Consider the following 57,671-nt stretch of genomic DNA (forward strand, 5'->3'; position numbering starts at 1 on the left):
CCGGGGTAAACTCGCTGAGTTTGATCATTGCCCGGTTCCCGGCAGCCAGCACCGAAATCAGCGGACCGAGGCTGAGCATCACCGGAAAATTCCAGGGTACGACAATGCCAACCACTCCCAGTGGCTGGTAAATCACTTCCACTTTAGCCGGCATCAGCAGCAGCCCGGCGTGACGGCGCGAGGGGCGCATCCATTTTTTCAGGCGCTTAAGGGTGTAATTGATTTGCATGACGCAGGGCAGGATATCGCTGATGAGCGTATCCTGATGGCTGCGGTGACCGAAATCTTGCGCTAAAGCCTCACACAGCGCTTCTTTGTTCTTCAGTAATGCTGTTTTGAGTTGTTTGAGGGCGGTGACACGACTGGCATAGTCTGGCATCGGCTGCGCTGAAAATTCGCTGCGCTGATGGTTGAATATATGCTGTAGCGTGAAGATATGCTGACTTTCCCTCGAGGCGGTGGCTACGGTCATCTTGATCTCCTGTCGGGCACCGGCCCTGATTTTATCTGGCAATGTTCGATGTGTCAGTTCAGATCGGCACTGAAAACGAAAACCGACTGACTAGTCGGTTAAATGTAGGGGGCTTTGTCAGGCAGCGCAAGAAATGACCAGAATCCGGCGCAAAAAATTAGCGGGTGTGGCCACTTTTTTCTGCATGGAAGATGTGCAGGAACGTCTCGAAATAGTGCTGTAAGGCGCGGGCATCTTCATGCGCTTCCAGCAAATTCAGCAGGGCGATACCGGTTTCACAGGTGCAGAGATTACCTGATTGCTGGTTGCGACGCAGAGCATAGGCCGACAGCTGGTCCGGGGTCAGGCTCAGCCGGGGTAAAGCGGCCAGCCAGGGACTTTTTCGCACCATCTTCCGAGCTTCCTGCCAGGTGGCATCCAGCAGGATGAACAGCGGAGTTTTGTCTGTGATTAGATGATAATCGGTGGCCGGATGATGGTCGTCGGCCGGAAACAGCAACCATGGCTGTACCTGCGGATCGGCGATCAGCCTCAGCAGATCATGGGGTGGTTCGGTGCGCGACCAGCAGATACGCTGACAATCGGGCAGGCTGCGTGCCATGAGCACACCGGTATTGCTGTCTTTGTCGAATTCTTTGCTGTGGGTCAGCAGGACAAAGCGAGCCTGACAGCGGAGCTTCGGCTCCGCATGACAAATACAATTGTAACGAAAGCCGCAGCGGGCACAGGTGTCTGGTGATTCAATGCGCATGGATAGTGATTGCTTGTGGTATTCTGAGCTTATGGTACTGCCCTGATACGATAAAATCACCCAACAGGATGCGATATGGCTTACTGGCTATTTAAAACAGAACCGGACACCTTTTCCATCGATACCCTCAAGCAGATGAACGTCTCCTGCTGGGAGGGCGTACGGAATTATCAGGCGCGCAATATGATGCGGGATGAGATTAAGGTTGGAGACGAAGTCTTTATTTACCACTCGTCGTGCAAGGATATCGGTGTGGCCGGCATTGCGAAAGTGGTGCGTGAAGCTTACCCGGACCACTTTCAGTTTGATCCGGAAAGCCCGTATTTCGACCCGAAATCTGATCCTGCAAACCCGCGTTGGGTTATGGTGGATATTGAGTACGTCCGTCACCTGCGTCTGGTGCCGCTCAAGAAAATCAAGGCTAATGACGCCCTGCACGAAATGCCTTTGGTACAGCGCGGCAATCGTCTCAGCATCATGCCGGTGACGGCACAACAATGGCAGGAAATTCTGCGGATGACCGGGCAGTTTTAAGCATGCTTCTGAAATGAAAACGCCGCCAGAATGGGATGTTGGCGGCGTTTGTATGCATTGACGAATCCGTTGGTTTACAGCAGATGATCAGCCAGATAGTGCGCGACGGCTTCGTCTGCACAGGAACCGATGACTCCGTTCTCTGGCAGTGCGGCCATCACTTTATGGTGGGCAGTGCCCATCACCAGCCCTTTCCCCGCCATGGTCAGCATTTCTACATCGTTCATGCCGTCGCCGAATGCGATGCAGTCTTTCAGCTCGTAGCCTTTTGCCAGCGCCACGGCTGCCAGAGCATGACCTTTTGAGACTCCGATATCCATCACTTCCAGGCACCAGGGGGTGGAGAAGGCAATATTGGCGCGGTCACCGAATACGGCACGGAACTTGTCTTCCAGCACCACCAGTTTGTCGTGATCTTTATCGTCGCGGGTAAAGAAAACCTTGGCTACGCCTTCAAGCGGCGGATTTTCGACGTCAAACAACTGATATGTGAAAGTTTTGTGGAAATCACGCAGGTATGGATCTTCTACATTCAACAGCCAGTCGTCATTCCGGTAGAGGTGAATACGCAGATCAGGCTCATCTTTGGTGAGTGCCATCAGGCCAAGAATGATTTCTGGCTGGACGTCCTGACGGAACACTTCCTCTCCGTCACAGGTATGGACCCGGGCGCCGTTCGACGTGATCATGTAGGCCGGAATGCCCAGCTTTTCGCGCATTTCGGCAACATCCACATGGTGGCGGCCGGTTGCAAAGACAAAATCTGTTCCCTGATGATGAAGCTGCTGAAGTACCTCTTTGGTAAAAGGAGCAATCTGGTGGTCCGGGGTCAGCAGGGTACCGTCGAGATCGGAAGCAACAATTTTATACATGGCACGTCTCTGTTGTCTGATGGTGTCCGGCTGCGCGCTGTGCCGAGCCGGTTGATTGATATCAGCAGTGTAAACCAGAATGAGCCTCAGAAAAGAGGCTATTCTGCGGCATTATTTTTTTCCGCTATTTCTGCTGCGTTGTGTCCGGGCTTCAACCGGACCAAGCCATCAGCCTGCCTGGCTGCTGGCGGCCAGCGACGCTTCAGTCTTGCTGTCACTATAATGGGAAAAATGCGCCAGAATTGCTTCGATTGCGGGGCTCCTGAAGCGATCCTCTTCGAACAGAACCTCGTGTCGCGCCCCCTGGATGACCTTGAGATGGCAGTGGCCGCCGCCTTGCTGGATTCGCTGACAGAACACATTCTGCGCCCGGTTGTCGACGATGGTGTCCTCGCTGTTCTGCAGCAGCAGCACCGGACAGCGGATTTGACCGGCCAGTGCGACGGCCTGACGTGCCGCGGCCAGTGCCTGCCACACCCAGCGGGAACTGGGGCCGCCGAGTTTGAAATTCGGGTTTTCTTCGTAGAGCTGCCGGAACCAGTCATACCGGCACCGGCTCTGGCTGAGCGGGTTATCGGCAAACGGTTTGGGGTAATAGGGAACCTGACCCGGCGCGTAACCGGGCTGACGCTGCAACTGCTCCGCCACCCGCGCCAGCGGTGACGCGATAGGTTTCATCCAGTGGCTGATTTTGATGCCGTGCATCGGGGCACTCAGGGCAGCGGCGTCAAAAAAATCCGGGTGCTGTGCCAGATACAGGCTGACGACGGTGCCTCCCATAGAATGGCCCAGAATGAAATGCTGCCGGTAGCCGGCGGGTTTGACAACGGTTTCAATCAAGGTGTTCAGGTCTGCCACATAATCGGAAAACTCTTCCACATGGCCCAGCTGGGTATCCGTCGCCATCCGGCCTGAACAGCCCTGACCGCGGTGATCCAGGGCGAACACATCATAACCTTGCCGGGTCAGTTCCCAGCATAGCTCCTGATATTTGTGGAAGGTCTCAATCCGGCCATTGACCAGAACAATCACCTTGTCCTGACTGAATCCTGTCAGGCTCATCCAGGCGATGGGGATCCCAGAGACCCCTTCAAAATGTCCCTGATGCCTGTGTGCCCAGCATTCTGCTACCGGACCGGCCATGGTCTCGGAGAAGTTGGGTTCCATGCTTAATACCTCGTGGTTGAGGGAAAGTGTTTTACCTTGCGTCATGGGAAGCGTGTCCAACATTTATCAGCTATGCCTGGCGGCATATAGGAATTCGTAATATGTTCCAGTATAACGTAAAGTGTTGATGGTTTTGGATGCGACATCCAGACGGATGTCTTTCTATTATTGTTATTGTCATCCATCTGACTAAGGTCATTACTATTCCGGATATGTATGCCTACGTAGCTCGTCAGCCTATATTGAACCGCCAGCAGCGCACGGTGGGGTATGAGCTTTTGTTCCGTGACGGGGAGCAGAATGCATTTCCCCAGATCGAAGCAAACACGGCGACCAGTCGGTTACTGGTGGAAAACTATATGGCTGTCGGAGATGATCTGGCGACGGCCAGTCAGCGAACCTTTATCAATTTTCCCCATGACAGCCTGATTAAGCTGATGCCTTTGCTGCTGCCGCGGCAAAAAGTTGTGATTGAAGTCCTGGAAACCTGCGTTCCGGACGACGAGTTACTGGCGGCAGTCCGTCATCTGCACAAACAGGGCTATACCATTGCGCTGGATGACTTTGAGCTGGATCCGGCGTGGCAGCGCTTCCTGCCCTTTGTTCATCTGATTAAGCTCGATTTTATCAAGCTGGGCTGCCAGCAGGCATGTGCCTTTGTCGCCAGTCAGAAAAGCCGGCGACTGAAGTTTCTGGCCGAGAAGGTCGAAACCCGGGAAGAGTTTGAGGCTGCCAAAACTGCGGGTTTTCACTTGTTCCAGGGCTATTACTTCAGCAAACCCGAGCTGTTGAAAAACCGTCAGGTGACGCCTGAAACGCTGACCACACTGCGATTACTGCGGGAAATCAGCCGGACGCCGGTGGATTTCAAACGTGTGGAGCGCATTATCTCCAGCGATGTCTCGCTGTCTTATCTGCTGCTGCGCTATGTGAATTCGGCCGCCCACCGCACGCTGTCGCCGATTGGCAATTTTAAACAGGCACTGGTGTATCTCGGGGAAGAGAAAATCAAACTCTTTGTGTCTGTGGTGGCTGCTGCACATGCTTCCATCCGCAAACCCCGGGAACTGTATATTTTGTCGTTGCAACGGGCCCGGATGTGCGAGGAACTGGCGCGGGGCAGCGGGATCCGCCTGAACAGTGATCAGGCCTTTCTGGCTGGTATATTCTCTCTGCTGGATGCGTTGCTGGACAAACCGCTGCCGAAGCTGCTGGAGCTGCTGCCATTGTCGGAAGAGGTACACAGTGCGCTGCTCAACCGGGAAGGAGAGCTGGGGGACATTCTGAATCTGCTGGATGCCTATGATAATGCGGACTGGGAGATGACTGCCCGCTACTGTCAGAAACTGGGCGTGAAAGAAGCACAGGTGGCGAATGTTTATCATCAGACCCTGCACTGGCTGACCAGCTACCAGATCCCTTATCAGAAGTAGTTTCAGGCAAGACCTGAAAAGAGGAAAAAACAAACCGGGCACTGGGCCCGGTTTGTTGTTCTGGCAGCATTAACCGCCGACGGTGTAGTAAGTCGCGGCACCCGGGCCGACCGGGATACCCAGGATGAAGACCCAGATGTAGAACATCAGACTCCAACCCACGATAAAGACCATGGAGTACGGCAGCATCGTGGCAATCAGAGTACCCAGGCCCAGATTTTTCTGGTAACGGGTAGCCACGGCCAGGATCATTCCGAAGTAGCTCATCATGGGGGTGATGATGTTGGTCACGGAGTCGCCGATCCGGTATGCCGCCTGAATGGTTTCCGGTGCATAACCGACCAGCATCAGCATCGGGACAAAGATCGGAGCTGTGACGGCCCATTGGGCAGAAGCGGAGCCGATCATCAGGTTGATGAAGCCACACATCAGGATAAAGGCAAAGAACAGCATCGGACCGGTCAGACCGATCGACTGCAGGAAGTCAGCACCGGCAACGGCAAAGACCTGCCCAAAGTTGGTCCACTTAAAGAAAGCGACAAACTGAGCGGCGAAGAAGACCAGTACGATGTACATGCCCATTGAAGACATGGACTTTGACATTGCATCGATCACGTCGCGATCGGTTTTCATGGTGCCGACCACTTTGCCGAAGGCAAAACCCGGAATGGCAAAGAAGACAAAGATGAATGCCACAATCCCTTTCAGGAACGGTGAGCCGGAGATCAGCCCGGTTTCCGGATGACGCAGAATGCCGTTTTCCGGCACGATGGTCAGCGCCAGCACGACAGAAACAGCCAGCGTTGCCAGTCCGGCCACTTTCAGACCTTTCTTCTCCAGAGCTGTCAGCTCGCCCATTTTGTCCTGGCCCAGATCATCGCTGGCATCCCCGGCATTGTAGGTACCCAGCTTCGGCTCAACGATTTTCTCGGTCACAAATGCGCCCATGATCGTGATCGCGAAAGTGGATGCGAACATGAAGTACCAGTTTACTTCGGGACCAACTTCATAGGTCGGATCGATCATCTGCGCTGCCGTTTGGGTGATACCGGACAGCAGCGGGTCAACGGTACCCAGCAGCAGGTTTGCGCTGTAGCCCCCGGATACCCCGGCAAAGGCAGCTGCCAGACCAGCCAGCGGGTGGCGGCCCAGCGAATGGAACAGCATGGCTGCCAGCGGGATCAGAACCACATAACCTAACTCGGCTGCCGTGTTCGAGATGATACCGGCAAAGACGACGACCAGCGTGACCATGCGGCGGGATGCGCCCATGACCAGACCGCGCATTGCAGCAGAAAGTAAGCCAGAATGTTCTGCAATGGCGACACCCAGCATGGCAACCAGGACGGTGCCCAGTGGCGCGAAACCGGTGAAGTTTTTCACCAGGTTGGCCACAATCATTTGCAGGCCTTCTGCGTTCAGCAGGCTGACCACATGGATCAGGCCGTCAGCGGAGCGGCCCGGAGCTCCTTCAGGTCGCGGGTCAGGGACTGATACACCGAAATAACCGGCAATCCCTGAAGCGAGCAGAATCACCAGGCTGAACAGCGCAAACAGGGTGATTGGATGGGGCAGCAGGTTACCCAGCCACTCAACGGTGTCCAGAAAGCGCGTAAACTGCGTTTTTTTGGGATTTACTTGATTTTGTGAAGCACTGGAATGCATCACGACCTCCTTTTTCGTCATATACCCGTCTATGGGCGTCTTGTTTTAGGGGCGGGAGGTTACGCTATTGTTAATAGCCCAAACAAAATAAAAGTGTGTCAAAATATTTCATTTGTATGATTTATAACTGATGTTTTGCATTTCATCTGGTTTTTTATTCCTGTTTTTGTATAAGTTTTAAATTAAACCGCTTCTGGATATGTGTGTTGTTGTGTATTTGTAACGAAAGCAGGGCGGAACAGGAAAGATTCTTCTGTGCAGGAACGATGCTTCTTACTGTGATTTTCGTGATGCATATCACAACTGTGGGCTGTAAGGAATAAAACGCCATTCATATTATCATTCTGTTAACATTAAGACAGGAGCTGGCGCCTAATCTGGACGACAAGCATCGGATGGGTGGTTCGCCATCGCAGAGAGGAGTCTATGCGGGAAAAGATTATCTTTATTGATCTATTACGCTGTGTCGCGGCAACAGCGGTGGTGGTGATCCATGTGCTTGGCCCTTATCGAGAATTGCTGGGGCAAATTCCCGATCATGCCTGGATGACGGCCATCAGCTATAACAGTTTCAGCCGCTGGGCAGTGCCCGTCTTTATCATGATTACCGGGGCACTGATGCTGAGTGACACCCGGCCATTTGATTTGAATTATTACCTGAGGCGGCGCTTGGGTAAGGTGCTGGTGCCTTTTCTGGTCTGGTCGCTGTTTTATGCGTTTTTGTCAGGAGTAACCCCGGATGGGTTTCAGTCTGAGACTGCGCTGCATACCCTGGCTGAAATGCCGGAACATGAAACCTATTACCACCTTGGCTTCTTTTATTACTTTATTCCGCTGTATCTGGTGATCCCATTTTTTCAGGCTTGGGTGAAACGGGCTGACCCGACAGCCATCAAAGGCGTGACATTCTTGTGGATGGTGGTGACAGGCTTATTTCTGCTCTTTATTGACGGTCCCTGGAGCCATCAGCTGGTGCTCTACAGCGGTTATTTGCTGTTGGGCTACAGTCTTTTCCGCTTTTCCTGGCCGACGCTGACCTGGCTGCTGCCGTTGGGCATCGCTGCCTTGTTACTGACGGATTACATGGTGATCCATAACAGCTTTTTGCTGGGTGAATATACCGTCGGACGCTGGTTATCGTACAAAACTCTCAATACAGTCATCATTGCAGCCATGGTGTTTGCGCTGTGCCGTTATCTGGCGGATAGACTGAGTGAGCAGACTTTGACGAAGCTGGCTTTTGTCAGTCGCTACAGCCTGGGGATTTATCTGCTGCACCCGCTGTTTCTGTGGCCGGTCAGAGCGTTTGATTTGTATTTTATCCACCCGGTGCTGATGATTCCTTTCTGGACACTGATCGCCGGAGGACTGGCGTTACTGGCCAGCTGGCTGCTCAGTCAGAGTCGGTTTACGGCCTGGCTGGTGCCCTGAAGACAATCTCAGCTCAGCGTTTCAGTGCGAAATGCATAAACTGTCTGCCCCGGTAGGTCAGGGTGCCGCAGTCACCGGGATTCAAGGCATGATAAAAGTGTACACCGACCTGAAATTCACGTTTGGGACCGCCTTTGAGAGGCTGAACATACAGCCAGTATTGTGCGTTGTCACCGTCAGTTGGATGTTCATCAACAGATAAACTTTGTTTATCAAGAATTTGTACCTCAATCTGCTTGTCAGCGGCATGATGGCCTGAAAGATGGCGGCGGTAGACGAAGACAAAGCTGGCAATGGCCAGACTCAGTAATACAGCCAGGATTAGAAACGGAAAAAATGGCATGGCGAACTCCTTCACTCTCAGGCTGCATTATGCTTGAGATGGGCCCGGATTGTCAGTGACGGCGTCAGGTGTTTGTGAGCGGGATTCTCACCAGACGGGTTTGCAAGGGGCTGATCTGCCTGTAAGGTTAAGAAAGAAGGTTTGTGTAGGGAGTAGTGGTTGGTGACGGATATTGAGTTAGTGGTGAGCCGCAGTCGTCGGCTTGAGTATTTACTGAAGCATCATTACCACGCAGAAGGTAAAGGGCTGCATCAGTTGATCACCAGCTGCGAAGAGCGATTGCCGCATGAGATTATTCCCTCGTTGCGATATGTCGCGACCATCCGGAATAAAGTGGTGCACGAAGATGGTTTTGTGCTGGATGACAGCCGGGGGTTTCGCAAAGCCTGTCGTGCATGTGAGAAAGAACTGACGCCCCGGAGTGGTCGTCGGGTCTGGACTGTTGTTGTAATGCTGGTCGTTGGGATGACAGCTCTGGCACTATGGTTTTACTCCAGTAACTGGCATTTGATCAAACTACGGCCTTAATCGTGTAGCGCTCTCTGTGATTGAACAAAAAAAGGTGCCTCAGGCACCTTTTTTTGTTTGGTAATCTTTAGTTTTTGCTTATTAAAGCACAGGCAGCAACATGAGACCGGCGACGACGGCGATCATGACAAGCCCTTGTTTTTGAGAGGAAGATAACATGGTGGTAGGCTCCTTACTGTTGCTGCTGGATTGATGGGGTCTAGAATATCACTTTTTTTACGGTTTGATCAAAGATAAGGTGTGATATTTAGCAATAAATTTACTTTTAGTTGCCATAAATTCCATTGATTGTTCCAAGTAAATTGTCAGAAATGGCTTGTGTGAAAATCGATCAAAAAATTATCTCGACTAATTTTGCGTGTTAATTTGTTGTTTTTATTATATTTTTTGTTTTGTTTTTTATTGCGTGGTATTTTTGTCGTTAATTTCTTTCTTTTTAGCGTTTGGATATTGCTGTCGTCTGATTTTGGGTTGTTTTTGGTAATTTAGTTCTTGTTGATAAAGTCTGGTATACAGTGATTGAATAGTTTGCATACGCTTTCTGTCAGCGCTTGCCATTTTCTCTGTATCACTTGCATCAAAATGCTCAAAAGTCAGCGAATGGGGCTCTGTGATGAATTTTATAGTGGACTTTTCATTTATATATATGTTTTTATTTGATTTTTGTTGTTGGTTTTGAGCGTGATATCTTTCGCTGATAGCGGTATTTTTTGAAAAGATGTTACTGGTTTTTAAGGTAAGGCCCTGTCAGCTTGACTTCGCACGGGTATCACCAGGAAAGAAGACGCAATCGCTGAAACGGCGATGGGATAAGATGGATGAAAGTTGCCAGATTAATCCCAGGAAGAATAAGTTATGTGAAAGTGTGATAGATCACAGAGGTGAGAATTGGACGGGTGAAAGTTATTTCCGGGCTAGACAATCTCATCGGGCTTTTTACACTGTGACAGCTTTGATAACTCTGGTGGACATATGTGGGTCTGGTTAGCCGTCTCTTTTTCAGCTTTGCTGCATATCAATGCCGCTTATCGCGGTCCTCAGTGGCAGTTTTATCTCTTTAAGCCGTTTACAATCGTGTTGTTGCTGGCAACGGCTTTTCAGTTTGGCAGCGGTGATCTTTATCAGCAGGTGATTGTTGCCGGGTTGCTGTGCTCTGTGGTGGGCGATATCTTTCTGATGCTGCCCAAAGACAGGTTTGTTGCCGGCCTGACGAGTTTTCTGCTGGCGCATATTGTGTATTCTTTCGCATTCTGGGGAGAATTGGCGGCGCCGATCGTCTGGTGGTTGCCGGCGTTGCTGGGCGGTGCCGGAATTATTGTGTATCTGCTGCTGCTGCCGTCTCTTGGCCGTCTGGCAATACCTGTGGCGGTTTATGTTGCCGTCATCCTGCAAATGACCTGGGCTGCCGGTGAGTACTGGCTTACCACGCGAACTGGCGCCGGGCTGGCCGCGTTTGCCGGAGCGCTGATGTTTCTGGTCTCGGATACGCTGCTGGCACTGGATCGTTTCCGGGGCAGCTTTCGTGCCGCGACGGGCAGTATTATGACGACTTATTATCTGTCCCAGTCATTGCTGGTCATCAGCGTTCTGCTACGCTGAATCTGAGCAGCAGAAGGACGGGGTATGGCATTCACCTGGCAGTCGGTTTACCGGGCTGGAAACAGCCTTGAAGCGCACACCCTCAAAGGTTTGCTGGAACATGCCGGGTTACGGGTTCGCCTGACGGGGGAAAACCTCAGTTCAGCAGCAGGTGAGCTGCCGGCAGATGTGGTGGAAGTGATGCTCTGGGTACCGGAGGATGAATCCATCCGGGCAAGAGAGCTGCTTGCTGGTTATGAAAAGGGCAGTCAGAAGAAATGGCAATGTCCGGATTGCGGTGAACTGAATGAAGGCCAGTTCGACTGGTGCTGGCAGTGCGGGACGGACAGACCGGAGAGCTGAATCGCGATGGCCTGAATCGTACGAAGATAAAAGAAGGGTGCCTGATGGCACCCTTGTTATGTTTACATCATGTGCTTGCGACGAATATCCAGCAGGGCAAAAATCCCGAAAGCCAGAATGGACCACTTTTCCCACCGCCCCAAAGTCAGCTTATCGCCGAAGGCGCCGAGAAATATCAGCATTTGCAGGCCATGCATCGCCAGCAAAAAGGCCGTCATGATATAGAGTGCAATCGCAGCCACGCCTGGAAACGGGTTGAACAGGTTGAGCAGTAGTACAGCCCAGACAAAACCGATTGCAATTTTGGCCAGTAGAATCAGCGTTTTCATAGTTCCTCTCTTTGATACAGCCGGTAGCTGACCTGACCTGCCGTTTTCTCTTTCAGCAGCTGCCAGTGTTCCGGGGTGTCAGGTAAGCCGAGCTCTTTCTCGGCTTCCAGATAAATCAGGGCCTCAGGTGCCAGCCAGCCGTTGGATTCCAGCAGGCGGAAGACATCCGACAGCATGTCACGGCGAAATGGCGGATCGATAAACACCAGATCAAAGGCGGTACCGGGATTGGCCAGATACGTCAGGGTATCTGTCTGGTGCAGCGTGGCCTGAGTCGTTCCCAGTGTGTCCAGGTTACGCTTGAGCTGACCGGCGGCTTTGCTGTCCAGCTCCAGCAGCGTCAGGTGGTTCGCGCCGCGGGACAAGGCTTCCAGTCCGAGACTGCCGCTGCCGGCAAACAAATCCAGGCATCTGGCACCATGGATTTCCGGTGCCAGCCAGTTAAAAACGGTCTCTTTGACACGGTCGGTGGTGGGGCGCAGCCCGGCGACATCATGGACCGGCAGTTTGCGTCCCCGCCAGCGGCCACTGATGATACGCACAAAGCCTCCCTGGCTGGGTTTGTTAGCCTTGTGTCCGGATTGTGTCTTACGTCTTGTCATACATTTCTTCGACCGTAGAGAAAGTGATAGTATACATGGGCCTGATTATCTTTGTGTTTGTCACTGTCGCCAGGTTACCCGACAGGGAGCACTGTACAGCAAATACAAGCCCAAAGATAAACAGGCCATTTGTTTTCAGGCCGCAAATTGTATCAATCAATTTCCAGGATTTGCCAATGGCAGAAAAAAAGAAGCGCGGATTATTTTCATGGCTGGGTTTTGGCGCGGAAGAGCAGACCGAGCAACAGGAACAACAACAGCAGCAAGAAGCCGTTGAGGCTGAGCAGACTCAGGACGTTGCGACAGCCACTGAGACTCCGGAGGTCACAGCACCGGACGCAGAGCCGGCTGAAGATGTGACTCAGGCACAGCGTGAAGAAGCCCCGGAATTACCGGAGCAGAGCGCCTATCTGGATGTGGAAGCTCAGGCACAGGATCATCCGGTTGCTGAAGCAGAGCACCCGGTCGAAGCTGTGGCTGAGGAACAGCCTGAAGTACAACCTGAAACTGAAATTCCGGCAGTTGTTTCAGAACCAGCAGTACAGGAAAAGCCGCAGCGTGAAGGTTTTTTCAGCCGTTTGATGAAAGGCTTGAAGAAAACCCGGAATCAACTGGGCTCGGGCTTCTTCGGTCTGTTCCGCGGCAAGCAGATTGATGATGATCTGTTTGAAGAGCTGGAAGAGCAGCTGCTGGTGGCTGATGTCGGGATGGATACAACGCTCAAAATCATCGAAAGCCTGACGGAAAAAGCGGACCGCAAGCAACTGAAAGACGGCGAGGCCCTGTACGGTCTGCTGAAAGATGAACTCAGTGACATGCTGGCCAAAGTGGAGCAGCCGCTGGTGATCGATACCAGCCGTAAGCCCTACGTCATTTTGATGGTTGGCGTGAACGGCGTGGGTAAAACCACGACCATCGGGAAATTGGCGAAGCAGTTCCAGAGCCAGGGCCTGTCTGTCATGCTGGCTGCAGGAGATACATTCCGTGCCGCTGCTGTGGAACAGTTGCAGGTGTGGGGTGAGCGCAACAACGTGCCTGTGGTCGCGCAGCATACCGGGGCAGACAGTGCTTCCGTGATTTACGATGCCATTGAATCTGCGAAAGCACGCAAGGTGGATGTCGTGATTGCTGACACTGCAGGTCGTCTGCAAAACAAAGGCAATCTGATGGAAGAACTGCGTAAGATTGTCCGGGTGATGCAGAAGATCGACCCGCTGGCGCCGCATGAAATCATGCTGACGGTGGATGCCGGTACGGGTCAGAATGCGATCAGCCAGGCCAAGTTGTTCAGCGAAGTGGCACCGGTGTCTGGTATTACACTGACCAAGCTGGATGGTACCGCCAAAGGTGGTGTAATTTTCGCCATTGCCGATCAGTTCAACATTCCAATCCGTTACATTGGTATCGGGGAAGGCATTGAAGATTTACGTCCTTTTGCCGCCCAGGAATTTATTGAGGCACTGTTTAGCGACGAGGAATAAGCGTGATTCAGTTTCAGCAGGTCAGTAAAGCATACCGGGGTGGCCGACAAGCCCTGCAAAAAGTGAATTTTCACCTGGGTAAAGGTGAGATGGCCTTCCTGACCGGTCATTCCGGGGCAGGGAAGAGTACATTACTGAAACTGATTGCAGCAATTGAGCGGCCGAGTGATGGCCGCATTTTCTTTAACGAGCATGACATCACCCGGATTGACAGTCATCAAATCCCCTTTCTGCGCCGCCATATCGGGATGATTTTTCAGGATCACCGACTGCTGATGGACAGAACTGTGTTTGAGAATGTCGCGCTGCCGTTGCAGATCGCCCAGTCTCCGCCCGGGGATGTGAAACGCCGGGTGTCTGCAGCGCTGGATAAAGTCGGCTTGCTGGATAAGGCGCAATGCCTGCCGATCCAGCTTTCCGGCGGGGAACAGCAACGGGTGGGGATTGCCCGTGCCGTTGTGAACAAGCCCCTGGTGGTCCTGGCGGATGAACCGACCGGAAACCTGGATGCAGATTTGTCTCAGCAGATGATGGCACTGTTTGCAGAATTTAACCGGGTGGGCGTCAGCGTGCTGATGGCGACACACGACACGTCTTTACTGAACCGGCATGCCTACCGTCGTCTGGATCTGCACAATGGCATGATGCGCGAGGTGATTTATGGCGCGTGAATCCCAAAGCTGGCTGGCGATGCAGCGACAGGTTTGTAAGCAGGCACTGACAGATTTGTGGCGTCGTCCGCTGGGGAATGTGCTGACTCTGGCCGTACTGACTGTGGCCCTGACGTTGCCGGCGTGCTTTTACATCGCCGCAAAAAATATCAGCATTGTCAGTCAGGCGTGGCAGAATCCGACGCAGTTGACAGTGTATCTGGCTTCCGGCAGCGGTGATGCTGAAGCCCGTCAGTTGCTTGAGCGTGTGTCGGGCTGGCAGGAAGTCGCACAGACAGACTATATTTCTCCTCAGCAGGGGCTGGAGGAATTTCGCAATCATGTCGGGTTTACCAAGGCTTTAAGTCTGCTGGATGAAAATCCGCTGCCTGCCGTGCTGGTGATTAAACCGACGGTGCAGTGGCAGAGCAGTGCCGCCGCAGCGCGGCTGGCTGAAAAGCTCAGAGATCTGGCCGGTGTGGATGATGTCAGACTCGACAGTGACTGGCTGCAGCGGCTTGAGGCCATTCAGCAGCTCAGTGTGTCCCTGGCGATGCTGATGGCCGGGCTGATGCTGCTGGCAGTGTTCCTGATTGTCGGAAATACGCTGCGTTTGCAACTGCAAAACCAGAAAGAAGCGGTTCAGGTGATGAAGCTGGTCGGTGCGACCAACACCTATATTCTGAGGCCGTTTCTGTATACCGGCGCATGGTATGGCTTACTGGCATCGGTCTTTGCGTTAGTGCTTACTACGCTGGTGTGCTTGATGATTGAAAGTGCAGTGGATAAACTGGCGTTGTTGTATGGCAGTGATTTTCACTTAACAGGCCTGGCCTGGGATGAATGCCTGTTGCTGATCATGTTGTCGTCGCTGCTTGGGGTGCTGGCTGCACGTCTCAGTGCTGGGAGGCACTTAAAAGAAATTGAACCAATCTGATGTAACGCACTCTACCTAGAGGATGTGCGCTTGCATTTTGTGCAGCATTACAGGCATTATTGTCGGTCAGGCAGCTTAATCACTGCCTGATTTACGTGAAAGTCCAGAGTAAAAGGCTCTGGCGATGAATCCACAGGGGTTGCTTGAATGACAAAAGAGATGACTTCATTAGCTTTAGTTTCTGCCGACAGTCTGGAAGGTTATATCCAGTCTGTGAACAGCTATCCGATGCTGACAGCTGAGCAGGAACGCGAGTTAGCTGAGCGTCTGCATTATGAAGGCGATATTGAGGCTGCACGCGGTCTGGTATTGTCCCACCTGCGTTTTGTAGTCCATGTTGCCCGCGGTTATTCCGGTTATGGTCTGCCAATGGCTGATCTGGTACAGGAAGGAAACATCGGTCTGATGAAGGCCGTGAAGCGTTTCAACCCGGAAGTCGGGGTGCGCCTGGTGTCTTTTGCTGTTCACTGGATTAAAGCTGAGATTCATGAATACGTGCTGCGTAACTGGCGGATCGTCAAAGTGGCGACGACCAAGGCGCAGCGCAAGCTCTTCTTCAATCTGCGCAAAGCCAAAAAGCGTCTGGGCTGGTTCAACAATGAAGAAGTCGAAATGGTGGCAGAGCAGCTGGGAGTAGAGACCAGCGAAGTGCGCGAGATGGAATCCCGTCTTGCCGCGCAGGATGCAACGTTCGACATGCCAGTTGATGAAGATGAACGTGACAGCAGCTATGCGGCACCGGTGTACTTCCTGGAAGATAAGTCTTCGGATGTGGCACTCAGCTATGAGGAAAATAACTGGGAAAGCCATGCGAATAATCGTCTGTCAGTGGCATTATCGAACCTGGATGATCGCAGCCAGCATATTGTCCGCTCGCGCTGGCTGGATGATGACAAAGCGACGCTGCAGGATTTGGCGGATCATTATGGTGTTTCGGCTGAGCGTATTCGTCAGCTGGAGAAAAATGCCATGCGCAAACTGAAAGATGCTGTGGGTGAAGCCCTGTAAGGATCCAGACAAACGGATGATCCTGTGAGGCTTAGGATCTTTCCGGGAAACTGGATTTTCTATCCACAGTGTTATTGAATGAGAAAACCGGCTGATGGCCGGTTTTTTTGTTTCTGAAGTCAGGGAATACGGCGGGTTGCGGATCTCTGGTTACTTTTGTCGAGATGCTCGAAAATTATTATCCACAGTGTTTTCCATGATCTTTACTACATCTAGTGGATCCTCTTTGACTCCAACACATTATCAACGCTATTCACAGTCTTTTCCACAGATGGTGAAAGGATGATCAGTGAAAAAGGATGAGAAAACAGTGGCGAGGCTAAGTACGGAGTTTGTAAGGCGTATTCACGCTGGTCGGACACCAGCCGCCCCGGCTGATTTTTTCAAAGCTGTGAGTAACTGAGTGAGGTATACTGGCGGGCAGCATCCTGGCTGAGGTTTCCCCTGAAAATGATTCGGGTTTACCTTGTCTGATTTTGATCGATCCCTCTGAAAGGATCGTGCATTTTTCTGGTGACAGCCGAACGATCCGGGCTGTCGCCGATGATAAACACTGGAATGAGGCTTTCATGGAGCAGTTTGAACATATTTCTGTTGAGCAGGCGTACACATTAATTCAGCAGCAGGAGAGCCGCGCTGTGCTGGTCGATATTCGCGATCCTCAGTCCCATACGTTGTCCCGTCCGGACGCTGCGTTTCACCTGACCAATGATTCCATCGTCCAGTTTATGGATGAGGTTGATTTCGACCAGCCGGTAATTGTCATGTGCTACCATGGGATCAGTTCACAGGGTGCCGCACAGTACCTGATCAATCAGGGATATGAGACGGTCTACAGCATGGATGGCGGATTTGAGGCCTGGCGCCGCGAATCTTATCCTTGTGTGGGTCAATGATCCGTCTCAGATCAGTGCCTGACATGTAACCGTTGAAAGGGAACCGAAAATGCAGCGAATTGCCGTGCTCGATAATCCCCGTATGGCGCAGGCTTTTATTGATTATATGGCCTCGCGCGGCATTGAGCTGAGACTGGCTTCGGAGCCTGGCGGGCAGTTTGCTATCTGGTTAGCGGATCTGCAGCATCAGGTGGAAACGGAAGCAGAATGGAAGCAGTTTGTCAGCCATCCGGATGATCAGAAATATCTTGCGGCTTCCTGGCAGGTCGCCCGCACGGGTTCTCAACCCCAGTTCAGGTATGAGAGCCCGAGTTTGATTGCGATGGTGAAAGCACAGGCCGGACCGGTCTGTCTGAGCGTCATGGTCCTGACCATCGTCATTTATGTCGGCTGGATATTGGGCTGGCAGCGGCCTTTATTTGACTGGCTGCACTTTCCGCTGATGCAAGGCGATGGGTGGGAACTCTGGCGCTATGTGTCACACAGCCTGCTTCATTTCTCATTACTCCATATTGTGTTTAATTGCCTGTGGTGGTGGATTTTGGGCGGGCAGTTAGAGCGTCACAGCGGTAGCGGGAAACTGCTGGAAATCTTTCTCCTGTCAGCGCTGATCTCCGGCATGGCACAGTTCTGGGTTAATGGCCCGAATTTCGGTGGCCTCTCTGGCGTCGTGTATGCGTTGATGGGCTATCTCTGGTGGCTGGGCTGGCTGGCGCCGTCACGGGGGCTGAGTATCCCGAACAATATTGTTGTCTTCATGCTGGTGTGGCTGGTACTGGGTTTTGCCGACATCCTCGGTATCAAGATAGCGAACATGGCTCATTTATTCGGACTGGTGACAGGCTGTTTACTGGCTTTTGTCGATGCACGTCTGCGCCACCCCGAGAATCAGGCGCAATGAGCTTTCCTTCAGGAGTGGGATCCCCTCTCTGGCAAGAGGCGGGATTGCCCAGTAAGATGAGCAGGCCGTGGATACCCGGGCATTACGGTTATTTGATCTTCGTTTATCAGGAGCAGTTACAGCAGTGAAGCAAAGCAAACGTCATCAGGAGATCGTCGATCTCGTGAAAACCCAGGGCTATGTCAGTACTGACGATCTGGTTGCCCGATTTCATGTCAGCCCGCAAACCATCCGCCGTGATCTGAACGAACTGGCAGAAGAGAATAAAATTCGCCGTCACCACGGTGGGGCGACGGTGCCGTCCAGTTCGGTGAATACCTCCTATACGACCCGGAAAGTGATGCAACTGGCTGAGAAAGACCGGATAGCGCAGGCGATGGCCAAGCATATTCCGGATGGCGCAACCCTGTTTATTGATATTGGCACGACCCCGGAAGCTGTGGCCCGCGCCCTGCTGAACCATACCGATTTAAGGGTGGTGACCAACAACCTCAATGTTGCTGGTATCCTGACGGGTAAAGATGATTGCCGGGTGATTCTGGCCGGTGGCGAGGTGCGAAACCGTGACGGCGGTATCGTGGGTGAGGCCACGCTGGACTTTATTTCACAGTTTCGGCTCGATTTCGGCATTATCGGGATCAGCGGTATTGATCTGGATGGCTCATTGCTGGATTTCGACTACCATGAAGTCCGGGTGAAGCAGGCGATTATTGAGAACAGCCGTTGTGTCATGCTGGGCGTTGACCATACTAAGTTCGGCCGGAACGCGATGGTCAACCTTGGTGATATCAGTCAGGTGGATATGTTGTTCACCAATAAAACGCCGCCTGAGCCGCTGGCGAAGCGGATGGCGGAGCTGGAAACTCATCTCGAAATTATTTCCGACTGAAGATTTCAAATTTGAGCGTTTTCGCTCATTTGTGCTCAGACTGATCTCATATCTGCCCCTGAATACTGACAAAGCTGCCCGAACAGGCAGTTTTTTTTGTGCGTATGATCATATTGGTGTCATATTTCGAGCATAAAAAAGATGATGTCGACGTCGTTTTTGTCTATATTGAGCGATATCGAACATAAAATCGAAATGATGACTTTCGAATGCATGTCCTAATATAAAGCAGAGAGGGATGCAGACGAGTCGATCAATGAAGGGTACAGGTGAAAGGCATGACAGCAGCAAATGAGATTCTGGACATCATCGTCGTCGGCGGTGGGATTAATGGTGCCGGTATAGCGGCCGATGCGGCAGGGCGTGGTCTCAAGGTCGCATTGTTTGAAGCTGAAGACTTTGCCTCGGCGACGTCATCGGCCAGTTCCAAACTGATCCATGGTGGTTTGCGTTATCTGGAGCATTACGAGTTTCGTCTGGTGGGTGAAGCTCTGGCGGAGCGTGAAGTATTGCTGCGAAAAATCCCGCACATTGCCAAGCCGATGCGATTCCGTCTGCCTCATCGCCCGCACCTGAGACCCGCCTGGATGATCCGTGCCGGTCTGTTCCTTTATGATCACCTGGGCAAACGCACGACGCTGCCAGGGAGTGAAGGACTGCGTTTTGGCAATGACTCGGCTTTGGTACCGGAAATCACCCGTGGTTTTGAATATTCCGACTGCTGGGTGGATGATGCCCGTCTGGTGGTACTCAATGCAATGGAAACTGCTGCCCGTGGCGGCGAAGTCCGGAACCGTTGCCGCGTCGAGAAAGCGGAGCGGGATGGCGACATCTGGCGCGTCACTGTCCTGGACAGCCTGACAGGTGAGCGATTTGTGCGCCGCTCACATGCGTTAGTCAATGCGGCTGGTCCATGGGTGAAAACATTCTATGATACCAGCTTGGAGACTCCGTCTCCGCGTAATATCCGACTGATTAAAGGTTCGCACATCGTGGTGCCTCGTGTGCATGATGAGCCTCAGGCCTATATTCTGCAGAATGAAGATCAGCGTATCGTGTTCGTGATTCCTTATCTGGACCGCTTCTCAATCATTGGGACCACGGATGTGGAATATCACGGCGATCCGCGTCAGGTCGCAATCGATGAAGACGAAATCCGCTACCTGCTGAAAGTGTACAACGCACACTTCAAACACAAGCTGCAACGGACGGATGTGGTGTGGACTTACTCTGGTGTGCGTCCGCTGTGTGATGATGAATCCGATTCACCGCAGGCCGTGACCCGGGACTACACCCTGGAACTGGAGCAGGAAGGCTCACAGCCGCCGCTGTTGTCTATTTTCGGCGGTAAGCTGACAACGTACCGGAAACTGGCCGAGGCAGCCTTGCGCAAACTGGCTCCTTTTTTCCCGAATATGGGCTCCGCCTGGACTGCCGATGCTTGTCTGCCGGGCGGGGAAGCGGGTTTTGATCTGTCGCGCTTAAGCCGCGAACTGCAGACACGTCATGAGTGGCTGAATGCCTTCACAGCTGAGCGGCTGGCAACCAACTACGGCACCCTGTGCTGGCAGGTGCTGGACGGTGTGAACAGCGAAACCGATATGGGGCAGCATTTTGGTGAAGGCTTCTACGCCCGTGAGCTGGATTACCTGATGAATCATGAATTTGTGAGTAATGCAGAAGATGTCCTGTGGCGACGTAGCAAACTGGGTCTGTATCTGAACAGCGAACAACAACAGGTGGTCGCTGAGTATATTGCGGCAAAGCGTGATGGTGCCCATGCTGCGGCATAAGATTTTAACGGGAAACTAAGAACAAAGGCGCTCATTGAGCGCCTTTGCTTTTTTGGAAAGGGGTTTACTGATACAAATACTTGGTAAAGAGCAGTTCGGTCAGTAATTTTTGATTGGTTTCTGCAATCAGCAAATCATTCACTTTGTTCAGACATAGCTGACGAATGGCTTCTCGGCCGGCCAGTGATTTGATTTTGGCTTCCGGTTGTTCACCGATGATCTGAATAATGGCGTCCCGGATCAGCGGGGCGTGGTGTTCGACCAGCGGCAGAAAGTCAGGATCGGCGACCATCAGATCCACCTGCAGACGCAGGTAACCCAGCTTTTTGCCCTGGGTGGTGTAATTGGTGGTGATATCCGGCGTCAGTGTAAAATAGCTGTACTGCGGTGTACCGGATGGTGCTGCTTGAGCAAAAGCGGGCTGATTCAGGGTCAACAGCAGCACCGCAAAGGTCAGGAGTAGAGATTTCATCTTGCTATCCATCTGTGTCTGGGAAAAATCTGTTACCCAAGTGCCTACTTTGGCGAGGAATGATATTCCTGTCCGCGACGGCTTGCTACAATAGGGCATCATTCAATGTGATTGATTGAACACATTCTATCACCCTTTACAGGGGCTGTTGATCTTTTGGTAGTCAAATCCGCGCCGGATAATGCCGTTTTTGCAGCAGGTTATGATAACACGCTGTTGTATGGTACCTGGTTGTGTAACTCACGTTTTGTGCCTTGATCTGAAGGCGGTAAAAGTGGGCCCGGGATGAACCCCAAGGACAAGAGTTCCAGGAATTGAATTGGGAAGATGTCGAGATTCAAGCAGATTTATCAGCCTGCGCTGGACAGTGCCGACTGGCAGCTGGCGACGGCACTGCCGCCAGCTCAGGCCGGGTTGGAAAGCTGGCTCCATGAACAGGGTTCGCTGTCGCGCCGCTTTGCCCGCTATTGTCATCAGTTCAGCGTCCGCCTGCTGGGACAGCACCCGGTACGCGCCGGGGCGTTACAGCCGGGAGAACAGCAACTGCTGGGGGATGTGGATTGCCTGGAACGCAGTGTTTTGCTGGAAGGTGACGGTGTTCCCTGGGTATTTGCCCGGACATTGATCCCGTTGCCGACCCTGACCGGTGATGAGCATGATCTGGCACAACTGGGTGAACTGCCGCTGGGCTACCGGGTATTTACGGATCAAAGTGCCCGCCGGGATGCACTGCAGCTCGCGAAACTCAGTCTGGAAGGGCAGCCGCTGTGGGCGCGACGATCCCGCCTGTGGGTCAAGGAAAAACCTATGCTGGTGGCGGAGCTGTTCCTGGCCCCGGCGCCAGTCTATCAGGATGACGGCGAGCTGGGCTCGCCGTTCAAACATCATCTGTCAGTCGCCCATACTCAAAAGCCGGCGACAGGCTTCGAGCAAAAATAGGAGAACCTGGGTTTGGAGATGACCAAGGCAAGGGCGTACTGGCAGCTGGCCCGTATGGACCGCCCGATCGGCAGCCTGCTGCTGATGTGGCCAACGTTATGGGCGTTGTTTCTCGCTGCAGACGGCATGCCGGATTTCAATGTGTTACTGGTATTTATTCTCGGTGTCTTCAGCATGCGGGCTGCCGGTTGTGTCATCAATGATTATGCCGACCGTCACTTCGACGGCCACGTAAAACGGACTGCTCAGCGACCCTTGCCATCCGGACGGATCAGCGAGCGGGAAGCGCTGGCCTTTTTTGTGTGTCTATCCCTGATCTCCTTTGGCCTGGTGCTGACCATGAATGCATTGACCATTCAGCTGTCGGTCATCGGGCTGATACTTGCTGCCGCTTATCCGTTCATGAAGCGTTATACTCATTTGCCGCAGTTCGTGCTGGGAATGGCGTTTGGCTGGGCGATTCCCATGGCTTATGCCGCTCAGTCAGGAAGTTTGCCTCCCGTTGCCTGGCTGCTGTTTGCTGCCAATATCCTGTGGACCATTGCTTATGACACTCAGTACGCCATGGTTGACCGGGATGATGACCTTAAGGTCGGAATCAAATCGACGGCAATTTTGTTTGGCCGGTACGACAAACGAATCATTGGTTTGTTGCAACTGGGGACGCTGGGACTGTTGATTCTGGTGGGAATGCAACTGGAACTGTCGCAGGTGTATTACTGGGGGCTGCTGGGTGCGGCTGCGCTGTTTGTTTACCAGCAGATGCTGATCCGGGGTCGGGAACGAGAACCCTGCTTCCAGGCTTTTCTGAATAACAACTATGCCGGTATGGTGGTGTGGCTGGGTATTGCAGCCAGTCTGCTGCTCTGACGCCTTGATGTTCTGAGGTCTGGAAAGATAATCAAACGCCCGCAATTTGCGGGCGTTTTTCGTTTCGGCTTTCAGCTTATGCGTCAGTTGTTTCCGGCGCGGGTTCTTTTTTCTCTTCCCGGTTCATCACTGCCTGAATGGTCAGTTTGACTGACGGTGAGACCAGATCAGCCAGCAGATCGGCCAGCTCAGCCACCGGACGGGACACAGCATGGTTCTCTTCGTTGAGATAGCCTTGCTGGCGCAGGGTTTTCACCAGTGAAGAGAACACCCCTTTGTCGAAGAACTCCGGAGCATTGATCCCGTGCAGACGGCTCAGACGCTGGGCCATCATCTGGCTTTGCTGTTCCAGATCGCTTTTCATCAGTTGTGGCTCACTGCGCAGCAGGGTCAGCGTAATCGCATAGCGTTGCAGGGTTTCACTGATGGTGTTGCCCAGCAATTGCAGCGGCGCGATGCGGGTACTGTTGAGTGACAGCTCATCACCGTCGCTCAGGATCAGTCGCTGGCGGACCAGTTCATCGATCAGAATATCAATCGCATCCGGTAAGTCCGTTTCGTCAAAACGCAGGTACAGCTCTGCTTTGAGGAATGGATACAGCAGGCTGATCTGACGGTGCATTTCTGCCCGGCTCAGGCGCTGGTGGTACACCACAATGTGTGCAATCAGTGAAGGCAGTGCAAACAGATGGATGATGTTGTTGCGGTAATAAGTCATCAGCAGTGATTGTTTGCGATCCAGCGAGACGATGTCGCCCAGAGTGTCGCGTTCTACCAGGAACTTATCCATGCTGATGGCATGTTCAACCAGCGCCGCCGCCTCCTCGGAAGGCAGCGTACAGTCCGGTGAATATGGTGTATTGCGGAGCAACTGCAGGTAGCAGTCGATCTGCTGTTCCAGCTCTTCCCGGCTCAGCGCGCGCTGACGTGAAGCCAGCAGCGCCAGGGCGCAGAGGGTCAGGCCGTTGGTGGCGGCAGCATCGTTGATATGGGTCATCATCTTGTCCGCCAGACGGTTGACCACAGGGTTCAGCCATTGCGGTCGTTGTGGTTCGATCGGGTCGACATCCTGACGCCATTCCGGCACCTGTTCATTCAGATACTGGTTCAGCGGAATCGGCTCACCGAAGTTGACATAGCCCTGGCCGAAGTTACGCAGTTTGCGCAGGGTACGCAGGACCTGGCCCAGGTTTTCCTTTTCTTTACGTTTTCCGCGCAGCTCTTTGGCGTAGGTGGCTACTTCCATCACATGTTCGTAGCCGATATAGACCGGAACCAGAGTCACCGGGCGGTTCAGGCCACGCAGCATCGCCTGAATGGTCATCGACAACATACCGGTTTTCGGTGCCAGCAGACGGCCGGTGCGGGAGCGGCCGCCTTCACTGAAGTATTCGACTGAGTAGCCTTTGGCAAAGAGCTCACCGAGATACTCACGGAACACTGTAGAATAGAGGCGGTTGCCTTTAAAGCTGCGGCGAATGAAGAACGCGCCGCCGCGGCGGAAAATCGGCCCGGCCGGGAAGAAGTTCAGGTTGATGCCGGCTGCAATGTGCGGCGGAACCATACCTTCCTGATACAGGACGTATGAAAGCAGCAGGTAGTCCATGTGGCTGCGGTGACAGGGCACGTAGACGATTTCGTGACCATCCTGAGCCAGTTGGCGGACACGCTGTGCGTTGGTGACATTAATGCCCTGATAGATGCGGTTCCAGAGCCAGCTCAGGAAGCGATCACCATGGCGGACCAGGCTGTAGGAGAAATCTGCGGCAATTTCTTCCATCATGTCGATGGCTTCTTTGCGGACTTTTTCCAGTGGAACGTCACGGCTGGCGGCTTCTTCCTGGACAACCTTTTCAATGGCTTTAGAAGCCAGCAGGCGGTTAAACAGTGCCTGACGCTGGGGCAGGCGAGGGCCGGCTGCAGCTAATTTCTGACGGGAGAAATGAATCTTGGCCACCCGTGCCAGCTTAATGGCGATGGTGTCATCGGCGCCGTATTTATCTGCCATGAAACGCAGCGAGACCGTCGGGCTTAAGCGGACCAGACAATCACGGCCCTGCGCCAGAACGGCAAAACATTTTTCCGGGCCATTCAGAGCTTTGAGAATTGGTTTGCCTTCGCCTTCTGTGCCCGGTTTACGGCCCCAGAGTACAGATGCAGGCAGCAGCTGGACGTCAAGTTCACCATCCGTTTTATGGGCGGTCAGTAAATCCGTGAACAGGGCCAGCGATGCCGCCGGGATCTGACCATTGCTGCCGAAAATGCTCGGGCTGTCTGCCACAAACACAAAACGGGGAAATTCACGGCCGTGAATCACCATGGGCTGCAGCGGATCCGGAAGTCCGTTGGCCCGGGCGGCAGCACTCAGCGTCAGCAAATCGGTTTGCGAGCTGAATGGCAGGGTATAGATAATGGGACGGTTCAGATCCAGTGTGAGTTCTGCCACGGGATCGGATGGAATAGTGCGGGTCTTCACCAGTAAAGAAAGCGGCAAATTCAGTAAACTTTGCGTGATTTTCTGCCAACTTGACATGTTTATAACTAGCCTCGAAAACTTAATGCGAGGCAAGGATAGCAGAAAACGCGCCGGGTTTTGCTGTGAAAAAATCAATACAGCGAGGGAAAATATGAATTTTTTGTCTTCCGGACCCGCTGCGTGCTTTGGGGCGTATTGCATTGATGCTACACCTTTTATATTGAGGTGACTTCGGTATATGGCCTTTTCAAAACAGTGAACACTGGATATACTCACAGTGAACTGTATAAAAAGACAGGGTATGTCATGAAGCCGCTAACGCCACGCCAACAAGAAGTCTTTGATCTCATCAAAGCAAAAATTGAAGAAACCGGGATGCCGCCGACGCGTGCGGAGATTGCCCGTGAACTTGGATTCCGTTCTGCCAATGCGGCAGAAGAGCATTTAAAAGCACTGGCCCGGAAACAGGTGATTGAAATTGTACCGGGTGCCTCCCGCGGGATCCGCCTGCTGGTAAACGACGATGCTGCTGAAGAGCACGGTTTGCCTTTGATTGGACGGGTTGCAGCCGGAGAGCCGATTCTGGCTCAGGAGCATGTGGAAACTCACTATGATGTCGATCCGTCAATGTTCAAGCCACAGGCAGATTTTCTGCTGAGAGTGAACGGCATGAGCATGAAAGATATCGGGATTCTGGATGGTGACCTGCTTGCGGTTCATAAAACCCAGGATGTCCGCAACGGACAGGTTGTTGTTGCCCGGGTGGATGATGATGTCACCGTGAAGCGTCTGGAGAAAAAAGGCGCTCAGGTTCTGCTGCATGCTGAAAATGAAGCATTCGAACCGATTGTGGTTGATCTGACTCAACAGCAGCTGACAATTGAAGGAATTGCGGTTGGTGTGATCCGCAATGGTGACTGGAGCTAATTGCAACGGCGTCGCAAAGGGCAGATGATTTCTTTGCAATTATAAATGAGAGTTATTATCATTCCACTATTGCTTTGGAGATGATAATGACGAAATCTGCCCGCTACCATATCCCGGCTGCATTATTACAGCCGCTCTGGCTGCGCAGCCGTGAGAGTCTGGTTGACAATGGGTTGATCTATGACCCCCTCGCTGCTGCGGCCTGCCAGCAATGTCATCTGGCACCGGATTGCCTGACCGGCAATGTCGACCGGCATCAGTTGCTGCATGCAACGCTAACCCTGCTGGTGGATCAGCGTGTGCATCATTTTCTCCGTCGCTTTCCGAACGGCCACGTGATTAATGTCGGGGCCGGGCTGGATACCCGTTTTTATCGTCTGGACAACGGCCGCTGCCGCTGGCTGGAACTGGACTGTGATGAAAATCTGCTGTGGCGCCAGCGCCTGTTCCACCGGAGCGAGCGGTACCGGATGCGTTCAGGTTCGGTGACGGATCTCAGCTGGTTATCTCAGCTGCCGACGTCGTTTTCGTCCCCGGTCATGCTGGTGTGTGATCAGGCGCTGTTACAGGCGACAGAGACCGAGGTTGCCCGCTTTGTGCAGCGCATGGGCTGCCATTTCAATCAGCTGGAGCTTTGTCTGGTCCTGGCTGGAGACCGGTGTGACAGCACGCTGGGTCAGAGTCTGGGAACTCAGACGTATGCGCATGGCTTTGATGATCCGACAGCTCAGTTGCTGCAATGGCTGCCCTGGGCAGAAGTTATTTCCAGCCATTCTCCGCTGGATGTGTCCTGTCCACGCTGGCGTCCATGGCACCGCTGGTTGTCTCTCCTGTCGGCATTTCGTCACCGCCTGACTCCTGTGGTGACCCACCTGCGTTTTTGAGCCAGGCATGGTGCCTGCTGATTACCTTCCTGAGTCAATGGTCATCATTCTATTGAGATGATCATTCATAATTTTCTGCCAAATTTCTTCAACTGATACCGGAGCCGCGGCTGTTCGGGTCTTGACTATTTCTGACGCAAATTTTTGTTCATTCTCCGAAATCTGTCCTAAGTTAAATGTAAACAAGCTGTTAAGGCTACTTGCGCTGATGAGGAATTCTGGCGGGCAGACTATCGGTCACAACGGACGCGATAGGGCGATTGCCGGTCAGAACGACCGAAGGAGGGATCCGAACAATGATGCGGCAATTGTTTTATGGATTACTGGGCGGATTCGTTTTGCCAGTGATGGCAGAAACCAAATCGATGCCGTTGAATATGACTCAGGGGGTAACCGGGGTCAGTCAGCAGGTGTATTCGCTGCACATGACGATTTTTTACATCTGTGTGGCAATTGGACTGGTGGTCTTCGGCGTGATGTTCTGGGCCATTATTCATCATCGTAAATCACGTGGTGCCGTGGCCGCGTCCTTCCATGAAAGCACCCGGGTCGAGTTGCTCTGGACCCTGATCCCCTTTGTGATTCTGATTTTGATGGCGATTCCGGCGACCAAGACCCTGCTGGCGATGGAAGACACCACTCAGCCCGATCTCACTATTCAGATTACCGGTTCTCAGTGGAAGTGGCATTACCGCTATTTCGACGAAGATGTCGCATTTTATTCCAACTTAGCAACTTCAGACGCAGAGATTAACAACGAGCGTCAAAAACGCGGGAATTATCTGCTGGAAGTGGATCACCCGCTGGTTGTTCCGGTTGGTCAGAAAATTCGTTTCCTGATGACCTCGCAGGATGTGATTCATTCCTGGTGGGTGCCGGCATTCGCCGTGAAGAAAGATGCGAATCCGGGCTTTATCAACGAAGCCTGGACCAAAATTGATGAACCCGGGATTTACCGCGGTCAGTGTGCGGAATTGTGCGGTAAGAGCCATGGCTTTATGCCGATTGTAGTCATTGCCAAGCCACAGGCTGAATATGAAGAGTGGCTGCAAACGACCAAGGTGGCTCAGCGGGAAGCGCGTGAGGAAGAGCAGCGACTGCTGGATATGGAAATGCCGATGGATGAGCTGATGGCCATGGGCGAGAAGGTCTACAACACCCGTTGTGCGGTCTGCCATCAGGTCAACGGTCAGGGTTTACCCGGCGCCTTTCCGGCGCTGGCCGGTAGTGCGATTGCGACGGATCCGGCTAAAAAGCTCGAACATATCAGCGTTGTGGTCCACGGGCGAAACGGGACAGCCATGCAGGCATTCGGGCCTCAGCTCAGCCTGAAAGAGCTGGCCGCTGTAATTACATATGAGCGGAATGCCTGGGGAAATAATACCGGTGACACCGTGCAGGCAGCAGAAGTTCAGGCTGTCCTGAAAGGCGAAGCGCTTTAGAGTTGAGGGAGTGACCAATCATGACTGACATGTTGCGTGAGCAGGCGGTGGACGAGACCACCCATACTGAACATGACGCGCATCACCACAGCGGGATTAAGCGCTGGCTGTTTACCACCAACCATAAAGACATCGGTACTTTGTATCTGCTGTTCAGTTTTGCGATGTTCCTGACCGGCGGTGCGATGGCGATGGTGATCCGGGCGGAATTGTTCCAGCCGGGACTGCAGCTGGTGGAACCGAACTTTTTTAACCAGATGACGACTGTTCATGGCCTGATCATGGTGTTTGGTGCCGTGATGCCTGCATTTACCGGATTGGCGAACTGGATGGTGCCGATGATGATCGGGGCGCCGGATATGGCCTTACCGCGCATGAACAACTGGAGTTTCTGGATCCTGCCTTTTGCTTTTACCATGTTGCTGGCCTCACTGTTTATGGAAGGGGGTGGTCCGAATTTCGGCTGGACTTTCTATGCACCGCTGTCGACCACTTTCAGTCCGCAAAGTACCGGTTTGTTTGTGTTCGCCATCCATATCATGGGGATCAGCTCGATCATGGGGGCGATTAACGTCATCGTCACTATCGTCAACCTGCGTGCACCGGGCATGACTTACATGAAGATGCCCCTGTTTGCCTGGACCTGGCTGATTACGGCATTCCTGCTGATTGCGGTCATGCCGGTGCTGGCGGGGGCGGTGACCATGGTGCTGACCGATAAATTCTTCGGGACCAGTTTCTTTGATGCGGCTGGGGGCGGTGATCCCGTGATGTTCCAGCATATCTTCTGGTTCTTTGGTCATCCCGAAGTCTATATCATGATTTTGCCGAGTTTCGGTATCATTTCGGCGATAGTTCCGACCTTTTCCCGTAAAAAGCTCTTCGGCTACAGTTCCATGGTGTACGCGACGGCGTCTATTGCGGGTCTGAGCTTCTTAGTCTGGGCGCACCACATGTTTACCACCGGGATGCCGGTGGCCGCTGAACTGTTCTTCATGTACTGCACCATGCTGATTTCGGTGCCGACTGGGGTGAAAGTCTTTAACTGGGTTGCCACCATGTGGCGTGGTTCACTGACCTTTGAAGTCCCCATGCTGTTTGCGATTGCGTTCATCATTCTGTTCACCATCGGTGGATTCTCGGGGCTGATGCTGGCGATTACGCCGGCGGATTTCCAGTATCACGATACCTATTTTGTGGTGGCGCATTTTCACTATGTGCTGGTGTCCGGAGCGATCTTCTCCATCATGGCCGCGGCTTATTACTGGTTACCGAAATGGACCGGGCACATGTTTGATGAGCGTCTGGCGAAGTGGCATTTCTGGTGCTCGGTGATTTCCGTGAACATCCTGTTCTTCCCGATGCACTTTTTGGGACTGGCGGGGATGCCGCGGCGGATCCCGGATTATGCGCTGCAGTTTGCTGATGTAAATGCCATTGTCAGTATCGGAGGCTTCATGTTTGGCCTGTCGCAACTGATTTTCCTGGCGGTACTCATTAAATGCATTCGCGGTGGCGAACCTGCGGGCGCGAAGCCCTGGGATGGCGCTGAAGGTTTGGAGTGGACGGTTCCGTCACCGGCGCCTCATCACACATTTTCTACCCCACCGAAAGTGGACTAAGGAGGCCATATGGCTGACTCAGAAAAGGGCAAGAAGAAGTCGTTGCTGCTCCTGATTGTGCTGTCACTGGGGATGTTCGGCTTCGCGTTCGCTTTGGTACCGCTGTACAACGTATTTTGCGAGGTGACCGGGATTAACGGCAAAACCTCGGATCAGGCTGCTGTGGCCAGTGAACTGGTCGATGAAAAACGCAGTATCACCGTGGAGTTTATTGCCTATGTGAATCCGGGAATGGCCTGGCGTTTTGAGCCTGAAGTCCGGCGCATGGTGGTTCATCCCGGTGAAACGCACAAGGTTCTGTTTTCGGCAGTGAACCTGACTCAGAAGGACACCGTGGGGCAGGCTGTGCCTTCGGTTTCTCCGGGCCAGGGCGCGCTGTACTTCAATAAAATCGAATGTTTTTGCTTTAACCGTCAGCCACTGGCGGCCGGAGCGTCGGCAGAACTGCCTTTGCTGTTCTACATCGACCCCGAGCTGCCGGAAGATATCAATACCCTGACACTGGCTTACACCTTGTTCAACGCCCAGCCTGACGCTGCGGCACAGACACAATGAGGTCGACCATGGCAAATCCTTACTCAGAGCATGATCAGTCCCTGACACCGCCGCATGAACCCTATTATGTGCCCAGCGCCAGTGCCTGGCCGATTGTCGGGGCTCTGGCACTGTTTTTGATTGCCATGGGCGCAGGGGCCACCGTTGGCGGGCTGTTTGGTGGCAATGGTCCCTGGATTCTGATGTCCGGGGTCGGCTTGCTGCTGCTGATGTTGGTGGGCTGGTTCCGCGACGTGATTCGGGAGTCGATGACCGGACTCTACAGCTCCCAGATGGATCGCTCTTTCCGGCAGGGGATGAGCTGGTTCATTTTCTCGGAAGTGATGTTCTTTGCCGCATTTTTCGGCGCGTTGTTTTATGCCCGGATGATTGCCGTGCCCTGGCTGGGCGGGGCGGGCAATAACGCCATGACCCATGCCGTCCTGTGGCCTGAATTTGTCGCACACTGGCCGCTGATTCTGACCCCGGGGGGCACGGAAACGCAGGCCATGGAAGCCATTGGTCTGCCTTTTTACAACACCATGATTCTGCTGACCTCATCTGTCACTGTGCATATGGCCCATACGGCGCTGGAGAACGATAACCGTCCGCGCCTGACCCTGTTCCTGCTGCTGACCGTGTTGCTCGGCTGGCTCTTTGTGTATCTGCAGGGGGTGGAGTACATCCATGCTTACGAAGAGATGGGGCTGACGCTGGATTCCGGGATCTACGGAAACACCTTCTTTATGCTGACCGGCTTTCACGGGATGCACGTAACCCTGGGGACCATCATCCTGTTTATTGTCTGGCTGCGGGTGCTGAAAGGGCACTTTTCCTCGGAACATCACTTCGCATTTCAGGCCGGTGCCTGGTACTGGCATTTTGTGGATGTGGTCTGGTTGGGACTGTTTATCTTTGTGTACATCCTTTAGCCGAGTCAGTAAGGGCGAGGGTTCGGTTCGATGAGACCGGTTGCCACCGCCAGTAACAAGAGGGCAAAGAGCAGGACAGAAAACAGTACCCGGCGACCCAGGTAGTGAGACATCGGTTTGCCCTGTTTGCCTTTGAGCATCACAGGCAGTGCCCGGAACAGGTTCAACAGGATAAAAATCAGCAGGCAGACAATCAGGGCTTTCAGCAGCATGGCATCTCCGTGGTTGGCTGAATCAGGGGCGGCTGACACGGGGTTCAGGGCGCGATGAGACGGACAGGATTTGTTCTATTTACTTTGGTGGTCTTCTTCGGGCTGGTCAAGCTGGGAATGTGGCAGCTCTCACGCGGTCAGGAAAAAGAAATTCTGTCGGCAGCACTCAAGCTCAGGGGAGAGCAGACCTACTTCAGTGTTGCCAGTTTACCGGAGGATCCGCTGTGGTACCGGGTGAAATTCAGCGGCGAGTTTGACCACAGCAAAGCGATATTGCTGGATAACCAGCTGGATCAGGGGAAGCCGGGCTACCACCTGTTTTATCCGTTCCGGACCGAAAATGGTGCCTGGCTGCTGGTAAATCTGGGGTGGATTGCCGCTCCGCAGTACCGAGAGCAGTTGCCGGTTTTACCGGAACACCACGGACTGGTGCAACTGTCTGGCACCATTGCGCCGCCGTCACAGTTACCGGAGCTGAGCTCTGCCGGGGATGAAAACGGCTGGCCCCGAAGGGTCCAGAATATCAGGCCAGAGGTGCTGGCGATCGCAACCGGACTGCCATTGCCGGATTGGGTGGTGCAGATTGCCCCTGATGATCCGCTGGCGCTGAAGCAAAATTGGCAGCCTGTGGTGATGGGGGCGCAGAAACATTATGCCTACGCGGTTCAGTGGTTTCTGATGGCGGTGGCCATCGCCGGACTGGCCTGGTGGTGGCTGAAGCGGCATCCAGCCAGAGAGAAGGGGAATCCGGAATGAAAAAACACCTCAGCCTGTTATTGCTGCTACTTGCCTTCGTTCTGCCGGTGATCGCCGCCAAGCTGGTTTTGGAAAACCATTGGTATCAGGGCGGGGTGACAAACCGGGGGCAGTTACTGGAGCAGCCCGTGGTGTCTGACTGGCTGGCGAAACCGGGCAAATGGCAACTGATTTACCTGTTGCCGGACATGTGTGATACCCGGTGCCAGGGCGCTCTGTTTAACCTGCGTCAGGTGCCGCTGGCGATGGGGGCAGAGCTGGAGCGAATTTCCAGTCTGGTTCTGGTGTCTGCAGAACGCAGCGCGGCGCTGCCGGATGCCAGCAGTCTGGTGAGCGGAGGTGGGGTGGTTCTGGCTGCACCGGGGCCGGTTCTCCGCCAGTTTCAGAAGCTGGAACAGAAGAGTATCGGGGCGATTTACATCGCTGATCCTCAGGGGAATGTGATGATGGCTTACCCGCTGGTTGAGGGCAAAACGCAGGTACTGGCTCAGGGCAAGGACATACTTCGTGATCTCAAACGTTTACTCAAAGTTTCCAAGATAGGCTGATGGAGCATATCTCATGTGCTCAGTCTCAAAAGCTAAGGAGTGGCGATGTTTCCGATGGTTTCTTCTCAATCCCGCCAACCGGACCGGCTGTTGACCTGGCTGGTTGGTCTGACTTTTCTGCTGGCTGTGACCGTGATTGCGCTGGGCGCCTATACCCGGCTGACGGAAGCCGGGCTGGGGTGTCCGGACTGGCCCGGCTGTTATGGTTTTCTGAGTGTGCCGCAAACGGATGCCCAGCACGCACTGGCTCAGCAGGCGTTTCCTGATCACCCGGTGGAAGTTCATAAAGCACGGAATGAAATGCTGCACCGCTATGTGGCGGGCTCTTTGGGACTGCTGATTCTGGCGATCAATATGCTGGCCTGGCGTCGAAGTGACCGGCCGCGTCGGTTACCGCTGGTTTTACTGGGAATCGTGTTCGGTCAGGCCATGCTGGGGATGTGGACCGTGACCATGGCCCTCAAGCCTGTGGTGGTCATGGGTCATTTGTTGGGTGGGTTTACGACGGCCAGCCTGTTGCTGGTGCTCTGGCTGCGGCTGGTTAATGCTAATCGGACAGCCAGCCGGGCACGAGCGACCGGTGCGCCCATTCCCTTTGGTGTCCGGCGGCTGGCGGTGGCTGCACTGGTGGTGGTGGCGCTGCAAATTGCTCTCGGCGGCTGGACGGCTGCCAACTACGCCGCAGTGGTCTGTACCCAGTTGCCGGTCTGTGAAGTGGACTGGGTCAGCAAGTTTGATATCACTGCCTTTGAACCCTGGCAGCCGGGGTTTCAGACCTATCAGTATGGCGTGCTGAATTTTGACCAGCGGGTGTCTATTCATGCGGCGCACCGGATCGGCGCCATGATCACGACGCTGGTGGTGCTGTTGCTGGGCTGGCGGCTGTGGCGAATAGGCTGGCGCCGTCATGCGATGGCAGTGATGCTACTGCTGGCTGTGCAGGCCGGGCTGGGGGTAACCAATGTGCTGGCCAGTCTGCCCTTGCCGGTTGCTGTCGCCCATAACCTCGGCGGATTGTGTTTGTTGCTGGGGATGCTTACGATTTGTCTGGCGTTGTATCGTGCGCGTCCGGTCGTGAGTGAGGAGAGCGCAGCAATTTTGTCTCAATCAACAATGAACCACGACAGGTTAGCCGGGCAAAGATCCGGACAGGGAACTTTGAACGCCATGACGCCGAAGTCGGGCTGACACCCGCAGGATGATTCAGGGAGGAAAGGAATATGGCGAAATCACAGATACTGGAACAGCGCCAGATAGCTTTGTCTGGCCGCCACTGGCGTCAGATCGGCCGCGATTACCTGATCATGACCAAGCCGAAGGTTGTCGCCATGCTGCTGTTAACTGCACTGGTGGGAATGTGCCTGGCGGTGCCCGGTATTCCGCCGTTGAAGGCTGTGCTGCTGGGGTTATTCGGGATTGGTTTTCAGTCGGCGGCTGCCGCGGCGCTGAATCATGTGCTGGACCGGCAGCTCGACGCCAAAATGGCACGCACGCATCATCGCCCGCTGGCCCGGGGACGGGTGCCGACCCTCAATGCCGTGACCTTTGCAACCCTGCTGATGGTCATTGGTTTTGTCTTGCTGTGGCAGTTGAATGCACTGACGGCCTGGCTGACCTTTGCCAGTCTGGTGGGGTATGCACTGGTTTATACGGTCTGGCTCAAACACGCGACGCCTCAGAATATCGTCATCGGTGGTCTGGCGGGGGCTGCCCCACCACTGCTTGGTTGGGCGGCGGTCACCGGCCAGTTTGATCCCCATGCGCTGCTGCTGGTGATGCTGGTGTTTGCCTGGACCCCGCCGCATTTCTGGGCGCTGGCCATTCATCGCCGGGATGATTACGCCAAGGCTGATATTCCGATGCTCCCGGTGACGCATGGCATCGCTTTCACCAAAACCATGGTGCTGCTTTATACCCTCTTGCTGACACTGACTGGCCTGCTGCCCTGGCTGACCGGCATGAGCGGTTTGTTGTACCTGATCGGTAGTCTGGCTCTGAATCTCGGATTTGTGGGTTATGCCCTGAAGCTGAAGTTTGCCGATCAGCCCGGTCATGCCTGGGCGACATTCAAATACTCGATCTGGCATCTGCTGGGGCTGTTTCTGGTGCTGCTGGCCGATCACTGGCTGATGGTGGTTCTGCAATAATCAGGGGATGGCCGGCGGTGAATTGTCTCGCTGCCGGCGAACCTTTACACTCTGCGGCTGAAGTATTTGAAGAATCATGGAGTTCCCGTGCTGGCCGCATTAAAAGATGTCACTCTTCACCGTCAGGTTTTCGCACTGGCGCTTCCCATGGTCTTATCGAATATCACGGTACCGCTGCTCGGGCTGGTGGATGCTGCGGTGATCGGTCATCTGGAGCATGCCTGGTATCTGGGCGGAGTGGCCGTCGGCGGCACCATGATCAGTGTGACCTTCTGGCTGCTCGGATTTCTGCGGATGGCAACCACCGGGCTGTGTGCTCAGGCGTATGGCGCCAGCAATAAAAAAGCTCAGGCGATGGTGTTGTTGCAGGGGCTGGCGCTGGCCTGGGGACTGGCGTTACTGCTGATCCTCTGCCACCGCCTGATCGCCGGGACGGTGTTCCATTTCAGTGATGCCAGTGACGCTGTGAAAACCTATGCGGATCAGTATTTTTCCATCCGGATCTGGGGTGCCCCGGCGGCCCTGGCGAATTTCGTGATCATGGGCTGGCTGCTGGGCAGTCAGAATGCCCGTCTGCCGATGTGGTTATTGATCATCACTAACAGTGTGAACATTTTGCTGGATGTGGTGTTCGTTCTCGGGCTGGGCTGGCAGGTGAAAGGGGCGGCGGCAGCATCGGTGATTGCAGAGTACAGCGGGATGGTGCTGGGCTTGTCTTTTGTATCACGTCAGTGGCTGGTTCACGCGCTGCCGGATTGGCGCAAGCTGCTGAATCAGGTCGGTCAGGGGGTTGATCGCTTGCTTCGTCTCAACCGGGATATTTTTTTGCGGAGCTTGTGCCTGCAACTGGCATTCAGTTTTATGACCTTTCAGGGGGCGAGTCTGGGCGATAATGTCGTGGCTGCCAATGCGGTGCTGATGAGCTTCCTGATGCTGGTGTCCTATGGGATGGACGGTTTTGCCTACGCGATGGAAGCCATGGTCGGGAAGGCAATTGGCGCCAGAAACAGGGATGCACTCGGGCGGACCCTGATCAGCACGACATTCTGGAGCCTGGTCATTGCTGTGCTGATGACACTGGCCTTTTCCTGCTTTGGTCCGCAAATCATCAGTCTGATTTCCGATATTCCCGCGGTTCAGTCAGAAGCTTCCCGTTACTTGCCCTGGCTGGCGGCTGTGCCTTTGGTCTCGATGTGGTGCTTCTTGCTGGATGGTATTTTCATCGGAGCGACCCGGGGGCGGGAAATGCGGAACAGTATGTTCGTGGCGACCTGTACATTCTTTCTGATCTGGCAATTATTCCACAGCTTCGGAAACCATGCGCTATGGGCAGCAATGTTGGCGTTTCTTGGCATGCGCGGTCTGTCGCTGGCGGCTATTTTTGTCTATCAGTGGCAAAAAAATATTTTTCTTGAAGAGGCCAGTGCCAACAAATAGTTAGCATATTTTATGCTGCTTAATCCATCAGGATCTGTTTAATCATCTGTCCTTTCTCATTGAAAGTGTTTAAAATATAGCCTGTTTTTTGATTTGACAGGTTGAAAATGAAACGAAAATTCGGTGCTTTTTTATTGCTTATTATGAGCTTAGGCTGGTGTTTTCATGCGAGTGCCATGCCGTCCGGCTCCAAAATTTCAGTGACGGCTACGGCCTATAATTCGCTGTCTTCCCAGACAGACGGGAACCCTTCCATTGCTGCCTGGGGAGACCGGCTCAAACCGGGAATGAAGGCAATTGCAGTCTCCCGGGATCTGCTGAGAATGGGCCTGAAACACGGTTCCAAAGTAAAAATCTCCGGTCTGCCGGGTGAATATGTGGTGCTGGATAAAATGCACCGTCGCTGGTCAAAGAAGATTGATATCTACATGGGGCGCGATGTGAGAGCGGCCAAGAACTGGGGCCGACGAAAGGTAACCATCACGGTCGTCGAAGCCTGATACGCAAAATACCTAGCCGAATAATCAACGACATTATCCTGATAGGCATTAAGCGAAGTACAAAGCAGACAGACAGCAAAAAAGCCGCAGTTGCGGCTTTTTGTTTATCTGTTGTTGAGCGGGTCAGTGTAGGGAGCTTACCCGATTCAACTCAGTAGTAAGAGTGATCGCCGCGTGCGTGTTCGGTCACATCGCGCACACCGGTCAGTTCACCGCTGAACTCGGCCAGCAGCTGTTTTTCGATCCCTTCTTTCAAGGTCACGTCGACCATTGAACAGCCATTACAACCGCCGCCGAACTGCAGAATTGCCACGCCGTCTTCGGTGATTTCTGACAGGGATACATGACCGCCGTGTCCTGCCAGCTGCGGGTTGACCTGAGTCTGGATCACATAGTCCACGCGCTCCATCAGCGGTGCGTCGTTGGACACTTTGCGGACTTTGGCGTTCGGTGCTTTCAGGGTCAGCTGAGAGCCCATTTTGTCGGTGACAAAATCGATCTCTGCATCTTCCAGAAATGGCAGGCTCAGCTCATCGATATAAGCAGAAAACATGTTGAACTTCAGTTCAGTGTCACTGGCTTCGATGGCTTCCGGCGGACAGTAAGATACGCCGCATTCAGCGTTCGGGGTACCCGGGTTGACCACGAAGACACGGATGTTGGTGCCTTCCGGCTGCTGGGCCAGCAGCTTAACGAAATGCTGTTGCGCAGTTTCTGAAATAGTAATCATAGACACGACGTTATACCTGACTTAGTAAGCGTAAAACTTATTCTACTCTCTGGCGCGGGAACACGCACCCATGAATCTTGTGTGGTTTTTTTGAACAGCAGCCCGTCTCGCCTCCGGATCAGCGCTGATGCGGGGTGAATCCCAGGCAATACACATCAACCCGGCTGACGTGTTGCTGTCTGAGCAATTGTGCCAGAACCGACACCGTACTGCCGGTAGTGACGACATCGTCCACCAGGGCGACGTGCGCCGGCCACGTTCTACTATTCAGTATAAATGCCTGCCGCAGATTCTGCAGACGGGCCTGCCGGGTCAGCTGATGCTGAGGGCGGGCCCATTGTGTCCGTCGCAAAGCCCGACTGTCGGTTTCCCCGCCCGTCAGTGCCGCGAGTGCATCCGCCAGCAGGGCACTCTGGTTGAACCCTCGTATCAGGCGTCGCCAGGGATGCATGGGAACCGGCAGCAGCAGGGGCGCGGGATCGATAAGCTGCGCGGCCAGTAACCGGGCCAGCGGCTGACTCAGCCAGAACTTGCGCTGAAACTTGTACTGCTGGATCAGACGATTCAGCGGAAACGCATATTCACCCAGCCGGACAAGGTGATCCCAGGGCGGTGGCTGGCGCAGGCAGTAGCCGCAGTGAGGGACTGGCTCCGGGGTCGTGGCTCCGCATCGGTGGCAGTACGGTGGCTGAGGCAGGCTGGTCAGACAGGGCTGACACCACAAGTGATCGCCGTCACGCAGTGGTAAACGACAGAGTGCGCATTGCTGGTTTGGCCAGCGAAAGATTGATCTTACGGCCACAGGGGATAACATCCTTGCCATCCGGTTTTTTGGTAAAGGAAGTGTACATGGCGGCATCGGTCTACTGGCAAACATTCGGTCCCGAGACGGGACAGAGTTCCGATCTGGTTCTCATTCACGGCTGGGGAATGAACGGCGCCGTGTGGCAGCATCTGGTCCCACAGCTGGAAAGCCGCTACCGGATTCACGTGGTGGATATGCCGGGCTATGGTCACAGTGCTGAGGTTTCAGCCGGGACCGTCGAAGCGATGGCGGAATCTTTGCTGCACGGTGCGCCGGAAGAAGCCGTCTGGCTGGGCTGGTCACTCGGTGGTCTGGTCGCCAAGCAGGCGGCACTGATGGCCCCGGCACGTGTCAGTAAGCTGGTCACCGTTGCGAGTTCTCCCTGTTTTGCGGCCACGGACGACTGGCGCGGGATCAAGCCTCAGGTTCTGAGCGATTTCCAGCAGCAGCTCAGTGAAGATTTTGCCATGACCGTCGAACGCTTTATGGCGTTGCAGGCCATGGGGAGTCCCACGGCCCGACAGGATATCAAACAGCTCAGGCAGGCTGTGCTGTCTCGTCCGCAACCGTCACTGGCAGCGCTGGCGCAGGGGCTGGAGATGCTGGCTGAAGTGGATTTACGCAAACATCTGATTCAGATTCGCCAGCCCTGGCTGCGTCTGTATGGCCGGCTGGATGGTCTGGTACCGGCAAAAGTGGCCTCGGATATGGATCTGCTGGCGCCGGATTCTCAGAAAATGATGTTTACCAAGGCATCACATGCACCTTTTATTTCCCATCCGGAAGATTTCATCGGTGCGCTGCAAGCCTTTATGGAGGAATCGCTGCCGGAGACTGCCGCGACCACTCCGGTATAAAGATTAAAGTCTGTGATTGGGTGGCCGATAATCTTTGAATCATGGCGTTTTTTTCTGCCATGATAAAGGTATCAGTGAGGCGCACGGCGGCATGGGCTTGAGTGCGCAGGATGAGTGACAGTGTTGCAGTCTGAAGGAGTCACCAAAACATGATCGTGTCGCCCCTGAATGCCGGTATACCGACACTGGCGCCGTCGGTGAATCCGATGACCGAGCAGGCTGCGCGGGACAATAAGGTCCGCGAAAAAGTCCGCCCGGCCACTGCAAGCCTGGCTTCTGGCAGTGAACCGTCACTGAAAGGCGATGAGAAGCAGATGAAGCGTCCCGGCTGGGATCCCAGTGAGCATCCGGATTATGAAGCACTGGATGTTGCCCATCATCAGGGCTACGGTTATCAGCAGGAATTTGAGCAACTGGTTCTGGCGCTGTCGGCTGACAATTATCTGAAAGATGTCAGCGAGCTGGGTTACAGTATGCACATCCGCCTGCCCCGGGCACTGCTTGAAGAGCTGGGGAAAATCAGTCAGATGGAACGCGTACGCAGTGTGATCCGTTTTAAATATGCACAGTCGACGGTGCCAAATCCACCGACGGAAATGCTGAAGATTGTCTGAGCGCAGCGGATATAAAAAAGGCGGGTCGAAACCCGCCTTTTTTGTTTGTTCCGTGTGAATGTTATTTCTTCGCTTTGGCAAACGCCGCAGCAAAAGCACCACCCATGGCGTTGTTACCCGGTTGGTTGTCACGTTGCTGGCGGGGCGCATGGCGCTGGTTGTTCTGACGGGCGCCGCCTTTCGGCTTGCGCTCGGCTTCCTGACCCGGCTCATCGCTCAGGCGCATCGACATGCCGATTCGCTTGCGCTGCAGGTCGACTTCCATCACTTTCACTTTCACAACGTCACCGGCTTTCACCACTTCTCGCGGATCCGAAACAAACTTGTCCGACAGCGCAGAAATGTGGACCAGGCCATCCTGATGAACGCCGACATCGACGAATGCACCAAAGTTGGTCACATTGGTGATCACGCCCTCCAGCACCATGCCCGGCACCAGATCCTTCACCTCATGGATGCCTTCGGCAAAGGTTGCGGTTTTGAACTCAGGACGTGGGTCACGGCCCGGTTTGTCCAGCTCACCAATGATGTCGGTCACAGTCGGCAGGCCGACTTCTTCTGTGGTGTAATCGGCTGCTTTCAGGCCGCGCAGGAATTCACTGTTGCCAATCAGCGCATCCAGCGGCTTCCCGTTTTTAGCCGCGATGTTTTTGACGACATCATAGGATTCCGGGTGAACCGCCGAAGCATCCAGCGGGTTCTTGCCGTTCATAATCCGCAGGAAACCGGCACACTGCTCGAACGCTTTCGGCCCCAGACGCGGCACTTTTTTCAGCGTGGTGCGGGCATCAAAGCGGCCGTGCTCGTCACGGTAAGCCACGATATTGCTGGCAATAGTCGATGACAGACCAGCAACACGGGTCAGCAGGGCAGGTGAGGCCGTATTCACATCCACACCGACGGCGTTCACACAGTCTTCGACCACGGCATCCAGACGTTTCGCCAGATTGCTCTGGCTGACATCGTGCTGGTACTGGCCCACACCGATGGATTTCGGATCGATTTTCACCAGCTCCGCCAGCGGGTCCTGCAGGCGTCGGCCAATGGAGACTGCACCGCGCAGCGACACATCCAGATTCGGGAACTCGTTGGCGGCCAGTTCAGATGCGGAGTACACCGATGCACCGGCTTCGCTGACCATGACGCTCTGAACCTTCAGGTTGTTGTCTTTCAGCAACTGGGCGACAAAGCTGTCTGTTTCACGTGAAGCAGTCCCGTTCCCGATCGCAATCAGATCGACATTGTGTTTGGTGATCAGTGCCAGCACAGTGGCGGCCGACTGAGCCACCTGTTTCTGCGGCTGGTGCGGATAGATGGTGGCGGTATCGACCAGTTTACCTGTGCTGTCGACGACGGCTACTTTACACCCGGTACGAAGGCCCGGGTCAAGTGCCAGTGTCATGCGCGGACCGGCAGGTGCGGCCATCAGCAGATCTTTCAGGTTATCCGCAAAGACCTGCATCGCGCCGTCTTCAGCTTTCTCGCGCAGGGCCGCCATCAGCTCGGTTTCCATGTGCATCAGAATCTTGATGCGCCAGGCCCAGCTGATCACCTGCTTGCGCCAGCTGTCTGCTGGCTGGCTGCCCAGATTCACGCCGTAGTGATCGGCAATCATGACTTCACAGTAAGAGCCGCGCACACCTTCTTCCTGAGTCGGATCGGCATTCAGTGCCAGCTGCAGGACACCTTCATTGCGGCCGCGGAACATGGCCAGTGCCCGGTGTGACGGGACCTGAGACAGCTTTTCATTGTGCTCAAAGTAGTCTTTGAATTTCGCGCCTTCCTGCTCCTTGCCTTCCACCACACGGGCGGTCAGCTCAGCATTGGATTGCAAGTGGCGGCGGATTTTATCCAGCAGGGCTGCGTCTTCCGCGAAACGTTCCATCAGAATGGCACGCGCGCCGTCCAGCGCGGCTTTGGTATCGGCCACACCTTTGTCGGCAGACACATAGCTTGCCGCACTATTTTCCGGATCGTTTTCCGGTTGTGACCACAGCAGGTCAGCCAGCGGTTCCAGACCGGCTTCAATCGCGATCTGGCCCTTGGTGCGGCGCTTGGGTTTATACGGCAGGTACAAGTCTTCCAGCCGGGTTTTACTGTCGGCCGACAGGATTTCGGCTTCCAGTGCCGGGGTCAGTTTATCCTGCTCTGAAATCGATTTGAGGATTACCTGACGGCGGTCTTCCAGCTCGCGTAAATAGCCCAGACGGGACTCCAGATTACGCAGTTGGGTATCGTCCAGCCCGCCGGTAACTTCTTTCCGGTATCGGGCGATGAAAGGGACGGTGTTGCCGTCATCGAGTAGCGCCACGGCTGCGGCAACCTGCTGCGTGTTGACATTCAGCTCAGACGCAATCAGGTGATTGATACTCGCGGTCATAGAATTCCTTTGGATACAGTTTTTCTCAGGTGGCCCATCTAACCATAATTCCGCACGTCAGTCAGCGTTCTTGCGCCCGCAATATGTCAGGAGTTTGCCAGCTTCGCGGTCAGGTGTGATCTTTGTGCAGGCGTGAACGGCTGTCTATTCACAAAAAGTGGGAAGATATTTCATCCGCCGGGTCTCTGGTCAGAAGAATAATGGTGAAAGATACACTGTATTTTTGAATATGGGGTGAAGGCTCATCACGATATTTACGTCAGCAGGTTATTTATTTTAGATTTGTCTTAACTAATGTTGTGGTTTTAATTTTGTGAATATTATTTCTATTTTGTTTCGATTTTATTTTTATGTGTTCATGTAAATGAAATTTCAGTTTATTCCGAATGATTTTTTTGATTACTCTGTAATTAACTATACCTAATCTATTTTTATGCACACCAATAGCAATATTATTTTTTATTCATGGGTTGATATGCTGCGCATCCGAAAAATGAATGACACATGACAGCGATATTGTGCTCTCGAGAGCTGGTCGTGTTTGTGGAAACAGGGGAAATCTATTTCAGCGCTGAGTTGAATGATTGAGGCGTGATAAGATTTTTCGTGTCTGAGAATATTCAGCCTTATTTTGTTCTTTGTAAATATATTCTGTTCGGGGAATCATGAAAAGTAACTGGTATTTTAGAGCGTTGATATTTTGTTTGGGGTGAAATGCGACTCACTTCATTGAATTTATTAAATGTGTTTTTCCATTATTGACAGAATGTCTGGCAAAAGGCATTTCTTTCTCGCACAGATGTAATACCAGAAATATCGAACTCCCAATAAAGTAATCACAGTAAAGAATTAATTTGAACAAATCTGAAACCTTATTGGTTTTCGGAGAGTTGTACATTGCAGTTGTTCTGGTGTTGCTTTGTCACCCTGTATTCCAGACTCAATGCAGAGATGAAAATGATCAATCGGATGCTTTTGCGGTGATGGCCGGTGTCCTGGAATTGTGGCGTTTCATCTGCATAGCCATGGCTGCAGCCATTAATATTTATTCGCTCCGCTGACGAAAACCAGTGCGCAATGAATGATTCATGCATTAGAAGGATATTATTTTGTTTCCTCAGACTTTTTCTTTGCACCCAACTCAAGAAAACATCTTTTACGATCAGGCGCTGACTCCATTGTGTACTCGGTACAATGTCGGGGCTTATACGTTAGCAAACCATATTGATCCTCTGATTCTGCAGCGTGTCTGGTCACTGTTGGTGGCGAATCTGGATGCACTGCGTCTCACCTTCAGTGTTTCTGCTGATGGTGAGGTGCGGCAAACCCTGTCACCTGAGACCGGGGACGATACAGTTCGTCTCGTGGATTTCAGTGCCAGTCCGACGCCTAAAGCGGATGCGGAGCTTTGGTTGAGCCAGGACATGGCGCAGCCATTCGACTATCTCGGAGACAACCTCCATCAGCTGACGTTGGTCAGGCTGGATAGTCATACCTGTTACCTTTTCATCAAACTGCACCATTTAATTTGCGATGGTGTTGGGATGTACCAGCTTCATCAGTATGTACACCAGCTTTATCAGGACATTGCGAACCAGCAGAACCACGAGTGGCTGAGTGATCTTCCCCAGTATCAACCCGCTGTTGAGCGAGCCAGAGAATATCTGAGTTCATCCCGATGTCAAAAAGATCAGGACTATTGGACGGCGTTTCTGCAGCAGCATGACATGACTTGCCTTTCCCCCCGATATTCAGAAAAAGACAGCCATTACGCGATTCAGGCTTTGCCAGAGACGTTAAAGCAGGCGATGCAGCAATATTGTGAACAGCATGGTGTGACGATGCAGGCGATGTTGTTTGGCGCAGTGAGTGTGGTGCTGTCACGGATGATCGGTCAAACCGAGCTCTGTTTCAGTACGGTGACCCATGGCAGGCAAGGACATCAGGGTATGCAGGTTGTCGGGATGCATTCAAATGATTATCCGGTTGCGATGACGGTGACACCGGAGGCGGTCAGTCTGGATTATATTCAAGCTTGCATGCGAACACTCAAAAGTGCCTTGCGTTATTGCAGATACCCGGCAGCCTACCTGAGTCGGCTCGCGCGTGAGCATGGAGCAACGCTACCGAATGTAACCATAAACTATGAAGCTTTTGCTAAAGAAAGTGTAGGACATCATCTCACGCGAGTGTACGAGCAAGATATCAGTCAGGCACTTTTACTGAGATTGAAAGATTATGGTAGTGACAGCCCGTTCGTCATATCAGCCCATGTTCTGGATGCTTTTTTTACACCAGAAGAAAGTCAGGCGTTTATCGGGCGGGTGGTGAAAGTGTTATCGGCCTTGATTGAGCAACATGACACGCGTATCCGTGAGATTGACTTGGTTTCAGATTCTGAAAGACACACCCTGTTGACCACCTTCAACCAGACGGAAGCGCCTTACCCGCAGGACCAGAGTCTGGCGGCGCTGTTCGAAGCGCAGGTGGCACGAACGCCGGACAACATTGCACTGGTGTTTGAGGGACAGTCTTTGACCTACCGTGAACTGAACGCCAGAGCCAACCAGCTGGCGCGGCAGATTCGGCAGACATACCGGGCGTCTCATCAGGCCGAATTGTCTGCGGACACACTGGTTGCGCTGTATTTGGATCGAAGCCCGGAGATGGTGATCAGTATGCTGGCGGTGCTGAAAGCGGGAGCAGCCTACGTGCCCATCTCGCCGGAATACCCGGCAGAGCGTAGTACGTTCATTTTAGAAGACACCAAGTCGCCGCTGGTGATCACTCATGGCCCGCAGCAGGCGAATGTCGACGCTCTCCTGTCGGGCGGACATGCTGCGCAGATGCTTCTGGCGGACAGCGATGCGTTGCAGACATTGCCGGACAGCAACCTGGGCAGCGGGCCGTCACCGGCCGATCTGGCGTATGTGATTTATACCTCGGGAACCACAGGCCAGCCGAAAGGGGTGATGGTGGCGCATCAAAATGCCGCACATCTGATTCAGGCCCAGCAATCGCTGTTTCAGACGTCGCAGCGCCAGTATGCCTTGTGGTTTGCATCCTATGTGTTTGATGCCTCGGTGTGGGAAATATTTGTGAGCCTGACAAGCGGGCTGAAGGGCTATCTGTGCGCTGAGCATGAGCGGAATGCCACACAGGTGGCTGAGGTGATTGAGCGGGAGGGCATCGATTTTGCGACCCTCCCGCCTGCAGTGCTGTCACTGATGACAGAACGGACCTTCCCGTCACTGTCGGTGCTGATTTCGGCTGGGGAGTCTCCTTCCGATAGCCTGCTGGCGCATTTCAGCCAGCACAGTCAGGTTTTTAATGCTTACGGACCGACTGAAAGCACGGTGTGTGCCAGCGCGAAGTTATACCAGCCGGGGGATATCGCCAATAATATTGGTGCGCCTATCAGCAATACCCAGCTGTATGTGCTGGATGAGCATCAGCAGCTGCTGCCGCTGGGTGCGGTGGGTGAGCTGTACATCGGCGGTGCCGGTCTGGCCCGGGGCTACCTCAACCGTCCGGCACTGACGGCGGAGCGTTTTATTGCCAATCCGTTTGCGACGGATATTGATCATGAGAAGGGGTATACCCGGCTGTACCGCACCGGGGATCTGGTGCGCTGGCTGCCGGACGGCAATCTGGAATATCTGGGCCGGAACGACCATCAGGTGAAGATCCGGGGTTACCGGATTGAGCTGGGCGAGATTGCCAGCGTGCTCAGTGCTGAGCCGAGTGTGCAGCAGGCGGTGGTGGTCGATCTGGACCGGGAAGGTAGCCAGGTACTGGCGGCCTATGTGGTTCCGACTTCAGAAGCGGTGGATACCGAGGCGCTGCGCCAAAGTCTGTCGGCCCAACTGCCGAAATATATGGTGCCGGGCAGTATCACACAGATAGAGAAACTGCCGCTGACGATTAACGGCAAGCTGGACCGCCGGGCATTACCTGCGCCGGTGTGGGTGAGTGAAGACAGTTACCGGGCGCCGCGCAATGCAATGGAAATGCAGCTATGTCAGGTTTGGCAGCAGGTGCTCGGGGTTGAGCGGGTCGGCATTGACGATAACTTCTTCCGGTTAGGGGGAGACTCGATTCAGGCGATTAAGCTGACGGCGGCCATGCGTGCCCGGCTGAATACAGATGTGCCGCTGGCGACACTCTTTGGTCAGCCAACAGTGGCGGGGTTAAGTGCACAGCTGAATGCTTTGTCGGAGATGATTGAGATCCCGGCGCTGGCATTAGAGAGCTATCCGTTGTCCTTTGCTCAGGAGCGGATGTTATTTATTGAGGACTTTGAACAGGGAACATCCGCCTATCACATTCCGCAGCTGTTCCAGTTAGCGAGCGCAGATGTATTACCGGCACTGTGTCAGGCACTGCACATCGTGGCAGACCGCCACCCGGTGCTAAAAAGCGTCTATGGCTACGATGAGCGAGGCGTGGGTTATCAGCGTGTTGGGTCTGATGCGTTGGCGGTCACGACGACGGTTCTGACCGATGATGCTGCACTGGAAGCGGCTGTCCGTGCCGACATCGGCATGCCTTTTTCCTTGCGGGAAGCCCCGGGGATGCGTGTGCATCATTACGTGGTGGACGGGGATGAGCACCAGGAAGCGCAGCATTACCTGTTGATGCTCTGGCACCACATCGCAATGGACGGCTGGTCTGTTGAAGTCTTCTTCCGTGAGCTCAGCGAAGCCTATCAGGCGCTGCTGGAACATCGTGCCCCAAGCCTGCCCGAGCTGCCGATCAGTTACGGTGACTATGCGCACTGGCAGCGGGAATACCTGCTGGGGGCGGTAAGGGAGCAACAGCTGTCTTACTGGCAGGATGCGCTTAGCGGCTATGAGACACTCAACCTGCCGACGGACAAGTCAAGGCCAGCCGCACTGGATTATGCAGGGCAGAACCTTCACTTTAGTCTGCCTGTCGAGGTCTCTACAGCGCTGAAAGCGCTGGCCAAAGCCCGGGGGACGACTCTGTATACGGTGCTGCTGAGTGCCTTCAGTGTCTTGTTGTCGAAGTACAGTCATCAGGAAGATATTTTACTGGGAACCCCCACGGATAACCGTCATCACAGCCAAACTCAAGGGCTGATCGGGATGTTTGTGAATTCTCTGATACTGCGGACGCAGGTGAAATCTGGAGATACCATCGCAACATTGATTGATGAGACTCACGCCGTGGTAACCGGAGCCAAAGCCCATCAGGACCTGCCGTTCGAGCAGTTGGTGGATGCGCTGGGCGTAACGCGGGATCCGAGTCGTCATCCGCTGTTCCAGGTGATGTTCAGTATGCAGTCCTTTGATGATGGGGGATTCAGTCACAGCAACTTGCCGCTGAGTCCGGTCGCTGCGACGGCAGTCGATTTCAGCCCGGCGAAATATGATCTCAGCCTGTTCCTGGAAGAAGGAGAGAACGGGGGGCAGTCAGTGATCCGTGGTTCATTGAACTTTGCGACCCGCCTCTTTACGGAAGCAAGTATGTTCCGCCTGCTGAGTGGTTATCAAACGCTGCTGACGGTGTTTGCGGAGTCATCGGAGACCCGGATCTGCGAAATTGACCTGCTGTCTGATGAAGAAAAACACACTCTGCTGACCACCTTCAACCAGACCGAAGCGCCATACCCGCAGGACCAGAGTCTGGCGGCGCTGTTCGAAGCGCAGGTGGCAAGAACGCCAGATAACATTGCGCTGGTATTTGAGGGACAGTCCCTGACTTACCGGGAGCTGAACAGCAAAGCGAATCAGCTGGCGCGGCAGATCCGGCAGGTGTGCCGGGCGTCTCATCAGGCAGAAATACCGGCTGATACCCTGGTGGCGCTGTATCTGGACCGCAGCCTGGAGATGGTGATCAGCATTCTGGCGGTTTTGAAAGCGGGGGCGGCCTACGTGCCCATCTCGCCGGATTACCCGGCCGAGCGGAGCGCGTTTATTCTTGAAGATACCCGGGCGCCGTTGCTCATCACCCATGCACCGCAGCGGGCGATCGTCGATGCTCTTCTGTCGGGCGGACAGGCTGCGCAGATGCTGCTGGCAGACAGCGAATCACTACAGGCATTGCCGGACAGCAACCTGGGCAGTGGGCCGTCACCGGCCGATCTGGCGTATGTGATTTATACCTCGGGAACCACAGGCCAGCCGAAAGGGGTGATGGTGGCGCATCAGGGCGTGGTGAATCTGGCGTACTTCATGCGGGACAGTCATCAGCTGAATCCTCAGGCGAAGGTCTTGTGTTTTGCCAATTACGTGTTTGATGCATCGGTATATGAGCTGTTTCCATCCCTGATGTTCGGGTGTGAGTTGCATCTGGCCACATCAGTGATGCAACGTGATGAGCAGGCATTGCTGACATATCTGAATGAACACGAAGTCTCTAAGGCATTCCTGCCGACTGCGCTGTTCAACTATCTGGGGGATAAGCTCGCCGGGACATCCCTGAAAGTCTTGCATGTGGGTGGAGAATCGCTCAATCCGCTGGCCCAATTGCCGGTCGAAACCCTTTTCAATCAGTATGGTCCGACAGAGGCAACGGTCTGTGCGACTCAGAAAGCTGTGCTTCCGAATGACGTGAGTATTGGGCAGCCCATCAGCAACACCCAGCTGTATGTGCTGGATGAGCATCAGCAGCTGCTGCCGCTGGGTGCGGTGGGTGAGTTGTACATCGGCGGGGCCGGTCTGGCCCGGGGCTACCTCAATCGGCCTGAGTTGACAGCGGAGCGCTTCATTGACAACCCGTTTGCCACGGAAGCGGATAAGGCGAAAGGGTATACCTGGCTGTACCGCACCGGGGATCTGGTGCGCTGGCTGCCAGACGGCAATCTGGCATATCTGGGCCGGAACGACCAGCAGGTGAAAATCCGGGGCTACCGGATTGAGCTGGGCGAAATCGCCAGTGTGCTCAGCGCTGACCCGAGTGTCCAGCAGGCGGTGGTGGTCGACCTGGACCGGGAAGGCAGCAAGGTACTGGCGGCTTATGTGGTGCCGGGCGATGACAATGTTGATACCGAGTCATTGCGCCAGAGTCTGTCTGCACAGCTGCCGGAGTACATGGTGCCGGGCAGTATCACGTTGATTGATCAGGTGCCGCTTACCCTCAACGGCAAGCTGGACCGCCGGGCGCTTCCGGCGCCGGTGTGGGTGAGCGAAGACAGCTACCGGGCGCCGCGCAATGCGCTGGAAACCCAGCTGTGTCAGGTGTGGCAGCAGGTCCTCGGGGTTGAACGGGTCGGCATCGACGACAACTTCTTCCGTCTGGGCGGGGATTCCATTGTCAGTATTCAACTGGTCAACAAGCTGCGTCAGGCCGGGTTCAGTCTGCAGGTGAAGACCCTTTTTGACCACCCGAGCATCAGCACGCTGGCGGGGGTGCTGTCAGAGGCGCAAGTGGCGGCAGAGATGCTCACCGAGCAGGGCGAACTCACCGGGACGTTTGGTTTACTGCCCATCCAGCAGTGGTTCTTCGAATGTGAGTGGCCGTTGCCACAACACTGGAATCAGGCCTTCATGGTCCGGATCCCCGGGGAAATTGCGCGGGTTGACATTGAGCGGGCGTTGGCGGCACTGGCTGCTCAGCACGATTGTCTGCGTACCCGCTTTACCAAAACTGCACAGGGGTATGAGCAATGTTACCAGCCTTCGGGCCGACAGCCTGCCCTGCAATCCCTGGACATCAGCGGGATGAATGAAGCGTCATTACAGCAGGCTCTGACCGATGTGCAGAGCGGATTTGATTATCACGCAGGGAACGTCTGGCAGGCAGCTCATCTGACCGGCTATGCCGACGGCAGCGCCCGGTTGTTTTTTGCGGCGCACCATCTGGTGATTGACGCGGTCTCCTGGCGGTTGATTGCGGAGGATATGCGCCTTCTGCTGAATGGGGAAGCGCTGCCGCCAAAAACCAGCAGTTACCGCCAGTGGGTTGATATGGTGCGGCATTACGGTGAGACGCACTCGGAGGAGGTGGCTTACTGGTCATCGGTGCTCTCTGCACCTGCGTTTGAACTGGCCCCGGCGGCACTCAGTGAACACAGGGCTGCGTTGTCCCCGGCCATGACTTCGGCGTTGCTGTCTCAGGCCGGGCAGGGATATCACACCCAAGTCAACGACTTGCTGCTCAGTGCGTTGGCGGTCGCGCTTTCGGAGACCTTCGGTCAGGCGGAGAACAGCATTCTTCTGGAGGGGCACGGCCGGGAGGCGATTGATGCACGAATTGATCTCTCCCGTACCGTGGGCTGGTTGACCACCATGTACCCGGTCAGACTGACGAGCGCACCGGCGATGGCTGATACCATCATTCAGACCAAAGAGATGTTACGGGCCATCCCGAACAAAGGGATTGGCTATGGCGCGCTGGCGGATCTGCTGGGTCAGCCCTTGCCCCGGGTCAGTTTCAACTATCTTGGGCAGCTCAGTGTCGGTGAAGTCGAGGCGCTGTGGTCGCTGACCAGTGAGCCGTGCGGCGTGATGGTTGCGCCGGAGAACCAGAGCCCCTTGTTGCTCAATATTAACGGCGCGGTGCAGGATGGCACACTGTCTTTTTATGTGCACTGCCGGTTGGGAGAGGCACAGGGAGCGGCGTTCGCCCGGGCATTTGAGCAGGCGCTGTGTGCTGTGATTGACACCGCCTGCACCCAGGCTGTAGTGGGTGGCGTCCGAACGGCCAGCGACTATGGTCGGGGCGTGCTGTCTCAGTCCCAGCTGGCGCATCTGCAGCAGCGCTATCACGGCATTGAAGCGATTTATCCGGCCAGTAGTTTGCAGCAGGGCTTTATTTATCATCAGCTCAGTCAGCCTGAGGATGACGCGTATTGCGTGCAGTTGCTGATGGATTACCACTGCGCCCTGGATGTTGCGACCTACCGGGCGGCCTGGCAGCTGGCGGCGGAGCGTTTCCCTGTCCTGCGGATGGCATTTGACTGGCAGGAAGCGCTGCTGCAAATCGTCCTGTCTCCCGCGGAAGCGAGTGGACCTCAGCTGGAGGTGGTGGATATCAGTCATTTGCTGGCATCGGATCGAGATTTGGAAATCAAACGGTTGCAGCTGGCAGACCGGGCGAAAGGTTTTGATTTAACTCAGCCGGGACTCTTCCGGCTGACCCTGATCCGTCACCATGAGCACCATTACACCCTGCTGAAAACAGAGCATCACAGCATCGCGGATGGCTGGAGCGGTCCGGTGCTCTGGCAGACGGTACATACCCATTACCAGCAACTGTGTCAGGGGCAAACACCCGTGATTACCGCAGACGAGGCGTATGCCCGGACGCAGCAGTACCATCTGTCCCATCAGGCGGAGACGGAGGCGTACTGGCAGGAACAGCGGTCTGCCTGGGAAGGGGGGAATGACGTGACGCCGTTGCTGACCCACCCGGTGAACCTTGCAAATCTCAAGCAGATTGATCGCCCGGCAGCCCAGACACTGACCCTGGCAGAAACCTGTTATGAGCAGTTGAAGGACACCTGTCAGCAGTTAGGCGTAACGCTCAACGTGGCGTTGCAGTTTGCCTGGCATAAACTCCTGCACACCTATACCGGAGACTCGCAGACTCTGGTCGGGACCACGGTCTCCGGGCGGGATGTGCCGGTTGAAGGCATTGAGCAGAGTGTCGGCCTCTATATTAATACCCTGCCGCTCCGTGTGGACTGGTCGCCGTCAGTCAACATTTCAGAAGTCTTACTGGGGATCCACCAGCAGGTGGCCGCCATCAACACCCACAGTGCCATGTCGCTGGCGAAGCTTCAGCAGAGCGGGGAGCGATTGTTCCACTCGCTGATGGTGTTTGAGAACTATCCGGCGCCGGACACGGGTGCCCAGGCCGACGATTCGATTGCGAACCACATTGTTTTCCGGGATGCGATCGAGAAAGTGGATTATCCGCTGGCGGTGATGGGGTACGAACAAGGCCAGACTCTGGTGGTGAAACTCAGTTATGGTCTGGACTGGCTGGATGATGCACAGGCTCAGCGGCTGTTGCAGCAGGTTCAGGCGATCTTAATGGCGGTCGCCCGTGATCCGCATCAGCATCATGACGCGATCACGCTGCTGTCCACGGAGGAAAAACAGACCCTGCTGACCACCTTCAACCAGACGGAAGCCCCGTATCCGCAGGACCAGAGTCTGGCGGCGCTGTTCGAGGCGCAGGTGGCAAGAACACCGGACATCATTGCATTGGTGTTTGAGGGGCAGTCCCTGACTTACGGTGAGCTGAACAGCAAAGCCAATCAGCTGGCGCGGCAGATCCGGCAGGTGTACCGGGCGTCTCATCAGGCAGAGCTGCCGGCTGATACCTTAGTGGCGCTGTATCTGGACCGCAGCCCGGAGATGGTGATCAGTATTCTGGCGGTGTTGAAGGCTGGAGCGGCCTACGTGCCCATCTCGCCGGATTACCCGGCAGAGCGCAGTGCGTTCATTTTAGAAGATACCTGTGTGCCGCTGGTGATCACCCATGCACCGCAGCAGGCGAGCGTCGACGCTCTTCTGTCGGGGGGACAGGCTGCGCGGATGATTCTGGCCGACAGTGACGCCTTGCAGGCATTGCCGGACAGTAACTTAGAAAGCGGCCCGTCGCCGGAAGATTTGGCCTATGTGATTTACACCTCGGGGACCACAGGTCAGCCGAAAGGGGTGATGGTGGCGCATCAGAGTGCAGGAAACACCCTGCAATCGATGCAGGCTGTTTATGATTTCGGCCTTTCAGGAAGCCGGGTTTCCTGCTTCAGCCAATACACCTTTGATGTGTCTGTTTCTGAAATGTTGAACAGTTTGCTTTTCGGTGGTGAGTTACATTTGCTGGGAGAATCGTGTCGGAGAGATCCGCATGTACTGAGTGCGTATATTGATTCGCAGGCGCTCAATATCCTGTATGTGCCGCCGGTGGTTCTGGCTGCGTTACCTCAGAAGCAGCATGCTTCTTTAAAGACAATCCTGTTTGCCGGTGAGTCCTGTGACCCTGAGGCTTGTTTGTACTGGCACCAACATTATGCGCTGTATAACTTTTACGGCCCGACTGAGGCGAGTATCTATGCGGCAGGGAAGTTAACGGAACGCCGGAACCTGAATGAGATTGGCCAGCCCATCAGCAACACCCAGCTGTATGTGCTGGATGAGCATCAGCAGCTGCTGCCGCTGGGTGCAGTCGGCGAGCTGTATATCGGTGGGGCCGGTCTGGCCCGGGGCTACCTCAACCGCCCTGAGCTGACGGCGGAGCGCTTCATTGCCAATCCGTTTGCCACGGAAGCTGACAAGGCGAAGGGCAATACCCGGCTGTACCGCACCGGGGATCTGGTGCGCTGGCTGCCGGACGGCAATCTGGCATATCTGGGCCGGAACGACCAGCAGGTGAAAATCCGGGGCTACCGGATTGAGCTGGGCGAAATTGCCAGCGTGCTCAGTGCTGAGCCGAGTGTCCAGCAGGCGGTGGTGGTCGATCTGGACCGGGAAGGCAGCAAGGTACTGGCGGCTTATGTGGTGCCGGGCGATGGCGATGTGGATACTGAGTCACTGCGTCAGAGTCTGTCGGCACAGCTGCCGGAGTACATGGTGCCGGGTAGCATCACGGTTATAGAAAAACTGCCGCTGACGATTAACGGCAAGCTGGACCGCCGGGCGCTTCCGGCGCCGGTGTGGGTGAGCGAAGACAGTTACCGGGCGCCGCGTAATACGCTGGAAGCCCAGCTGTGTCAGGTGTGGCAGCAGGTCCTCGGCGTCGAGCAGGTTGGTATCGACGACAACTTCTTCCGTCTGGGCGGGGATTCGATTGTCAGTATTCAACTGGTCAACAAGCTCCGTCAGGCCGGGTTGAGCCTGCAGGTGAAAACCCTTTTTGACCACCCGACCATCAGCATGCTGGCGGGGGCATTGTCAGAGGCGCAAACTGCGGTGGAGATGCTGACCGAGCAAGGCGAACTCACGGGCTCGTTTGGTTTACTGCCCATCCAGCAGTGGTTCTTCGAATGTGACTGGTCGTCGCCACAACACTGGAATCAGGCCTTCATGGTCCGGATCCCCGGGGAAATTGCGCGGGTTGACATTGAGTGGGCGTTGGCGGCACTGGCTGCTCAGCACGATTGTCTGCGTACCCGCTTTACCAAAACTGCACAGGGGTATGAGCAATGTTACCAGCCTTCGGGCCGACAGCCTGCCCTGCAATCCCTGGACATCAGCGGGATGAATGAAGCGTCATTACAGCAGGCTCTGACCGATGTGCAGAGCGGATTTGATTATCACGCAGGGAACGTCTGGCAGGCAGCTCATCTGACCGGTTATGCCGACGGCAGCGCCCGGTTGTTTTTTGCGGCGCACCATCTGGTGATTGACGCGGTCTCTTGGCGGTTGATTGCGGAGGATATGCGCCTTCTGCTGAATGGGGAAGCGTTGCCGCCGAAAACCAGCAGTTACCGCCAGTGGGTTGATATGGTGCGGCATTACGGTGAGACGCACTCGGAGGAGGTGGCTTACTGGTCATCGGTGCTCTCTGCGCCTGCGCTTGAACTGGCCCCGGTGGCACTCAGTGAACACAGGGCAGCGTTGTCCTCGGCCATGACTTCGGCGTTGCTGTCTCAGGCCGGGCAGGGATATCACACTCAAGTGAACGACTTGCTGCTCAGTGCGTTGGCGGTCGCGCTCTCGGAGACGTTTGATCAGGCGGAGAACAGCATTCTTCTGGAGGGGCACGGCCGTGAGGCGATTGATGCGCGGATTGACCTTTCCCGTACTGTGGGTTGGTTTACCACTATGTACCCGGTCAGACTGACGAGCACACCGGCGATTGCTGACACCATTATTCAGACCAAAGAGATGTTACAGGCCATCCCGAACAAAGGGATCGGCTATGGCGTGCTGGCGGATCAACTGGGTCAGCCCTTGCCCCGGGTCAGTTTCAACTACCTTGGGCAACTGAGTGTCGGTGAAGCCGAGGCGCTGTGGTCGCTGACCAGTGAGCCGTGCGGCGTGATGGTTGCGCCGGAAAACCAGAGCCCCTTGCTGCTGAATATCAACGGCGCGGTGCAGAACGGCACACTTTCTTTTTATGTGCACAGCAGGTTGGGAGAGGCACAGGGAGCGGCGTTCGCCCGGGCATTTGAGCAGGCGCTGTGTACTGTGATTGACACCGCCTGCACCCAGGCTGTTCTGGGTGGGGTCAAGACGGCCAGTGATTATGGTCAGGGTGTGCTGTCTCAGTCTCAGTTGGCGCATTTACAGCAGCGTTATCACGGCATTGAAGCGATTTATCCGGCCAGTAGTTTGCAGCAGGGCTTTATTTATCATCAGCTCAGTCAGCCTGAGGATGACGCGTATTGCGTGCAGTTGCTGATGGATTACCACTGCACCCTGGATGTTGCGACCTACCGGGCGGCCTGGCAGCTGGCGGCGGAATGTTTCCCTGTACTTCGGATGGCATTTGACTGGCAGGAAGCGCTGCTGCAGGTCATTCTGGCCCCGTCAGGCGCAGGCGAACCAGATATTGACGTCTTAGATATCAGCTACTTGCCGGAAGCGGCGCGTGAAGCGGAAATCAGACGTCTGCAGCAGGCAGACCGGGTGAAAGGTTTTGACCTGACGCAGCCGGGGCTCTTCCGACTGACCCTGATCCGACACCATGAGACCCATTACACCCTGCTGAAAACCGAGCATCACAGCATCGCAGATGGCTGGAGTGGTCCGGTGCTCTGGCAGGCGGTACATGGGTATTACCAGCAACTATGTCAGGGGCAAACACCCATGATCACCGCAGACGAGGCGTATGCCCGGACGCAGCAGTTCCATCTGTCCCATCAGGCGGAGACGGAGGCGTACTGGCAGGAACAGCAGTCTGCCTGGGACGGTGGGAATGACGTGACGCCGTTGCTGACCCATCCGGTGAACCTGGCCAAGATCAGGCAGATTGATCGCCCGGCAGCCCAGACACTGACTCTGGCCGGGGCTGATTATCAACACCTGAAACACAGCTGTCAGCAGTTTGGGGTCACCCTCAACGTGGCGTTGCAGTTTGCCTGGCATAAGCTGCTGCACACCTACACCGGAGATACTCAGACTCTGGTCGGGACCACGGTTTCCGGACGGGACGTGCCTGTTGAAGGCATTGAGCAGAGTGTCGGGCTGTACATCAACACCCTGCCGCTCTGTGTGGACTGGTCGTCATCATCCTCGGTTTCAGAGGTCTTGCAGGAAATCCATCAACAGGTTGCCGCGATAAACACCCACAGTGCGACGTCGCTGGCGAAGCTCCAGCAGGGCGGGGAGCGCCTGTTCCACTCGCTGATGGTGTTTGAGAACTATCCGGCGCCGGACACGGACGCGCAGGGTGACGATTCGATTGCGAATCACCTCGTCTTCCGGGAGGCGATCGAGAAAGTGGATTATCCGCTGTCGGTGATGGGGTACGAACAGGATCAGACTCTGGTGGTGAAACTCAGTTATGGTCTGGACTGGCTGGATGACACGCAGGCTCAGCGGCTGTTACAGCAGGTTCAGGCGATCCTGCTGGCGGTGGCCCGTGATCCGCATCAGCGCCATGACGCGATCACGCTGCTTTCCACGGAGGAAAAACACACCCTGCTGACCACCTTCAACCAGACGGCAGCCCCGTATCCGCAGGACCAGAGTCTGGCGGCGCTGTTCGAAGCGCAGGTGGCAAGAACGCCAGATAACATTGCGCTGGTATTTGAGGGACAGTCCCTGACTTACCGGGAGCTGAACAGCAAAGCGAATCAGCTGGCGCGGCAGATCCGGCAGGTGTGCCGGGCGTCTCATCAGGCAGAGCTGCCGGCTGATACCTTAGTGGCGCTGTATCTGGACCGCAGCCCGGAGATGGTAATCAGTATTCTGGCGGTGTTGAAGGCTGGAGCGGCTTATGTGCCCATCTCGCCGGAATATCCGGCAGAGCGGAGCGCGTTTATTCTAGAAGACACCAAGTCGCCGCTGGTGATCACTCATGCACCGCAGTGGAAGAAAGTTG

At 54.6% G+C, this 57,671-nt stretch carries 46 protein-coding genes (2 of these 46 running past the window's edge); 32 read left to right on the forward strand and 14 right to left on the reverse strand.

What is annotated here, in order from left to right; translation table 11 throughout:
• A protein-coding gene (locus tag L4174_RS00520; protein ID WP_248144551.1) for a coniferyl aldehyde dehydrogenase crosses the window boundary here: on the reverse strand, nucleotides 1–472 show its beginning. The gene continues 971 nt to the left of window position 1, outside the view; 472 of the gene's 1,443 nt are visible here — the first part of the coding sequence; it begins with the start codon at nucleotides 470–472; the stop codon falls past the left edge of the window.
• 157 nt (nucleotides 473–629) lie between these two features.
• Nucleotides 630–1,223 carry a tRNA-uridine aminocarboxypropyltransferase gene (locus L4174_RS00525; RefSeq protein ID WP_248144550.1) on the reverse strand — a complete coding sequence of 198 codons (594 nt, stop codon included), beginning with the start codon at nucleotides 1,221–1,223 and terminating at the stop codon, nucleotides 630–632.
• A 75-nt stretch (nucleotides 1,224–1,298) separates the two neighbouring features.
• Between L4174_RS00525 and L4174_RS00530 the strand changes: the two genes are divergently transcribed.
• Nucleotides 1,299–1,757 carry an EVE domain-containing protein gene (locus L4174_RS00530; RefSeq protein WP_248144549.1) on the forward strand — a complete coding sequence of 153 codons (459 nt, stop codon included), beginning with the start codon at nucleotides 1,299–1,301 and terminating at the stop codon, nucleotides 1,755–1,757.
• A 74-nt stretch (nucleotides 1,758–1,831) separates the two neighbouring features.
• Here L4174_RS00530 and L4174_RS00535 read toward each other — a convergent pair whose 3' ends face one another.
• Both L4174_RS00535 and L4174_RS00540 read right to left on the reverse strand, forming a co-directional pair.
• Nucleotides 1,832–2,629 (reverse strand): Cof-type HAD-IIB family hydrolase, encoded by a 798-nt coding sequence (locus tag L4174_RS00535; protein ID WP_248144548.1) that lies wholly within the window; start codon nucleotides 2,627–2,629, stop codon nucleotides 1,832–1,834.
• A 168-nt stretch (nucleotides 2,630–2,797) separates the two neighbouring features.
• Nucleotides 2,798–3,841 carry an alpha/beta fold hydrolase gene (locus L4174_RS00540; RefSeq protein ID WP_248144547.1) on the reverse strand — a complete coding sequence of 348 codons (1,044 nt, stop codon included), beginning with the start codon at nucleotides 3,839–3,841 and terminating at the stop codon, nucleotides 2,798–2,800.
• Nucleotides 3,842–4,008: 167 nt separating this feature from the next.
• Here L4174_RS00540 and L4174_RS00545 point away from each other — a divergent pair, with 167 nt between their 5' ends.
• Entirely contained in the window at nucleotides 4,009–5,229 is a 1,221-nt protein-coding gene (locus L4174_RS00545; protein WP_371929386.1) for an EAL and HDOD domain-containing protein, read from the forward strand.
• A gap of 69 nt (nucleotides 5,230–5,298) precedes the next feature.
• Here the strand turns inward: L4174_RS00545 and L4174_RS00550 are convergent, their stop codons facing one another.
• Nucleotides 5,299–6,894 (reverse strand): AbgT family transporter, encoded by a 1,596-nt coding sequence (locus L4174_RS00550; RefSeq protein ID WP_248144608.1) that lies wholly within the window; start codon nucleotides 6,892–6,894, stop codon nucleotides 5,299–5,301.
• Between the two features lie 426 nt (nucleotides 6,895–7,320).
• On the opposite strand from L4174_RS00550, the gene L4174_RS00555 reads away from it, so the two are divergent.
• Nucleotides 7,321–8,325, forward strand: a complete 1,005-nt coding sequence (locus tag L4174_RS00555) for an acyltransferase (protein ID WP_248144545.1) — start codon at nucleotides 7,321–7,323, stop codon at nucleotides 8,323–8,325.
• A gap of 13 nt (nucleotides 8,326–8,338) precedes the next feature.
• Here the strand turns inward: L4174_RS00555 and L4174_RS00560 are convergent, their stop codons facing one another.
• The gene (locus tag L4174_RS00560; protein WP_248144544.1) at nucleotides 8,339–8,668 is read right to left on the reverse strand and encodes a DUF2500 domain-containing protein; all 330 of its coding nucleotides are present in this window, start codon (nucleotides 8,666–8,668) and stop codon (nucleotides 8,339–8,341) included.
• A 162-nt stretch (nucleotides 8,669–8,830) separates the two neighbouring features.
• On the opposite strand from L4174_RS00560, the gene L4174_RS00565 reads away from it, so the two are divergent.
• The 3 genes from L4174_RS00565 (at nucleotide 8,831) to L4174_RS00575 (ending at nucleotide 11,137) form a co-directional block, all read left to right on the forward strand.
• Nucleotides 8,831–9,196, forward strand: a complete 366-nt coding sequence (locus L4174_RS00565; protein ID WP_248144543.1) for a DUF4145 domain-containing protein — start codon at nucleotides 8,831–8,833, stop codon at nucleotides 9,194–9,196.
• Nucleotides 9,197–10,168: 972 nt separating this feature from the next.
• Nucleotides 10,169–10,795 carry a lysoplasmalogenase gene (locus L4174_RS00570; RefSeq protein ID WP_248144542.1) on the forward strand — a complete coding sequence of 209 codons (627 nt, stop codon included), beginning with the start codon at nucleotides 10,169–10,171 and terminating at the stop codon, nucleotides 10,793–10,795.
• A gap of 24 nt (nucleotides 10,796–10,819) precedes the next feature.
• Nucleotides 10,820–11,137, forward strand: coding sequence for a DUF2007 domain-containing protein (locus L4174_RS00575; protein ID WP_248144541.1), 318 nt, complete (start codon nucleotides 10,820–10,822; stop codon nucleotides 11,135–11,137).
• Nucleotides 11,138–11,199: 62 nt separating this feature from the next.
• On the opposite strand, the gene L4174_RS00580 is transcribed toward L4174_RS00575, so the two are convergent.
• Together L4174_RS00580 and rsmD are read right to left on the reverse strand one after the other, a co-directional pair.
• On the reverse strand, nucleotides 11,200–11,466 hold the full coding sequence (locus tag L4174_RS00580) for a DUF1145 domain-containing protein (protein WP_248144540.1): 267 nt from the start codon (nucleotides 11,464–11,466) through the stop codon (nucleotides 11,200–11,202).
• A complete protein-coding gene (gene rsmD, locus L4174_RS00585) occupies nucleotides 11,463–12,068 on the reverse strand; it encodes a 16S rRNA (guanine(966)-N(2))-methyltransferase RsmD (protein WP_248144539.1) in 606 nt (201 codons plus the stop codon). Before rsmD ends, L4174_RS00580 begins: the two co-directional genes overlap by 4 nt.
• Nucleotides 12,069–12,244: 176 nt before the next feature.
• Between rsmD and ftsY the strand changes: the two genes are divergently transcribed.
• From ftsY to glpD, 8 genes are all read left to right on the forward strand, one after another.
• On the forward strand, nucleotides 12,245–13,549 hold the full coding sequence (gene ftsY, locus L4174_RS00590) for a signal recognition particle-docking protein FtsY (RefSeq protein WP_248144538.1): 1,305 nt from the start codon (nucleotides 12,245–12,247) through the stop codon (nucleotides 13,547–13,549).
• Nucleotides 13,550–13,551: 2 nt separating this feature from the next.
• Complete coding sequence (gene ftsE, locus L4174_RS00595) at nucleotides 13,552–14,220, forward strand: cell division ATP-binding protein FtsE (protein ID WP_248144537.1); 669 nt, start codon at nucleotides 13,552–13,554, stop codon at nucleotides 14,218–14,220.
• Nucleotides 14,210–15,136, forward strand: coding sequence for a permease-like cell division protein FtsX (gene ftsX / locus L4174_RS00600; protein WP_248144536.1), 927 nt, complete (start codon nucleotides 14,210–14,212; stop codon nucleotides 15,134–15,136). The genes ftsE and ftsX overlap by 11 nt, the downstream gene beginning before the upstream one ends.
• A 147-nt stretch (nucleotides 15,137–15,283) precedes the next feature.
• Entirely contained in the window at nucleotides 15,284–16,144 is an 861-nt protein-coding gene (gene rpoH, locus L4174_RS00605; protein ID WP_248144535.1) for an RNA polymerase sigma factor RpoH, read from the forward strand.
• Between the two features lie 569 nt (nucleotides 16,145–16,713).
• On the forward strand, nucleotides 16,714–17,040 hold the full coding sequence (gene glpE, locus L4174_RS00610; protein ID WP_248144534.1) for a thiosulfate sulfurtransferase GlpE: 327 nt from the start codon (nucleotides 16,714–16,716) through the stop codon (nucleotides 17,038–17,040).
• A 49-nt stretch (nucleotides 17,041–17,089) separates the two neighbouring features.
• On the forward strand, nucleotides 17,090–17,941 hold the full coding sequence (gene glpG, locus L4174_RS00615; RefSeq protein WP_248144533.1) for a rhomboid family intramembrane serine protease GlpG: 852 nt from the start codon (nucleotides 17,090–17,092) through the stop codon (nucleotides 17,939–17,941).
• A 124-nt stretch (nucleotides 17,942–18,065) separates the two neighbouring features.
• Nucleotides 18,066–18,830, forward strand: a complete 765-nt coding sequence (locus L4174_RS00620) for a DeoR/GlpR family transcriptional regulator (RefSeq protein ID WP_248144532.1) — start codon at nucleotides 18,066–18,068, stop codon at nucleotides 18,828–18,830.
• Nucleotides 18,831–19,108: 278 nt separating this feature from the next.
• Entirely contained in the window at nucleotides 19,109–20,623 is a 1,515-nt protein-coding gene (gene glpD, locus L4174_RS00625; protein WP_248144531.1) for a glycerol-3-phosphate dehydrogenase, read from the forward strand.
• A 64-nt stretch (nucleotides 20,624–20,687) separates the two neighbouring features.
• Here glpD and L4174_RS00630 read toward each other — a convergent pair whose 3' ends face one another.
• Nucleotides 20,688–21,095 (reverse strand): flagellar basal body-associated protein FliL, encoded by a 408-nt coding sequence (locus L4174_RS00630; RefSeq protein WP_248144530.1) that lies wholly within the window; start codon nucleotides 21,093–21,095, stop codon nucleotides 20,688–20,690.
• A gap of 327 nt (nucleotides 21,096–21,422) precedes the next feature.
• Between L4174_RS00630 and L4174_RS00635 the strand changes: the two genes are divergently transcribed.
• Together L4174_RS00635 and ubiA are read left to right on the forward strand one after the other, a co-directional pair.
• Nucleotides 21,423–22,034, forward strand: a complete 612-nt coding sequence (locus L4174_RS00635; protein ID WP_248144529.1) for a chorismate lyase — start codon at nucleotides 21,423–21,425, stop codon at nucleotides 22,032–22,034.
• A 12-nt stretch (nucleotides 22,035–22,046) separates the two neighbouring features.
• A complete protein-coding gene (ubiA, locus tag L4174_RS00640; protein WP_248144528.1) occupies nucleotides 22,047–22,904 on the forward strand; it encodes a 4-hydroxybenzoate octaprenyltransferase in 858 nt (285 codons plus the stop codon).
• Nucleotides 22,905–22,980: 76 nt separating this feature from the next.
• Here ubiA and plsB read toward each other — a convergent pair whose 3' ends face one another.
• Nucleotides 22,981–25,437, reverse strand: coding sequence for a glycerol-3-phosphate 1-O-acyltransferase PlsB (gene plsB / locus L4174_RS00645; protein ID WP_248144527.1), 2,457 nt, complete (start codon nucleotides 25,435–25,437; stop codon nucleotides 22,981–22,983).
• A gap of 249 nt (nucleotides 25,438–25,686) precedes the next feature.
• Between plsB and lexA the strand changes: the two genes are divergently transcribed.
• The 6 genes from lexA (at nucleotide 25,687) to L4174_RS00675 (ending at nucleotide 31,721) form a co-directional block, all read left to right on the forward strand.
• Entirely contained in the window at nucleotides 25,687–26,307 is a 621-nt protein-coding gene (lexA, locus tag L4174_RS00650; protein WP_248144526.1) for a transcriptional repressor LexA, read from the forward strand.
• A gap of 86 nt (nucleotides 26,308–26,393) precedes the next feature.
• Complete coding sequence (locus L4174_RS00655; protein WP_248144525.1) at nucleotides 26,394–27,191, forward strand: class I SAM-dependent methyltransferase; 798 nt, start codon at nucleotides 26,394–26,396, stop codon at nucleotides 27,189–27,191.
• 296 nt (nucleotides 27,192–27,487) lie between these two features.
• On the forward strand, nucleotides 27,488–28,633 hold the full coding sequence (gene coxB, locus L4174_RS00660; RefSeq protein ID WP_248144524.1) for a cytochrome c oxidase subunit II: 1,146 nt from the start codon (nucleotides 27,488–27,490) through the stop codon (nucleotides 28,631–28,633).
• Between the two features lie 20 nt (nucleotides 28,634–28,653).
• The gene (gene ctaD / locus L4174_RS00665) at nucleotides 28,654–30,255 is read left to right on the forward strand and encodes a cytochrome c oxidase subunit I (protein ID WP_248144523.1); all 1,602 of its coding nucleotides are present in this window, start codon (nucleotides 28,654–28,656) and stop codon (nucleotides 30,253–30,255) included.
• A gap of 9 nt (nucleotides 30,256–30,264) precedes the next feature.
• Nucleotides 30,265–30,810: a cytochrome c oxidase assembly protein gene (locus L4174_RS00670; RefSeq protein WP_248144522.1), complete on the forward strand. Its 546-nt coding sequence runs from the start codon at nucleotides 30,265–30,267 to the stop codon at nucleotides 30,808–30,810.
• 8 nt (nucleotides 30,811–30,818) lie between these two features.
• Entirely contained in the window at nucleotides 30,819–31,721 is a 903-nt protein-coding gene (locus L4174_RS00675) for a cytochrome c oxidase subunit 3 (protein ID WP_248144521.1), read from the forward strand.
• Between the two features lie 5 nt (nucleotides 31,722–31,726).
• Here L4174_RS00675 and L4174_RS00680 read toward each other — a convergent pair whose 3' ends face one another.
• Nucleotides 31,727–31,933 carry a DUF2909 family protein gene (locus tag L4174_RS00680; protein ID WP_248144520.1) on the reverse strand — a complete coding sequence of 69 codons (207 nt, stop codon included), beginning with the start codon at nucleotides 31,931–31,933 and terminating at the stop codon, nucleotides 31,727–31,729.
• A 54-nt stretch (nucleotides 31,934–31,987) separates the two neighbouring features.
• Here L4174_RS00680 and L4174_RS00685 point away from each other — a divergent pair, with 54 nt between their 5' ends.
• The 6 genes from L4174_RS00685 to L4174_RS00710 all read left to right on the forward strand — a co-directional run bounded on the left by L4174_RS00685 (nucleotide 31,988) and on the right by L4174_RS00710 (nucleotide 37,321).
• The gene (locus L4174_RS00685; RefSeq protein ID WP_248144519.1) at nucleotides 31,988–32,689 is read left to right on the forward strand and encodes an SURF1 family protein; all 702 of its coding nucleotides are present in this window, start codon (nucleotides 31,988–31,990) and stop codon (nucleotides 32,687–32,689) included.
• Nucleotides 32,686–33,237, forward strand: a complete 552-nt coding sequence (locus L4174_RS00690) for a cytochrome oxidase (RefSeq protein ID WP_248144518.1) — start codon at nucleotides 32,686–32,688, stop codon at nucleotides 33,235–33,237. Before L4174_RS00685 ends, L4174_RS00690 begins: the two co-directional genes overlap by 4 nt.
• A 45-nt stretch (nucleotides 33,238–33,282) precedes the next feature.
• Nucleotides 33,283–34,425 carry a heme A synthase gene (locus L4174_RS00695; protein ID WP_371929363.1) on the forward strand — a complete coding sequence of 381 codons (1,143 nt, stop codon included), beginning with the start codon at nucleotides 33,283–33,285 and terminating at the stop codon, nucleotides 34,423–34,425.
• A 32-nt stretch (nucleotides 34,426–34,457) separates the two neighbouring features.
• The gene (gene cyoE / locus L4174_RS00700) at nucleotides 34,458–35,384 is read left to right on the forward strand and encodes a heme o synthase (RefSeq protein ID WP_248144517.1); all 927 of its coding nucleotides are present in this window, start codon (nucleotides 34,458–34,460) and stop codon (nucleotides 35,382–35,384) included.
• A gap of 87 nt (nucleotides 35,385–35,471) precedes the next feature.
• A complete protein-coding gene (gene dinF, locus L4174_RS00705; RefSeq protein ID WP_248144516.1) occupies nucleotides 35,472–36,821 on the forward strand; it encodes an MATE family efflux transporter DinF in 1,350 nt (449 codons plus the stop codon).
• 143 nt (nucleotides 36,822–36,964) lie between these two features.
• Nucleotides 36,965–37,321, forward strand: coding sequence for a 3D domain-containing protein (locus L4174_RS00710; RefSeq protein ID WP_371929387.1), 357 nt, complete (start codon nucleotides 36,965–36,967; stop codon nucleotides 37,319–37,321).
• A 151-nt stretch (nucleotides 37,322–37,472) separates the two neighbouring features.
• Here the strand turns inward: L4174_RS00710 and nfuA are convergent, their stop codons facing one another.
• Nucleotides 37,473–38,051: a Fe-S biogenesis protein NfuA gene (gene nfuA, locus L4174_RS00715; protein WP_371929388.1), complete on the reverse strand. Its 579-nt coding sequence runs from the start codon at nucleotides 38,049–38,051 to the stop codon at nucleotides 37,473–37,475.
• Between the two features lie 118 nt (nucleotides 38,052–38,169).
• Nucleotides 38,170–38,853, reverse strand: a complete 684-nt coding sequence (locus tag L4174_RS00720; protein ID WP_248144513.1) for a ComF family protein — start codon at nucleotides 38,851–38,853, stop codon at nucleotides 38,170–38,172.
• A gap of 47 nt (nucleotides 38,854–38,900) precedes the next feature.
• On the opposite strand from L4174_RS00720, the gene bioH reads away from it, so the two are divergent.
• Entirely contained in the window at nucleotides 38,901–39,713 is an 813-nt protein-coding gene (gene bioH, locus L4174_RS00725; RefSeq protein ID WP_248144512.1) for a pimeloyl-ACP methyl ester esterase BioH, read from the forward strand.
• Between the two features lie 149 nt (nucleotides 39,714–39,862).
• Nucleotides 39,863–40,327, forward strand: a complete 465-nt coding sequence (locus tag L4174_RS00730) for an ATP-dependent Lon protease (protein WP_248144511.1) — start codon at nucleotides 39,863–39,865, stop codon at nucleotides 40,325–40,327.
• A 61-nt stretch (nucleotides 40,328–40,388) separates the two neighbouring features.
• On the opposite strand, the gene L4174_RS00735 is transcribed toward L4174_RS00730, so the two are convergent.
• The gene (locus L4174_RS00735; RefSeq protein WP_248144510.1) at nucleotides 40,389–42,707 is read right to left on the reverse strand and encodes a Tex family protein; all 2,319 of its coding nucleotides are present in this window, start codon (nucleotides 42,705–42,707) and stop codon (nucleotides 40,389–40,391) included.
• Between the two features lie 854 nt (nucleotides 42,708–43,561).
• Between L4174_RS00735 and L4174_RS00740 the strand changes: the two genes are divergently transcribed.
• On the forward strand, nucleotides 43,562–43,768 hold the full coding sequence (locus L4174_RS00740; RefSeq protein WP_248144509.1) for a hypothetical protein: 207 nt from the start codon (nucleotides 43,562–43,564) through the stop codon (nucleotides 43,766–43,768).
• Between the two features lie 48 nt (nucleotides 43,769–43,816).
• Nucleotides 43,817–57,671, forward strand: partial view of a non-ribosomal peptide synthetase gene (locus L4174_RS00745; protein WP_254589109.1) — the 5' portion only. It continues 2,135 nt past the right edge of the window; the window shows 13,855 of its 15,990 coding nt (coding positions 1–13,855); the start codon lies at nucleotides 43,817–43,819; the stop codon falls past the right edge of the window.

It is taken from the genome of Photobacterium sp. CCB-ST2H9, from assembly GCF_023151555.2.
Taxonomy (GTDB): domain Bacteria; phylum Pseudomonadota; class Gammaproteobacteria; order Enterobacterales; family Vibrionaceae; genus Photobacterium.

Coding starts and splice junctions, on each gene's coding strand:
- L4174_RS00530 (WP_248144549.1), top strand. CDS start 1,299: ATGGCTTACTGGCTATTTAAAACAGAACCGGACACCTTTTCCATCGAT.
- L4174_RS00570 (WP_248144542.1), top strand. CDS start 10,169: ATGTGGGTCTGGTTAGCCGTCTCTTTTTCAGCTTTGCTGCATATCAAT.
- rsmD (WP_248144539.1), bottom strand. CDS start 12,068: ATGACAAGACGTAAGACACAATCCGGACACAAGGCTAACAAACCCAGC.
- cyoE (WP_248144517.1), top strand. CDS start 34,458: ATGGCGAAATCACAGATACTGGAACAGCGCCAGATAGCTTTGTCTGGC.
- bioH (WP_248144512.1), top strand. CDS start 38,901: ATGGCGGCATCGGTCTACTGGCAAACATTCGGTCCCGAGACGGGACAG.
- L4174_RS00535 (WP_248144548.1), bottom strand. CDS start 2,629: ATGTATAAAATTGTTGCTTCCGATCTCGACGGTACCCTGCTGACCCCG.
- L4174_RS00540 (WP_248144547.1), bottom strand. CDS start 3,841: ATGACGCAAGGTAAAACACTTTCCCTCAACCACGAGGTATTAAGCATG.
- L4174_RS00690 (WP_248144518.1), top strand. CDS start 32,686: ATGAAAAAACACCTCAGCCTGTTATTGCTGCTACTTGCCTTCGTTCTG.
- ftsY (WP_248144538.1), top strand. CDS start 12,245: ATGGCAGAAAAAAAGAAGCGCGGATTATTTTCATGGCTGGGTTTTGGC.
- coxB (WP_248144524.1), top strand. CDS start 27,488: ATGATGCGGCAATTGTTTTATGGATTACTGGGCGGATTCGTTTTGCCA.
- L4174_RS00710 (WP_371929387.1), top strand. CDS start 36,965: ATGAGCTTAGGCTGGTGTTTTCATGCGAGTGCCATGCCGTCCGGCTCC.
- glpG (WP_248144533.1), top strand. CDS start 17,090: ATGCAGCGAATTGCCGTGCTCGATAATCCCCGTATGGCGCAGGCTTTT.
- L4174_RS00630 (WP_248144530.1), bottom strand. CDS start 21,095: ATGAAATCTCTACTCCTGACCTTTGCGGTGCTGCTGTTGACCCTGAAT.
- plsB (WP_248144527.1), bottom strand. CDS start 25,437: ATGTCAAGTTGGCAGAAAATCACGCAAAGTTTACTGAATTTGCCGCTT.
- L4174_RS00730 (WP_248144511.1), top strand. CDS start 39,863: ATGATCGTGTCGCCCCTGAATGCCGGTATACCGACACTGGCGCCGTCG.
- L4174_RS00580 (WP_248144540.1), bottom strand. CDS start 11,466: ATGAAAACGCTGATTCTACTGGCCAAAATTGCAATCGGTTTTGTCTGG.
- nfuA (WP_371929388.1), bottom strand. CDS start 38,051: ATGATTACTATTTCAGAAACTGCGCAACAGCATTTCGTTAAGCTGCTG.
- L4174_RS00545 (WP_371929386.1), top strand. CDS start 4,009: ATGTATGCCTACGTAGCTCGTCAGCCTATATTGAACCGCCAGCAGCGC.
- rpoH (WP_248144535.1), top strand. CDS start 15,284: ATGACAAAAGAGATGACTTCATTAGCTTTAGTTTCTGCCGACAGTCTG.
- ctaD (WP_248144523.1), top strand. CDS start 28,654: ATGACTGACATGTTGCGTGAGCAGGCGGTGGACGAGACCACCCATACT.
- L4174_RS00525 (WP_248144550.1), bottom strand. CDS start 1,223: ATGCGCATTGAATCACCAGACACCTGTGCCCGCTGCGGCTTTCGTTAC.
- L4174_RS00685 (WP_248144519.1), top strand. CDS start 31,988: ATGAGACGGACAGGATTTGTTCTATTTACTTTGGTGGTCTTCTTCGGG.
- L4174_RS00560 (WP_248144544.1), bottom strand. CDS start 8,668: ATGCCATTTTTTCCGTTTCTAATCCTGGCTGTATTACTGAGTCTGGCC.
- L4174_RS00735 (WP_248144510.1), bottom strand. CDS start 42,707: ATGACCGCGAGTATCAATCACCTGATTGCGTCTGAGCTGAATGTCAAC.
- L4174_RS00550 (WP_248144608.1), bottom strand. CDS start 6,894: ATGCATTCCAGTGCTTCACAAAATCAAGTAAATCCCAAAAAAACGCAG.
- L4174_RS00695 (WP_371929363.1), top strand. CDS start 33,283: ATGTTTCCGATGGTTTCTTCTCAATCCCGCCAACCGGACCGGCTGTTG.
- ftsX (WP_248144536.1), top strand. CDS start 14,210: ATGGCGCGTGAATCCCAAAGCTGGCTGGCGATGCAGCGACAGGTTTGT.
- L4174_RS00680 (WP_248144520.1), bottom strand. CDS start 31,933: ATGCTGCTGAAAGCCCTGATTGTCTGCCTGCTGATTTTTATCCTGTTG.
- glpD (WP_248144531.1), top strand. CDS start 19,109: ATGACAGCAGCAAATGAGATTCTGGACATCATCGTCGTCGGCGGTGGG.
- L4174_RS00675 (WP_248144521.1), top strand. CDS start 30,819: ATGGCAAATCCTTACTCAGAGCATGATCAGTCCCTGACACCGCCGCAT.
- lexA (WP_248144526.1), top strand. CDS start 25,687: ATGAAGCCGCTAACGCCACGCCAACAAGAAGTCTTTGATCTCATCAAA.
- L4174_RS00575 (WP_248144541.1), top strand. CDS start 10,820: ATGGCATTCACCTGGCAGTCGGTTTACCGGGCTGGAAACAGCCTTGAA.
- L4174_RS00655 (WP_248144525.1), top strand. CDS start 26,394: ATGACGAAATCTGCCCGCTACCATATCCCGGCTGCATTATTACAGCCG.
- L4174_RS00555 (WP_248144545.1), top strand. CDS start 7,321: ATGCGGGAAAAGATTATCTTTATTGATCTATTACGCTGTGTCGCGGCA.
- glpE (WP_248144534.1), top strand. CDS start 16,714: ATGGAGCAGTTTGAACATATTTCTGTTGAGCAGGCGTACACATTAATT.
- L4174_RS00670 (WP_248144522.1), top strand. CDS start 30,265: ATGGCTGACTCAGAAAAGGGCAAGAAGAAGTCGTTGCTGCTCCTGATT.
- L4174_RS00635 (WP_248144529.1), top strand. CDS start 21,423: ATGTCGAGATTCAAGCAGATTTATCAGCCTGCGCTGGACAGTGCCGAC.